The following is a 57,671-nucleotide window of genomic DNA, read 5'->3' on the forward strand; positions in this document are numbered from 1 at the left end:
ATTTGTTCTGTTTACTTCTGCGCTACTGATCTACTCTCGTTTTCAGTGGGGCAAAGATAGAACCTTTACCGCTACTCTTCCAAATATATTTAACATAAAATTCAATTTTGATTCATATTTAAGGGTAACTCTCTGTTTTTGTGGGAGAATAATTTTATGTTTTTTAAACTAACGTTTGATAAAGGATGGATTGGGTGACACAAAGGTGCTTGAATTAGAAAAGATAAAGGAAAAAGAAAGGTTCTTGGGAGGAAATATGATCTGTTTAGAATCAGAGTAATTGTTTTTATATAAAAATAATAATTGTAAACGCAATGACCACGAGGGTGGCTATTGTTGGCGTTTTATTTTTTATTCGCAAAGGCACTTCGTTCAGCAAATGATAACAAAAGGATATAAAAATGGAGTTTTAATGATATCTTTTATTATCTTGAGATCAATCATGGAAATGAGATTTTTACAATACTCGTCTTGTAAATAGTGGATCGAAATTTTTTCTCTCGCAGATGGAGCAGATTGAGCAGATTTTTTTTAAGGGAGTTTTATTTGCTTTGACTGAAGAATTGCTGATAGAGATTGCTTCGTCGCAGAGCTCCTTGAAAGGATTTACGAAGCATATTGTTTTTATTTGGATAACAAGTTCTGTCGTAAGTACTACTATACAGATTAGGGCTCGCTCCCTAGCCCAGATTGAAACGGCATCCTTTTTCGGGGCGGCCGCAGCGAAGCGGATGCCGTCACGAAAAAGATACAGTGGAAAGATGGAAGTAGCTCTTAAGAAATTGCAAAAAGTTGGAGAGTTTAAGAGTTTGTGGGCGAGTTTGTGAGTTTGAGAGCGGGAAATTTAAGGATAACAGGATGTCGTATTAGATTTTCCTGATATTGATGTTATGTTTTGGAATGTTTTAAAGTTGAGATCATTCGTCGCTACGCTCCTCGTAAGAACAAGGAGTTACCCTATATCGTTTAAAAAATGAAAAAGCAGAGTTTAGTTACCCTGCTTTTCTTTATTATATATAGCACTTAAAAATTCTGCGTATGATTTTTCGAGTCCGATGATGTCGCCGCTTTTTAAATTTAATCCTCCTACTCCACTTTCGTCGGATTTTATTTTTGTTGCTGAAATCTGAAAATACTGATTGGAACTGTTTTCTTTTGTCTGTGTTTTAATAGTGGAACCCAACAGCTTTTTAGTGGATATTGTGTAAACTTCCCCTGGAATTGTCTTGATAACTATGTAAGATCTTGGTGAAAGAATATAATCTTTTTTATTGATGTTAATTTTCTGTTCTTTTTCGGATGATGCAAAGATGTACATATTACCTGTCTGATCAGACAATTTTTCTTTGGGCAAATAATATAAGCTCAAACGATAGTGTGCCGGATCAAAGTTTTGGGGCGATCCATCAACATTGTCAAATGGTTTCACTGTAAAAGTGTTGGCGCCGATTTCTTTTGCCTTTTTATATATCATCGAAAAAACTTCATCATCATATTTTGAGAAACCCTGGACTTCGATTTCTCCCAAATATTCGGCATCTTTTATTTCTTCATTAATCTTATATAAGAATTTCTCTACATTTTCCTTCGTTTTTTCAACTTTTGTTAAGTACACATTTTGTGCATTAAAAAAATGAATTAGAAAAACGGAAATGAGAATTAATATTTTTTTCATTCTTTACTAATTATTTTGAAAGGATTTCCACACATTCTTCCAGACTGTTTTCCCAATGCTTAGGTTCGATTTTATAGGTTTCTTCAATTTTATCCAAACACATCGTACTTCTTTTCGGTCTTTTTGCCGGAGTTGGGTATTGTTCGGTAGTTAACGGATTCAATTTAATGGTAGATCCAGAAAATTCTGCGATTTTTTTAGCAAATTCGAACCATGTTGTTTCCGGATAATTTGAGAAATGAAAAATGCCGTATGTTTTTTGTGGAGCTTCGATGATATTCATGATGGCTTCTGCTAAATCATTGGCATTCGTAGGTTGCCCAAACTGATCAGATACGATTCCCAATTCGTCTTTTTGAGAGAAAAGATTCAGCATCGTTTTCACAAAATTTTTGTTGAATTCAGAATATAGCCACGAGGTTCTTAAAATAATTGTTTTCGGATTGATTTCCAAAGCCAGTTCCTCCCCCTTTAACTTTGATTCCCCATACACTCCGATTGGACTTGTGAAATCGTCTTCAGAATAGCACAAATTGGTTTCACCATCGAAAACATAATCTGTGGAAACGTGAATAAAAGTTGTTTTAAAATCCTTACAAGCCTGAGCAAGATAAGCAACACCTTCAGCATTTACCCTAAAAGCTTTCTCTTTTTCCGTTTCGGCGAGATCTACTGCCGTGTATGCGGATGCGTTGATACAAAAATCAGGTTTGTTGTCGTAGAAGAAGCTGGTGATCTGATCTTCGCTGGTGATATCCAATGTTTGGGAATCTGTAAAAGTGAACTCATAATCCAGCTCAAAATCGGGTGCAATCTTTCTGATGCAGTTTCCTAATTGTCCGTTTCCTCCAATGACTAAAATTTTTTTCATTATGAATTTTTTGCGTTTTGTACTCTTAAAAATTTAACTCTTGACTGGAACTCTTTCTGTTCCAGATCGACATAAAATTTGTTGAATGTCTCTTTGATATCTTCGGGATGAACTTCCGATCTTCTTGTCTTCACATTAAAATAGATCACCGTAACCCACAAGACCGCATGAATTGTTTTTTCATCTGAACTTTTCATCAAGATTTCAACTTTTGCGGTTCTTTCTCCTACTTCAATAGTCTTGCTGCTGATCACAACCGAGGTATTATAGCGTACTTCTTTCAGGTAAGCTATTTCGTTCTGAATTGCAATCCACGTACAACCGGTCTTCTTTGTATATTCTTCGTAGGTAAAACCATAAAATGTTTCCACATGATCTTCCCTTGCATTGAACATATAGTCCAGATATTTTACATTATTTAAATGACCGATCGGATCGCAATCGCTAAAGCGCACCTTTACCGTGGTTGATACTTCTCTTTCCATTCTGCAAAAATAAAAAAACCACCTCGATGAGAGATGGTTATTTTATAAATGTTTGTTAATTTCTAACAATTATTGAATACCTAATTCTTTTTTCACAGCTGCAGTAGCGTCCGCACCTCCTTTGAATACGAAAGCTGCAGAGTTTGCATCCATAATATATTCGTATCCGTTTGCTTTAGCAACTTTAGATACTGCATCGTTCAGTTTTTTCTCGATTGGTTCATAAGCTACATCTTGTTTCGCCACAAAATCTTTCTGAGCTTTATCATTCATCTGCTGGATTTCTTCCTGCATTTTTGCTAATTCTGCTTCTCTAGCTTTGTTCTCATCAGCAGTTTTCTTAGGAGCTTCTTCAGAATATTGCTTTAGTTTTGCCTGTCCTGCATCCGCTTTTTTCTTGATTTCCGCTTGTTTAGTATCTAAGAAAGCTTTAAGATCAGTATCCGCTTTTTTCTTTTCAGGCATTGCATTAAGAACACCTATAACGTCTAAAGTAGCAATTTTTTGAGCTTTTGCCATACCTACCGATACAACCATCATTACCGCTGCAAATAATACACTTAATTTTTTCATAATTGGTAAAATAAATAATTTAATTTGTTTTTTAGATCTGTAAATGTAATAAAAGTTAAACTTTTATTTTTTTCCTTTAGATTTTTCCTTTTTCGTGGTATCCTTTAATAAAATATCTAATACTTTGTCTGAATAGTCGAATCTTTTCTGAAGGAAAAGAACATTGTTACTTGTTTTATCAAGAACTATGCCTATCCCATTTTTCTCGGCCATCGTCTGTATAGCCCCCCAAATCTGATCCTGGAAAGGCTGTACAAGATTGGTTCTCAGTTTTTTAATCTCGCCTGTTGCTCCGAAACGTAAGCTGGTAGTGGTCTTAATATTCTTGTCGAGATCCATTACTTCTTTTTCTCTAAGCTTCAGCTGATCGCCAATTAAAAGCACTTTTTCACTTTCAAATGCAGATCTCTTACGTTCATATTCTGACTGTAGATTTTGCAATTCAGACTGCCACGTATCAATTTGAGCATTTAATCTCGCTTCCGCTTCTTTATATTGCGGCATTTTATTTAAGATATAATCTGTATCCACAACTCCTACTTTCTGAGCATTGCTGACTCCGAAAATCAAAAGTAGAATAAACGAAAAAACGATTTTAAAATTTTTCATATAATAGGTTATAATGATTGGTTCATCAAGAAGTGTGTCTTCCATCCTGAAGGCTCAGTTCCTGTAACTGTTTTATCGAATCCGTAAGCGAAATCAAATCCAATCAAACCAAATGCTCCCATATAAACTCTTACCCCAACACCCACTGATCTTTTCAACTGGAATGGATTATAATTACCCCAAGAATTCCATACGTTACCTCCTTCCGCAAACGTTAAGGCATAAATTTTTGCCGTCTGGTTCAATGAAATCGGGTATCTCAATTCTAACGTAAATCTATTGTAAATAGTACCTCCCCCTGTTGGAGTAATATCTTCAGAGGTTCCTCCGTACGTAGAAGCATTTTCATAACCTCTTAAAGGAATAAGCTCTCTACCATCGTATCTGCCCCCAAATAATCCGGTACCTCCCACATAGAATCTTTCAAACGGCGGAGCACCCAGGTTTTTGTTGTACCCATCCATGAATCCCATTTCGGCAGAAGATCTAAGTACCAGTTTTCCAACAATCTCGTTGTATACATCTGCCTTAAACTTCACTTTATAGAATTCCATCCACTTATATTTTTCTGTAGGACTCATTGTTGAATAATCCTTGTTATTAAACGCAGAATATGGCAACGTGAATTTCAGGGAAAGATCTAAATTGGAACCTGTAGTCGGGAAAATCGGGTCAATCCCTGCAGAGTTTCTGCTTAATCCTAGGTTGATACTTAAGTTATTGGCAGAACCATAATATTCTGTAGCATCCCCGAACTGGAAAGGATAATTTTTGAAATCATACTTTTGGTACTGAAGACCTGTGTATAATGAAAAATAATCATCCGGCCATCTCAATTGTCTGTTTAATCCTGCAGATGCGGAGAAAATGTTCAATTTCTGAGAAGATCCGTATACATCGGAATACTTAACTCTTGAGTTATTTAAACTTACAGATAAAGCTGTAGGTCTTACTCCGAACAACCAAGGTTCAGTAAATGAAACCCCGTAATTCTGGAAATATTGTCCAGCCTGTGCCTGAAGCGATAACGTCTGTCCGTCACCCTGAGGTACTGGTTTAAAGTCTTTAAATTTCAGGAAATTCTTTAAGGAGAAGTTGTTGAACGTTAATCCCAAAGTTCCGATAAAGCTGTTACCTCCGTAACCTGCCTGTAACTGAACCTGAGAAGAACCTTTCTCTACCAGCTTCCAATTGATATCCACCGTATTATCCTGCTGATTGGGCTGAATATCCTGACCCACCTGCTGCGGATCAAAGAACTGCATTCCCGCTAAATCGAAATAGGTTCTTTTAATATCACTTTTAGCGAAAAGGTTACCCGGCTTCGTTCTTAAAGCTCTCAAAATAACGTGGTCGTGAGTAGTTGTATTCCCTTCCCATGTTACTCTGTTCCAAGCCGCTTTTTCTCCTTCATTGATACGGATTTCCAGGTTGATCTTATCTCCGTTCACCGATTTTTCAACAGGTGTTACGTTTGAGAAAAGATAACCGTTGTTCATGTAGATGGATTTGATATCAGAATCATCTTCTTTACCACCATCTTCACCTACTTTTTTATTGAAACCTACCGCATCGTAGATATCTCCTTTTTTATAACCTAAATGTCTTTGCAAATATTCTGTAGGATAAACTGTATTTCCGGTAAAGGTAATATCACCGATGTAATATTGCTTCCCTTCGTTTAATTTTACATTAATTTCGTAATTGTTTCTCTTGTTTCTCCAAACAGAATCGGAAACAATTGCTGCGTCTCTGTATCCCAGAGAGTTGTAATAATTGATCAGGTTTTGTTTGTCTTCCTGATATTTTTCTTCAATGAATTTTGACGATTTTAAAATACCACCAATCCCGAATCTTCTCTGTTTTGTTTCCTTAAAAGCACTTTTTCTAAGCTTTCTGTCGGTAACAAACGTGTTTCCCTCAAACTCGATATGATCGATTTTAATTCTTTTACCTTTATCAACATTGATCGTCCAGTCTACTAAATTAGGATCACCAGCATTTACTTTATCTTCGATGGTAATTTTGGCATCTGCATACCCTTTTTTAATAAAATCTTTAGGAATATTTGTTTTAAGACTTGAAACCAAGTTTTGCGTAATCTTAGTTCCCGGCTTCAGATTATTATCTTTGGCCATCTTTTCGTTTTTGGATTTCCCGATACCTTTTCCTTTAAATTTCACTTCGCCAAGGTCTTTCAGATCCTGCAGGTAAAATCTTAAGATTACTGTTTCGCCTTCTATACTTTGTACATACACTTCAACCTCAGAAAAAGACTGGGTATCCCAAAGTTTTTTTACAGCGTTACTGATTTTTTGTCCCGGAATGTCTACAGATTCTCCTTTGGATAAACCTGTAAATCTCAAGATCTGAGCCGGTGTATATTTTTTAACCCCATCTACAACGATGTCTTTCAATGTATATGTTCCAGCCTGGTTTTCTGCGTGTACAGAGTTGCTCACCTGTGTGCTGTCCTGTGGAGTTACCTGTCCATAAAAATGTGCAGAAGCAACAAACATAATGATGGGTAATAGTCTAAACTTCATTTTATCGTAGTCTTTCTTTTCTTAAATTTTACTGTATTTTTATTTGTTCACCGGTCATTCCGAACCTTCTTTCTTTGTTTTGATAGTCTACAATACACTGAAAGAAAATATCTTTGGTAAAGTCCGGCCACAGAACATTTAAAAACTGCAGCTCTGCATAAGCGATCTGCCAAAGGAGGAAGTTGCTGATTCTTATTTCGCCGCTGGTTCTGATTAATAAATCAACGGGCGGAAAATCTTTAGTATACAGATAGCTTTCGAATAATTTCTCATCGATATTCTCTGTTTCTATTTTTCCTTCTTTTACATCTTCGCTGATGTTTTTTACGGCATTCAGTATTTCGTTTTGCGATCCGTAGCTGATCGCCAATACCAAATTACCTTTTGTGTTTTCTTTTGTTAATTCCACCACCCTGAGAAGCTGATCTTTAACAAGTGGCGGCAGTTTATCAAGATTTCCAATAACGTGCATCCTCAGTCCTTTGCTGAAAATTTCTTCCGCTTCCAGCAACAAAGTTTCTACAAGTAAATTCATTAAAGTATTTACTTCTTCTGCAGGACGGTTCCAATTTTCCGAGGAAAAGGTGTAAAGTGTTAAGTATGGAATATGTATTTCATTACAAGCATTAATGGCATTCCTTACTGCATCAACGGCATTTCTGTGCCCGAAGGTTCTTTCTTCGCCACGGGATTTTGCCCACCTTCCGTTACCATCCATGATGATTGCAACATGCTTTGGTAAATTTTCCGGATCTATTTTATCTTTTATCAACGACATCTTAATCACAATAACACGGAGGTCTTCCGAAAGAATAAGTTAGCCCCAAGCTAAATGTATTCAACCAATCTTTAGACTTCATATCTCCAACATTTCTATTTCCGCTAAGGGCAGCTTCCCTTTCTTTAGATACAATATAATACGCATCTGTCTGAAGTAAAGATCCTCCCGTAACAGGACTTAATATATCTGAATTATATGTAGAAACAACGTCTTTATCCAATATTCTGCTGTAATCAAGCTGATCTGTAAGCGTATATCTGAATGTTGCTTCTGCAAAAATAGCCCAGTTGTAGTTAAATTTATATTTTAAACCTACTCCAAAAGGAATATTCATTGTAGTTTTTGTTCCTGTAGAATAAACTGCTGTTGTGGTAAAATCCAATTCATTAATCGGAGCCTGCGCCACCCCATCAGCATCTCTTCTAAAGTCGTTCACCATCGTCGCTTTTGGAGCATCAAAGATCAAAGTCCCGATTCCCCCGAAAATGTATGGGCTTACCATACCTTTCTGCTCATTATTAACAGGGAAGAAATTGTATTCGAAAACCAAACTTGCTTCGTATATATTATTTTTCCCGTAAGAGTTTCTGTTTTGTCTGTACTCTTCTTTCGCAACTTTATCGTTAAACTGAACCTGGTTGTATCCAAGATCCAATCTTACAGTCTGGTGAGGATTAAAATTAAACCTATATAAAATTCCCCCATAAAACGGAACTCCCCAATCAGAAGTCTTGCTTAAATCCAATGGCTTTTGTAAAATATAATTCGTTCTCCCTATATCCCCAACTAGGTTACTCATACCTAGACGAACTCCCAGTTCGTTTCTTTGAGCTTTAACACTTACCACAGTTCCTAGAGCGGCAAGGAAGCTAAACAATAATTTTCTATTCATAAAAGAATATGGATTTATGGTTATTTTAAAATTTAATTTTTGCAAATATAAAACTTTTTTATATTAATGATAATCTTAATGTTTAGTTAAAAATAAACAAAAAAACATAATTTGTTATAAAGTAAACGACAAACTCGGCAAATTATTCTTTTTTTAATAGATTCAAAATTATCATGATATAATAAACCCCCATTAAATGAGGGCTTAAATGTATTATTTTTTATTGAATATAGACTGTACTTTATTCCTTATTCTTATTAATAATGGTTCCTTGTAATGTTTGTCTTCATCAAAATAGCCGTAACCGTAGCCGTAGCCATAACCGTAACCATAGCCGTAGCCCTGTTTTACGTTATAATCATTATACACAATTCCCAGATGACTGATCTCGCCTTTATGATACTTTTCTGTAATCATCTTCAGCATATACTTTTCTGTATATTCGTGACGGACAACATAAATATTGGCATCAGAATACTTCATCAGTTCGTAAGAATCTGCTACAAGCCCCACCGGAGGCGAATCGATAATAATAAAATCGTATATTTTTTTAAGCTCTTCAATAAATTTGATGTTCCTTTCGCTCATTAATAGTTCGGAAGGATTCGGCGGAATCGGCCCTGAGGTTGCCACATCAAGATTAGAGATATTTGTTTTGTTAATGATCTGATCCATTTCCACTTCACCGGTAAGATAATTGGAAATACCATATTTATTATCAATTTTAAAATCACCAAAAATCTTTGGCTTTCTTAAATCCATTCCTAAAAGAATTGTTTTTTTATCACTTAGCCCTAAGACAGAAGCCAAATTGATGGAAATATATGTTTTCCCTTCTCCACCTACTGATGATGTGATCAAAATTACTTTGCTGCCTCCATTCTCCCCTGAAAGGAATCTCACATTCGCTCTAATCCCTCTGAACGCCTCCGAAACAGAAGACTTAGGCTGATTAAGCACGGTAAGCATATTGTCATTCGTATTGTTCCCGATTACTCCCAACAAAGGAATTCTTGTAGCACTAAGCAATTCTTTGATATTTCTAATCTTGCTATCCAGGAAACTACCAATTAAGATAAATAAAAGGGGAAGAATCAACAATCCGCCAATGATAGCAGCCTTTGTTCCTTTAACATTAGGGCCTATCGCCGGCTGCCCCACATTTTTCGCCGGATCAATCACGCTGATGTCAGACTGGTTTGAAGCCATTCTCATCTGCGTTTCGTTCTGTCTTCCCAATAAACTGTTGTAGGTCGCCTCGATCATGTTATACCCTCTCTCCGCATCAAGATATTTTCTCTGCTTTTCCGGATAGGTTGCCAGATCTGCATTGGCGCTGTTTACCTCCTGGTTAATTTTATTTATTTCCGTATTGTAACCTGTATAATAATTTCTTAAAGCACCGTTAGAATTAAGTTTTGCTTCATCAATCAATCTGTTGATTTCTCTCATCGGCTCAGAATTTGACTTATAAATTAAAGCCATTTCCCTTCTTTTAAGATATAGAGCTTTCAGTTCTGATACAGATGCAGTGAACAGTCCATCTTGGAAACCTGCAGCCGTTGTGCTGATCATTTTTTCAAAATTCTGTGCTTCAAGGCTTTGTCTTATTTGATTTAGCGATGTAATTTTACTTTCAAGATCGGCTTTTTTAGCTTCAAGATCTTTAATTTTAGTCAAAGACTTTTCGTCACGGTCTTTGATATCATACAGCTTTTCGCTGGTCTTCATATAGTTCAGAACATTAGCGCTTGAATCTAATTTCTTTCTGACTTTATCAAGATTTCCCTGCAAGTAAACATCAGTATTTTTATCAACTGTTATTTTATCCGCAAGCCTTTTCTTTTGCAGCTGGCTCACCGACATATTCAGGAAATTTACTGTACTGTTAAGATTATATCCGGATTTGGTGATAATCATAATCGTATTAATTTCCTTATCAAACTCCACTCCTATACTAGAAACAATATCATTAACAGCCTGATTAACAGTACTTAATTTAACAATAATATTTTCCAATTTAATTTTGGGAACAATAGGGTTCTGAACAAGCTTAAATCTTAGATTGGGTGAAGTATACCACTCACCAACCTTAATAATTTTATTTGCGGGCCTCTCGAATGGATCAATAGTTATAAAGCCTTCTGCCTCATAGCTGTATAAACTGTTTGATTCCCCTTCTTCCGGTAAAATAACTTCGTATGATTTATTTCCTTTAGGAATTAAAGTAATCGGATAATTAATCTGTTGGCCATGCTTATTGTCCACCTGAAGAAAAACAGGCGAATCGTCTTTATCCAGATAAGTAGATTTTATAACCCCTTTTGTAGAATAGTTAACAAAAAGATCCAGCTCTTTCACTAAGAATTCGTTATGACTTCTTGATAAAAGCATTTTCTTTAAATATACCCCGTCCTGATTTCCTCCCTGTCCCCAGATAAAGTTGATAGACTGGTTAGGTGTAAAATAACTAGCCGTATTATTGGAAATACTTAAAGATAAGTTGGACGCATAAATATTTTGTGCATAATATTTACCGTAAACCCAGGCCAATGAGTAACCGATAAACAGCATTAAAACGAACCAATACCAATTTCTAAGAACTCTTCTTAAAAAATGTTCAATATCAAATAAAGCGAAAGAACCGTATTTTTCCTTTGGAGAATCATTTTTCTCAACGGTATCATTTTTTCCTGGAATCATGATCTTAAAGGTTTTTTAGAAGTAGGTAAATTGATAACGCAGTAGTAATTACGGAAACTCCTGTTGTTAAAGTCTGGATCGGGTCTTTCCCAAATCCGTTTAAGCTTTTTCCTCTAGTGTTCAAATAAATCTCATCCCCGTTCTGCACATAATAATATGGAGAATTCATTACATCCTCTCTTGTAAGATCTATTCTTGCTGTTTTGATTCCTTCTGGTAGTTTTCTGTGAATAACGATATTTTTTCTATCAACCGTTCTGTTTAAACCACCACTTATAGCCAATGCTTCAGTAATGGTAAGTGTATTTTTGTGAACTACTTTTTCTCCGGTAACCCCCGTTGTTTCAACATCTCCTAAAACATAAAAAGTAATTCCGTTGGTATTGAGCCTTACTTGAGATTTTCCTTCCTGAAAATTCTCATTTACCTTCTCCTGAATTTCTTGGCTTACCTCTTCAATCGTTCGGCCTTCAGCCTTTACATATCCAATACCAAAAATATTAATATCTCCGCTGGTGTCTACTTTTAAACCATTAAAATAAAAAATGACATTTCCACCGGTGTTTCCACCTCCTGAAGATATCATCCCCCCTCCATTTGCAGTTGGATTGGTAGTTGGAGCCACAGTAGACCCAGAAGTATTCAGAGAAGAATAGAACTGTGCAGCATCTCCTTTTGGAGTTGTGACAATATTAAGATTTAAAATATCATTCTTTGTGATTCGGTAAACGGGAATGTTATAGGGAACCAATCCTTCTTCATTAATAACAAGACTCTCATTAGGCTGCATATACCTTACGTCTTTTGTAGTGACACAAGATGTCGTCATCAGCAATGGCACTATAAGAAGGAATAAAAATTTACGGTTCTTCATCATATTTTTTTAGTTGTTTGCAAAAATAAAAATTTAATTATTAGTCTTTTGATTATTTTTCAGTCTGTAAATAAAATCCGGGATATAAGCTCCTAAAAAGCCTAAAGCCACAATGATCAATAATAAAAGATTAACATTCGTGTGTCTGAAGTAATAAGCTACCGAAACTACAAAAAGATAATACACAATGATGTAAAAACTGGATCTTCTGTGGGTAAGATTAAGTTTCAGCAGCTTGTGATGGATATGGTTTTTATCTGCATCAAAAGGCGATTTTTTATTAGCAAGCCTTATAATTATTACATTCAGGGTATCTACAATCGGCAGAATAAGAATAGCGACTGCAACTACAGGAGCCGACTGCAAATGATACATGGGAACATCCGGCAGTTTTTTGTCAATAAAAATATCAATAAAACAGATGGAAGTAAAAGCAAGCAAAAAACCTAAAAGCATTGAGCCTGTATCTCCCATAAAAATTTTATTGGTACGGTAATTCGAAAGGTTATAATATAAGAATGCCAATACAGCTCCTATGATAATTACTGATAAGACCACCAGCGGATAATTGTACTCCCCTAATCTGTAATAACTGATCCCGAAAAGGGCACTACAGATTACAGAATATCCCCCGGCAAGACCATCAATACCATCTATCAGATTAAACGCATTGATAAGGATTATAAATGTAATGATACTGAAGACAATACTTACAAAATATTCCAGCTCGTAGACACCGAAAATGCCAAACAGACTTCGGATCCTGATATCCGACCCGATAACCACCAACGAAGAAACAACAATCTGAGCCACTAGCTTTTTATAAGCCCTCATCACCACAATATCATCCATTACACCGATGTAAAGGAGAATAATCATAGAAGCAAATAAAAATTTATACAGATCAAAAAGTTCGTACGCAAACATAGACGCACAGATTCCTATCGAATAAAAAATAGCAATCCCGCCTAAGTTTGGGATTTTTCTTAAATGTGAACTCCTCACACCAGGCTCATCCATTAAATTCTTTCTCCTGGAAATTTTAACAATGGTAGGAACGGAAAAATAAGTGATTAAAAACGAGAATAAAAAACCAAGTCCTACTTTTACGTAAAAAATAGGAACTCCCGATTGAGTTAAGAACAATTCAAAATTCTTCATTTTTTCTATTCAAGTACTTTATTGTCTCAATATAAGAAAGATTCACTGATTTTAGAAATATTATTCATGATTCAACACCGAAACAACAGCACTCCCATTTGTGTTATATTAGTTTTCTTATCAATTTCTTCTGCCCAGCAAAAAACAACAGATAAAATATCTTTTTCTTCAAAGGCAAAGATAATAGATAATTATTATCAAAACGATTATATTTTACGATATCTTTTAATTTTATCCTTCTTTCCTGCATAAAAATTTTCAATTTTTCAGACATTTCATAAAACGTCTCTTCCTTTTTCACAAAAGCCAGATAAGCCAGAAAAGAATAAACCCCCTCGAAAATCTGAAAGTTTTTCAATTCTGCATGCTTTTCAGAATATTGTGATTTTCGGAAAACCGCTTCCACATCTTCTACCGCTTTTAATATATCAAGTCCTTTTTCAGTATGAGTTTTGGTAATAGAATCAGTCCGTTCAAGATACTGATAGTGGAAATTCTGAGTCTGGGCAATGGTTTCACATTCCAGCAACAGTTGGGGAATTAACTGAATATCTTCAAAATGAGCCTCTTTTTTAAATCTTTTTCCATTAAAAAGTTCTTTTTTGAATAATTTATTACAGGCAAAATAACTCAGATCCGAAAAAACAGAAAAGTTTTTATCCAGATCAATGTTCTCAGGCATGTTTGGAATTTGGGTCAATTTCTGAGTAACATTTCCGTTCTGGTCAACCTTCTGGATATTGCAGATTACCATTTTAGACTGATGTTTTTCTGCAAGATTCACCATTTCTTCAAACATGGCTGGAGCCACATAGTCGTCGCTGTCCACAAAACCCAAATAATCTCCGGTTGCACGTTCGATTCCGAAATTTCGGGCATCGCTTAAACCACCGTTTTCTTTATTAAAAGACTTAATTTTTTCAGGATATTTTTGAGCATACTCCTGAATAATTTGCTCAGAATTGTCTTTACTTCCATCATTCACCACCAAAATTTCGATATTCTGATGCGTTTGACTGATCAGAGAATCAAGGCATTTTGTCAGATAATTTTCGACATTATAAACGGGAACAATGATGGAAACTTTTGAGGGAACGTTCGTCATACATTAAATTTTCGTCAGTCGTGCATTCAGCCAGCCTCTTTTGGCTTCGTCGAAATCTTTCCTTGAGCAAGGAATACAGTTTTCTATATTTTCATCATCTCCAAAATACCAGAGATTACTGAAAGTATCGCGCTTGAAAGCATATTGCCTGTCATCAACCAGCACATAAAATACTTCGTAATGTCTTTCTTTCGGGTGAGATTTCTGGATGTTGATTCCTTCAATCAGATACCAGATCATCTGTGCCAAAAGCTGGTGATTCAGTTGATTTTCAGAATAAATATTGTAATTAAAAATTCCGACAGATTTTAAATTTTCGCTCAGTCCGATTTCTTTCATATAAGCACAAACCTCCCTTCGGTTAAGTCCATTTACCTGTGGATTCATAGAAAAAGGCTCGCTGAAACTTTCGATCGCATCACAATTTACGGTCACCAGATCCGCTTTTCGGAAGAATGGTTCTGTTTTCTCTGTAGAATTCATCATTTCAGCCAAACGGATGATATCGAACTCAACTTCTTTAATTAATCTTATGGAATCGGCTTCATTTAAATGTTTCTGATACCCTAAGTGATGATAATTTTTAATCGCAAAATTCTTAGCTCCAAAAATTTTACCTAAAAAAGTATGTTCGTTAATCATTTCACCTTGTTTCAGGGAAATAATATTGCTGATTTGAGTATAATTAATGCTTTTCGTATGGAAATTTAACGCCGAAAAAAGGGAAAAAGCAAAGTCATTGGAGCCTCCGACAATCACCGGAATTGCCCTTTTATAATGACAAGCCGACAAAACCTCCTGCAAAATATAATGAGAATCCTCAACCGATTTTCCTGAAACCAAATCTCCCAAGTCCACAATCGGAATCTCAAAATCCAGCTGAGAAAGTTTATAAAATTCCTGCCTGATTCCTGTAAAATCCTGAACCTCCGCATCGCCATTGGCACCTCTATAATCCGAAACAAAAAGAAGAACAATACTGTCTTCCTTTATATCTTTCGTGATTCGGTTTCCGATTTGCCAGCTTTCAGTTTTGAAATTTCTTGGTGAAATGATAAAATCTTCAAAATTCATTTTATAATCCGCGTTATTTCCACAAACTTACAAAAAACCTTATCAATTCAAACTTATGTCACGTTTTTTATGCGTAAAAAAACCATCAACAAATTGTTAACGGCTTTGTAGTAATATTCTTCCATCAGCCTTGTCAAAGTTTAAAACTTTAACAAGGTTTCGTTGAGTTTATATTTAAATTTTTAAGCCTTCAAAATCTCAAAAACAAACGTTGTAGAAGTTTCAAATTCTCCGCCTTGGGTTGCACCAAATAAAAATCTGGGAGTTTCGCCATCTTTATCTAACAAAATCATTGGCCGTTCCAATCTTCCGAATCGGTTTAAATTTTTCGGAGGAGTTGGTTCTGTGATATAACTTTTCATATTAAGATAAGCGATCTCCGGTTTTGTCCATTTTATTCCGTCTTTTGTAGTTAAATGCAATCCAAATTCATGATTAAAAAATCCCATGTCACGGGCAACCATGTGATATTTCCCTTTTTGTTTCCAGACGAAAGCATCTTCCAATTGTGCATTATTTGGTAATGATGAAAAATCAATCACCGGGTTTTCCGAAACTTTCACATAAGGTCCAAATGGAGAATTCGCTTTTGCCAATCCGTATTTTCTGTTCCCTCTGATCGGCCCTTTCTGAGTTTTGTACTCTTGCGTGTTCCATGATTTGTAAAAAAGCCAATATTTTCCGTCATTTCCTATTACAAAGGCAGGATTTGTTGTGCAATGATCATCCCACGAACCTTCTTTTCCGGGAAGCAACAAAGGTTCATCCGGTCTTTTCCATTCTCCCTCTAAAGTTTTTGAGGTTGCTAAACCAATTCTTTTGGTATTTGTTTTTCCATTAGAATTTCCCATAAAGAACAACAAATAATCTTTGCCGACTTTTTTAATTAAAGGATTATGACAGGTCGTCGCATCCCAAAAACCTTCTCCTCTTGGAGCTAAAACAACTTCTTTATGTTGAAACTCGTCAAATGGTGAATTGGCTTCCGCACGACAAATTTCCGAACCTTTCAACCAACCGCCCATTCCTTTTTCTTTTTTCCATCGGGAATAAAAGAGATGTACTTTTCCGTCTTCTCCCCAGATCGGAGAACTGCACCAAATGTAATATCCTTCCAAAGCTAACGACCTTCCAATTGGTTTTAAATTGAAATATGGTTTTTCATCCGAAGACAATAAGCTCGTAAACGACGAACCGAAAAATACCGCCGCCATCCCCAATCCTGAGATTTGTAAAAATTCTTTGCGTGAAAAGTTTTTCGGCTGTTCCATATCATAAAATTTGCTACTGCCAAGGTAATGGGATTGATTGTGCAGAGCATCCTGCACTTTCGGGTTTTCTTAGAATGGAAATGGTTTGATAATGATTTTTTGTTTCTACTTTAAAATCACAAGCAATTCGATGCCACTTAATTTCAATTCGTGGCTTTTCTTTGATGAAATTTTGTAATTTTAAATAAAAGATTGTTATAAAAAACCAAATATAATTTGCGTTTAAATTCTAAGGATGATGTTGTTAATCCAAAACTCCTAACAGTATGAATTTTAAAACTAAAATAGTTATGATTTTATTATCCTCTTTATTAATTACGAATTGTAAGGAGGAAATGAAGAAATGTATAAGCCAATCTACCGATACTAATGTAAAACTATATAATGATTTAACAGATCAGTTGATACCTTATTTTTTTAGAGAAGATTATTTAGGTAAAAAAAAATATTTTGATAGTTTAAGAGTTCATAATGATGATTTATATATCGAAGAGAAGACAAAAGCCCACAACGAAATTTTTAATCATCCTGAAAAATTTTGCAATTTGTATATAGATTCTATTAAAAATAAAAATACTGATTTTGCTACAGGTAGTACCGAAGATAATATAAAATACATACAAAGAAAGAAGGATTTTTTTAAAGACTTTTCCAATAGTCCAGATATTATTAAAAATTTAAGCCTACGAAGTTCTATAAAAGCAAATCAATTTAATTTGTGTACCGCAAAAGTGCTGGATCTGGCAGAGTATGATAAACATACCAATGAATGTGAGATAGGTGTTGTCTATTTTTCAGAGATTGTATTTGATCCTTCTAAAAAAAGAGCATTAGTTTTTGTTGACCATCATATAAAAAAAGATTATTACGGTAGAAATGCTGTATTTAAACTAAGATTGCATGATAATTATTGGGAAATAGAAGATTTTATGTTAGTGTCAACTTCCTAATTTCCGGCACTCGATAGCGCGGATTTGTAATCCGCACCTGTAAAAACAACAAAAACTTTGCAGATTGCAAAGTTTTTGTTCTTGTAAAGTAGTAATTATATATCTTCGTATGTAAGTAATATTGAGGAAGAGTAAATCCATTACGCAAAATCTCCCGACTTTGCGCAATAAACAAATAAACTCCGAAGTCAGGAGACTTCGGAGAGTAAAAAGTTTTATCTAAGGAAGCAAGACCTGATCAATAACATGCACTACACCGTTAGTAACCACCATGTCTTTTGCGGTTATATTTGAAGCCGTTGTATTTCCATTACCTTTCACTTTTGCCCCTCCCGTAAGAGAGATTGTTACTTTAGCTCCGTTTATAGTAGTAGGCATCGCACCTTCGGTAAGATCAGACGAAAATACTTTTGCATTAATAACATGATAAGTAAGAATACTTGCTAATGTATTAGGATTTGCAGCATTAATAGCTGCTTCGGAAGAGAACCCTGCATTAATAAATGCCTGATTTGTAGGAGCAAAAACTGTAAGAGAAGCATTGGCATCAGACAACAATGCAGCAACATTTGTTGTACCCTGACTTGCACGTGTAACCGCTGCAACCAAATAACTTAAATTAGGATTTGCCTGTGCAGCCTGAACGATATTGTTAGTAGGTGGCATAAGTACTTTATCGATAACATGCACGACACCATTTCTCGCCATAACGTCTGCCGTCACCACTTTCGCTCCGTTTACATAAACTCCGCTGCTGTTCTTAGTGATATGAAGCTTCTGATTATTTGATATTGAAATATCTGTCGATCCGTTAGGAATATCTCCTGAAGCATATTTCTGCATAGCTACATGATACATTAATATACTTTTTAACTGGTCAACTGGTACTGCATTAATTGCCGCTTCGGTACCTAAACCCGCTGCCTGAAATGCTTCATTATTTGGGGCAAAGACCGTAAAATTCCCATTCGCTGCAAGTGTTTCAGCCAAGCCCGCTCTAACTACAGCTACTTTTAGCAAGGAAAGGTTCTGATTTTCAGAAACAAGATCCGTAATTGATTTTCCATTATCCATAGGCATGTCGTCATTATCATCACATGAAACAACAAATACCATTAATAATAAAAATCCCAGAAAAGTTTTTAAAAGATTTTTCATAAAAATTAATTTTAGTTTATAAATATACTTATTGGTGTTATATTTAGATTACAAATATCCTTTTCAAATTTCATGCCGATACACATTTTTTTAATCTTAAATTTTTAAGGGATAAAAAATTTATTTATAAACTTCTGGAAGTAATGAAAAAAGCACAGATTATATCTGTGCTCATATCTTTTTAAAAATGATTATTTATTTCTTTGCTGCAGGCTTCTTTGCTTTCGTCGTTACCTTTTTAGCCGTAGTAGCTTTCTTCGCAGCAGGTTTTTTCTTCTCTGCAAAAGCTTTCGGATCCTGATCTGTAATCCATTTTTTAACCTCATCGAGAGAAATTTCTTTCAGCTCTTCGCTTTCGTATTTTGTATCGTCTTTTTTCTTTGGAATTTTATAAATATTCTTTCCATGTTTCACGATAGGACCCCATCTTGCATTTTCAATTGAGATTTTTTCAGCTTCCCATTGTTGAATATAACGGTTGGCCTCTTTTTCCAATTTAGCTTCCACCAATTCATTGATGTCGCTTTGAGAAAGATTTTCGAAGTTATATTTTTTAGGGACATTAATAAAAATACTTTGATACTTAATAAAGGGACCAAATCTTCCTGTTCCCTTTGTAATGGGTTCACCTTTGTAATTTGCGATCGGCGCATCTGCCAATTTCTTTTCGTTGATGATTTCTTCCGCACGTTTTTGATCAACTGAAAGCGGATCTTCACCTTTCGGAATACTGATGTACGTTTCACCCCATTTCACATAAGGTCCAAATCTTCCAACCCCCACTGAAACAGCTTGTCCGTCTACTTCATTCAAATCAAATGGAAGCTTGAATAATTCCAACGCTTCTTCAAAAGTAATCGTTGCAATATTTTGTCCGGCCATTAATGAAGCAAAAATCGGTTTTTCTTCATCATCCGTTTCACCGATCTGGATCATCGCTCCGAATCTTCCGATTCTTGCGTGAACGTTCTTACCTGTTTTAGGATCAACACCCAAAAGCCTGTCTCCGGTTGCTCTTTCTGCATGCTCTTCTACATCCTGAATTCTCGGGTGGAATTTTGAGTAGAAATCCGTCATCATTTCCTTCCACTTCTGTTCACCGTTGGCAATTTCGTCGAAACTGCCTTCCACTCTTGCCGTGAAACCGTAATCTAAGATCTCTTTAAAATTATCTGTCAAGAAATCGCTTACAACCTCACCCGTGTCCGTAGGAACGAATTTATTTTTATCCCCTCCGAATTTCTCTTCAAGGACTTCTTTTTTAATTTTATCTTTTACCAGAGACATTTTCACGATCTCACGAGTTTGTGAATCGATTTCTCTTTTATCAACATATTCACGATTTTGGATCGTCTGAATGGTCGGCGCATAAGTCGATGGACGACCAATTCCCAATTCTTCAAGCTTTCTTACCAAACCTGCTTCCGTATATCTCGCGCTCGGTCTTGTGAATTTTTCTGTTGCCGTAATTTTTTTATAGTCTAAAATTTCTCCAACTTTTACTTTCGGAAGTAGTTTTTCATTATTTTCCTCATCATCATCTTCTGTTTTTACGATTCCATAAGCCTTTAAGAAACCATCAAAAATGATAACCTCCCCTTGCGCTTCGAAATGCTGAGGAAGTTTTGCATTACCAATTTCAATAACAGTCTTCTCAATTTTAGCGTTTGCCATCTGAGAAGCCAATGTTCTTCTATAAATTAATTGGTACAATCTATTTAATTGAGCATCTCCAATGCTGGTTACTGCAAAATCAGTCGGACGAATCGCCTCGTGAGCTTCCTGTGCAGAGGCTGATTTTGTGGTATAATTTCTTGGCGAAGAATATTCCGCACCGTATTCTGAGATGATTTGTTTTTTTGCACCTTCAATTGCTTCTTGAGAAAGGTTTACCGAGTCTGTTCTCATATAGGTAATGTACCCTTCTTCGTACAATCTTTGTGCAAGACGCATGGTGTTGGTTACATTATATCCTAACCTTGAAGATGCTTCCTGTTGTAACGTAGATGTTGTAAAAGGTGCAGATGCAGAGCGCGTTCCAGGTTTTGTTTCAACATTCAGAACTTTGAATTCTGTTGTTTTTGATAATTCTAAGAATTTCTCTGCGTCTTCTTCTTTGTCGAAATCTTTTTTAAGCTTTGCTGAAATTTCCTGTTCAGCTTTATTTAAGAAAACTCCGTCCAGTTTGAAACTTGCTTTCGGAATGAACTCACGGATTTCCTTTTCTCTTTCAACAATTAATCTTACGGCAACCGACTGCACTCTACCAGCAGATAATCCCGGCTTTACTTTTTTCCAAAGCACTGGAGACATTTCGAAACCAACAATTCTGTCTAAAACTCTTCTTGCCTGTTGGGCATTGACTAAGTTTTGATCAATATCTCTGGGATTTTCAATAGATTTTAGAATGGCATTTTTAGTAATCTCGTGGAAAACGATTCTTTTTCTGTTTTCCGGCTTCAATTTCAGTTCTTCCGCCAAGTGCCATGCAATAGCCTCACCTTCGCGGTCTTCATCGGAAGCCAACCAAACCATTTCGGCTTTTTTCACAGCGGCTTTCAGTTCTGTTACCAATTTCTTTTTGTCGGCAGAAACTTCGTAATCCGGGCTGAAGGTCGCCAAATCAATCCCCATTCCTTTTTTAGGCAAATCCCGGATATGCCCGAAACTGGATTTCACTTCGAAATCCTTACCTAAATACTTCTGAATAGTTTTTGCTTTTGCCGGTGACTCGACGATTACTAAATTTTTCGACATTCTAAAAATTTTTGCAAAAGTAAAGTTTTTTTATTAGATAGTTTTTTCGAATTACATTTTATTTAATAATTCAATAGGCGCAACGAATACTCTGTACAGAATTCCCTCGAAAGTAAAGCCTTTTCCGGACATCTCCACTCTATACAGTAAGGAGAATATAATAATGAATAAAGTAATGTAAAATTTTTTGTTGATAACAATACGTTCAAATACAGTCGCAGTGCTGCCTTTCTTCAATAATAATCCAAATAAAACGATGATAAGCATCATGTGAATATACATCCACCTTCCCCAATCGATTGCCAGATAAAATAACGGCAATGAGAATAAAAATGCTCCTGTTAATAAAATAGATATCACCTTTCGGTTATTTAGATATTTTAAATAATAAGCTAAATGTAAAGCACTTAATCCTAAACTGATGAAATACAAAAGATACTCATTTAAATGTTCTTTGATGTAATCTCTTTCATTAATACTCCAATAAAAAATTCCGTATGTAGGATGAACGCCTCGATCTGCAAGAATCTGCAAAGACATCCCTTCATTGACATTTTTCCCGAATTTTAAAATCAGAAGTGTAGGAATTCCTACGGAAAGAAAATATTTAATATATCTTTTAAATTCGAATTTTCCTGTTTTTAAATATAAAGCGATAGCAAAATAGGGAACATAAAACAAAACCACTTCATGCAAAAAAGTCGTTACACAAAGTGCAATACAGAAAAGAAATTCTTTATTTTTTGAAAGTTTATCATTATCCAACAGATAAACAAACCAAGTGAAAAGAAGAAAAACAATAAATTCTTTTTTCCCAACATAAGTCACCGTATTTAAAAGCCCGACAAAGCCTATTGATGATAACAAAAGGGATAAATAAAGTAAATCTGTGACTTTATAACGAATCAGTTTTGTGTAGAGCCAGAAAAATCCTGAAATAATTAAAAACTGGAAAAAATAGACGAGATAATTGAGCCTGATGTGAGTAAGATCTTGTAGAAGAAAAAAGAAACTTCCGGACAGACCTCTTCTTTTGAAACCGCCATCCTGATAATTGATTAACCAATCGGCTAAAATATACCCATCGTCTTTCAGATTATAATAATAAGTGAATAGTAAGGTATAAACAGCGGTTACCGCAATAATAAAATAGATTAAAATTTTGATATTTAAGTATTGTAGAACCTTGTCTAACGTCATAATCTGTTTGAAAAGTTTGGAACAAAAAAAAAGAGAAACAAAACAGCTTTCGGTCTGTTGTCATCATTTTAGCATTCAAAAATAATGATTTTAACTCAATTGCCGTCTTATTTCTCTTTAGCTATTTATTAAATTTCTCTCTTATTCCTTGATAATTTTTACCATTTCCTTTGAATCATTAATTCTTAACAGATATACTCCTGAAATTAAAGAAGAAAGATCCGTTTTACCGTTTTCAAACTTCCCTGTTTTCACCAGTTGTCCGGACATATTGTAAACCTGATAAAAATATCCTTCTCTGCTATCTTTGGTCTGAATATGCAATTCGTTTTTCACAGGATTCGGGAAGAACGTAATCTCGTCTTTTTCTACATTCTGAACATCACCTGCTTTTAAAACTGCAGAAGGTGCAGCCGCCGGAAGCGATGTAATCTGAAGTTTCGGAATTACCCCTTCTTCATTTCCGTTGGCATCATATTTAATTTTCGCACAACGGCAGCTCATTCCGAAATAAGGATCATTATTATCATGAAAAGCAATCATTCTGTTAGCCGTAGAAGCAGCATCAAATAAGATATTGATAGGTCTTCCGATATAGTTTGAATTTAATGCAGCCGTCCATACACCCGGATATTGATAATTTATAAAATTAAAAGTTCCAGTAGCTGTCTGATTTGTCATTACACTTCTGAACCCTCGGGATCCCGAATTCGGATAATTCCCGATTCTGTAAGACGGATCATTGAAAATATATCCGATGGTATAGCTTGCAGAAGCACTTCTTCTCACTCTCTGCCCTAAATAATCATTAATAATACTGTATGAGGTGGCTACATTTTTATCTTTTTTATACCACGGTGTCAACCCGAAATCTTTTCCGGAAATAATAGCCACGCCCGTAAGATCAGGAATTCTCCATCCTTCAGGACAAGGATCGAAAGGTGATTTTTTACCACCTCTTCCCCATCGGTCAAGTGCCAGGTTCGGCTCGTTTGCCAGCCAGTCGGTTCCATTCGTATAAGCAGGCACTGCGCTGTTGTAAGGTGCAAAACTACTCGGAATCATATACACCAAAGGATTTCTTACCGAATAGGATAAAACTTTGGCAACCTTGTCCGAAACTTTATCTCCTGCCTGAACATTCGCATTGGCAGAGTTAGAATAAGTATTGTAAGGCACAATATAGCTTCCTCCCAAATCATTATAAGCCGCGTTGGAAAGCGTGGTGTAAGTAGTCGTTCCGCTCGCCGTCACACTTCCCAAATAAACAGGATATGAAGCCCGGTCATCTGCGTATTGGAAAACAGGAAGTGGATCTTTTCTTCCCCATTGATAGTGAAGACCTGTGGAAGCCTTAATTCTTGCCAATTCTGCAACCGTAGGAGTCAACGGATTTGCCACAACAGGAAAGGTGTCAGTAGCTCCAAGGTTTCTATCCATAAATTCGGTCTGGAAAACATTGTCTGCTTTTGGAACATAATTCACATAATTCGTTACCGAAGAAATCGGCAATTCGGTAGTATAGTTGTAGGACCCAACTGCATTATCAGTAACCCAAATATGCCATGACCAATACACCGGATTGGAAACACTTCCGTTATGAAGAGTGACCACCGCATTTCCACTTTGATTAGGATTTACCGTAACAGAAATTCTTGAAGATGAAATGGCTCCCAAAGAACTTGGCGATGGATTAACAACAGCTACATTATTGATTAAGTTAGTATTGGTTGTCCAGAGAATATTGGCTTTAAGATTATTAAAATTAACTGTATTTAAAATTTCTTTGTTGTTTAAAAGTTGGCTTTGTACCGCAAAAGCTTTACTTACCGGAATACTGACAACTGTTGGGGATGTACTTTTTACGATCTGATATGTATTGGGGTTATTAAGACCTTCAACATATTCTGTTTCAGCAGTTAGATATTCTGTAGGAAAATCATAATCGTTAACTACATACAAAGGATCTTTTATACATCTGCAGCCTGCGGCATCGGTTGTCGAATTACTTCCCAGAGGAAAATACCAATATCTTCCCTGGACAGTCGGATAATTTGGATCCGAAACATCGGGCTGTATCTTATCAGGAATAAGAAATAATGATCTTGCACTCACAGCGGGAGTTGCATCAAAATGCCTTGCCATAGTAGCCGTCCATAAAGTTGTCTGATGCTGATCGGTATATTGACCCTGGTGAGCATTGAAAACAATAGCTCCTGTTCCCGGAAAAATGCCCATATTAAAGCCACCCGCATTGGATAAATCAAATCCAAAATTCGGATACAGTTTAAAATTGGTCATAAAACTTGGTACTCCGGCATTCGTTGGCTTTATTTTATGATAGTTATTCGCTTCAAAAACATTTTTAGCCATATTGGTTCTTACCCCGAAAGGAGAATAATCAACCCTGATATCATCCACATACGTTGACGATGCCAAATTAGCGACTAATGCTGACGGGATTCTCCATCCGTTCGGACAAGGATCGTAAGGGGATTTGCTTCGGTAAGGCTGTGATGCGGCATCAGAATTATAATTAGCATTAATTTTCCCCTGTGAATTATCCGACCAAAGATTAAGCTCGGGCAACTGACTGTCATTCAGTCCCGGCATTTTGCCAAACCAATTGACGATCAGATTAGCATTATTGTTATAATAAGCAATTCCGGAATTATCGTCTTTATTTACATAGATCAAACTCGCCGGATTTTTTACAGAAAGTCTTAAATTATTGGCAAACGTAGCACTGGAAACCGGAACAAACCGTCTCAGGTTATCAAAATTGGTAGCCCCTGTAAAGTTTTTTGCTCCCCGGTGTCTTATTCGGCCTATAGATCCTGAAACTTCGTAAAAATCATTTCCTTTGTATACCAAAGGAGGAATAGGATCTTTTCTTCCCCATTGATATAATAAACCGCCGTTTCTATTCCATTCATTTGCTGTGATGGAGCTCTCCACCGAGCCCAGATTCCTGTCCATCCAACCCCAATCGGTATCCGGAATTACTTCCACCGTACCATCAGCCCGTTCTCTTGTTACATTCGGATAACTTTTGTATTTGGAACCGTTGGACGGATCGTCTGTCACCCATATATGCCATGACCAGTAAATCTCTCCATCGATTCTGAATGCAATAACAGCATTTCCTTTTTTAGCTTTATTTACAGGAACTTTAATTTTTGCATTTTGCCCGGAATCCACTACTTCCAAGGCATATCCGCCTCCGGATTTTATCAGCCCATGCACATCTTCCCAGAGAACATCCGCCGTAATCTTTCCGTTGGGAATTGGCGCAGCCCCAAGAAATTTATCCTGTTCCCACATGGCATATGCCTTTCTCACCGGGATGTAAAGGCCATTACTATTTTGCCCCGGATCAAAAATATAACTGTTGGGAGCTTTTGTCCAATCAACCACCATCGCTTTAGACAAAGATGCATTGCTACTATTTACTGAGGATTTAATCAAAGAGTCAGATATTTTTTTATTTGATGCTTCAATCTCCTCATTTCTCTTTATACCGGCAGTTTCCCTGGCATAAATTCCTTGCACAATCAGGCAACCTATTATTGCCACTAAATTTGTAACTGACTTTTTCATATCATGACTTTGTGATGTTTTACGAGAAGTACAACATTTAAACCCTTATTAAAAAAAATCAATTTATTTTGTATATAATTCTAAAACGAGCCGACAAAAATAATAAATCAAGCAACATATTTGAATTATGTATAAATAAAATCCATTTCAAAACGCAGGCAGTGCGAAAGTACAGTATTTTTTTAATAACCCGTTATTACCTGCTTTAATTTGAATTAATTTTAATAATCAGATATTTGTTAATAGATTTCATAAATAACAAATAAAAAAGCAACATTTCCAAATGCTGCTTTTTTTATATTCCATACCTTTTCGTTAAGGTAAAATATGATTTTGATACAGTTCCCAGGTAAACCTACCGGCAACAATATTCCTAAAACTAGAAAATACAACGAAGTTGAAAATCGTAAGTGCAATAACGAATGAATAAATCATCTTCTTGGTGTTTGCCGAAACTACATACATTGCATTAGGAATGATAATATAAGCAAAACCAATAAACGCTCCCGCCAGCCTTGAAGCAAAAATCGGGTTGTTTCTGAAAATAAAGTAAAAACAGATTCCTATTACCACATATGCCCTGTGATATTCGTAGTATGGAAATTTCTCCTTCATCTTCTCATCGAATGCAAAAAGGAAAAAAGTAAGAATAGCCATCATGACTTCGGGAATTCCTATCGCTCCGTTTAACCTTTCGACAGATTCATCCATATATCCGTTCAGACCCAACGCTACCGTACTGTCGGAAGCAATACTTGCCATCCAGCTTCCAAAAACACGATATACCTCGAAAGGCGACAACAATATAGAAGTAATGATTAATGAAAGCATGACAAACTTATTCAACGGTATCCTTACCAGCCAGTACATGGGTAAAAAAGCCCAACAAACAGTATGTATGCCTGCCGCCAAGTATATACATATCAAATAAGCTATAAGTTTTCTTTCTTTAATATATTTTATCCCGAAATAAGCTATAAAAGATGCCAGATTCTGCCTAATCTGTCCGCTTTCCCCGATAAAAAACCCAGGGATAAACATGAAAAGCATAAAAGTAAAAGGATAAAAGGTATTTTCCCGTGTGTATTCCACTTTAAAGTAAACCGCAAGAATGGCAATGACAAAAGTGAGAATATAAAAAGGTGCATTAAAAATGTTGAGCAATATCTTATTGATGAACACATACAACCATTCAACCTCCATAGGTTGCGGCCCCTGCATTCCCAGCGCCTTCATAATGATAGAAATATAGAGTTTTGTATCAGAATACACATAGATACCACGGTAGCTTCCGTAATCCGGCCCTACCTGATCGCGCAATCCGGCGATGACCATTAGGTATACTCCCAAAATCCAAAGTGACTTTTTTTCAACCTTACCATGAAAAACTTCCTGGTAACTGAAAATCAGCATATAGATAATTGCAATGATGTAGTATGGATGTAATAAGTGCATTCCTTAGATATAATGTTTTTTAAACTGATAAGACGCCATCACAACTCCCGTAAGAATCAATGGCATAAACAATCTGGTTTCCCAGAAAAGCCCCACTAAAGTAATCATAATAAGATAAGGCGCAGAGAAAAATAAATATTTAATGATCATTGCTCTCCCAACCTCATCTGAAAAGCTGTAACTGAAATAAATACTTAATATTCCAAATAAGAGCCCTATCAGATTGTAAGGACTTGTAAAATTTTTAATTAAATAAATTCCTTCCACAAAAGAAGCGTGCTGCTGAATAATTAATCTTAATCCGATGTATGGAAGTATAAAAGCGATGACCAAAAAGATGATTTCTTTTACAAAAGCGAAATTCCTTTTCTTTAAATTTTCAAAATCAATAAAAACAGCTGCAAAAAAAGCAATGTTGAGACAGGCTGTTTCCCTGATGAAAGTGGAAATAAAAATAATGATGCTCAACCCTATGAGATCTGTCGGTTTCCTGTGCCGTGAATATTGCAGGGTAAAAAACATTCCCCACACATAAAAAAATATCGCAATACAATCGCAGTTTGTAGGAACATACTGCAGGATCACAATAAAAAACACAGCAATGAGATGAACCATTCTTCTCACCTTCAGATTGGCAACAAGCTCCACAGGTTTTAGTGTTAAAATCCTATTCAAAACAATGGACGTCAGAATAAAAAAGAAAACATTGATAAGAAAAGTACTGTGGTAGAACAAAGAGCCCTGTTTCAAAAGAAAACTTTTTGCAAAAGATAGATAATTATCCACAACAAAAGTTACGGTATCCGTTACATGCACACTCAGATAGTTGGGAATGACGCGATAAGCGTATACGGATGAAAACATAAAATCAGGCGCTTTTTCCCACGCTTTGATGCCGACTACGTAAGAAGTCTCAAATCCGTAATAGGACATAAAGAACAGCAAGAAAGGAAGAATTATTACAAATAAAAATCCGTTTATTTTTTCATCAGATATTTTAAACATATCAAAATCTAAGCTTTTTACTTAGGTAATTTTGTTTTAAAATGTATTTCATCAATCGGGAACTTTTGCAAAAGTATATTTTTTTTTGATTTAGACTAAATATTTTATTGATTTTCAGTGAAAACTTATTGTTAAAACATTTTGAACTAATAATGAAAAAATTAAATTTGCAAACTTGATTTTACAACTCAATGCATCGGTTTTTCATATTTCTGTATTATCTGATTTCTAAAAACAAACTTCTGTCTGTACTTTTTGCAGTCGGAATTGCTGTTTTGTGCGGATTTTTTGCTTCAAAAATTAATTTTGAGGAAGATATCAATCAGATTATCCCTAAAAACGAAAAGTCGGATCTTACCGCAAAAGTTCTGAAGCAGCTCAACTTTTCAGATAAGATCATCGTGATTATTGAAAACAAATCCGGAGAAGAAAATTTTCAGCTTTCAGAAACTGCCGATACTTTTTTAGCCAAAATTGAACCTTTACAGAAATATATTGGCTCCGTTCAGGGAAAAATAAATGATAATGAAATTTCAGAAACCTTCGATTTTGTGAATCAAAATCTTCCTTTATTCTTAAATGAAAACGATTACAAAGAAATTGAAAGGAAACTTCAAAAAGACAGCATTGCCAAACAGGTTGAAAGTAATTATGTTTCTTTGGTTTCGCCAACAAGTTTGGTTACGAAAGAATTCATTAAAAAAGATCCGCTTGGAATTACATTTTTAGGCATTAAAAAACTTAACGCTTTAAATATCAGCAAAGATTTTAAACTGGAAGACAACTACATCGTTACCAAAGACGGGAGAAATCTTCTGCTTTTCATCGATCCGAAAAATAAAAGTAACGACACCAAAAATAACGAACTATTTGTCAATCAATTAAATGAAATAAAAGACAGCATCAACAAACAGTTCAAAGGTAAGACGGAAATCAGCTATTTCGGTTCTCACGTGATTGCGGTTGCGAATGCTCAGCAGATTAAAAAAGATATTCAGAATACGGTCATTATTTCGATGACGGTGCTTTTACTGATCCTAATCTATTATTTCCGGAATGTTTTTACCCCGCTTATCGTTTTCCTTCCGACCGTTTTCTCCGTTTTATTGGCTTTGTTGATCTTATATTTTATTAAAGATAAAATTTCCGCCATTTCATTAAGTGTCGGAGCTATTCTGATAGGAATTACGATCGATTATGCGCTTCACATTCTTACGCATTATAAGCACAACAATAATATTGAAGAGCTTTACAAAGAAATTACACAGCCTATTGTTCTAAGTAGTGCAACAACGGCAGTTTCATTTCTGTGCCTGGTTTTTGTACGCTCGGAAGCATTGAAAGACCTGGGACTTTTTGCTGCGATTACAGTCATTTTATCTTCTATAACGGCTTTAATCATTGTTCCTCAATTGTACAAACCAAAGGAAAAAGGGGAAAACCTCAACACAAATTTCATTGATAAAATCGGGTCTTATCCTTATGAAAAAAACAAACCTTTAATTATCGGCTGTTCGGTGATTATTTTGGCTTGTCTTTTTGGGTTTAGACATGTCGGTTTTAATGAAGATATTGGCGATCTTAATTATATTCCGAAGGATTTGAAAATCAGTGAAGCGAAACTGCAAAAGCTTTCCGACATTACTTCAAAGTCGATTTATACCATTTCTTATGGAAATTCGGAAGAAGAAGCTTTGGCGAGAAACTCGCAATTGAGCCAGTTTTTGGAAAAAGAAAAAAAGGAAGGAAAAATTATAAGTTACAATTCACTTGGAAATGTTGTTTTGTCTGAAAAAGATCAACAAAAAAAGATTGAAGAGTGGAAAAAATTCTGGGATGCAGATAAAAAGAATCAAACCATTTCTGAACTCATTAAAAATGGCAAACAGTTTGGCTTCAACAATAATGCATTTGATCAGTTCAATGAAAATTTGAATAAAAACTATTCTACTTTAACGTTAAAAGACTACTCAACAATAAAAGCTCTTCAAATTTCTGAGTTTTTAAGTCACGAAAATGGATTTTACACGGTTTCCAATGTGGTAAAAGTAGACGATAAAAAAAGAGACGCTTTCATTAAAGATGTTGAAAAGAACCATGACGCTTTAGCTATCGATCGTCAACAGATGAACGAAAACTTTTTAGGTTTGTTGAAAAATGACTTCAATACATTAATCAATTATTCTCTTTTAGCGATTATTTTAACGATCATCGTCTTCTTCAGAAATTTTGAACTGACGGTTTTAACGATGTTCCCGATTGTTTTAACGGGAGTCGTTACAGCGGGAATTCTCTATTTCTTAGGACTGGAATTAAATATTTTCAGTACGGTAGTCTGTACTTTGGTTTTCGGGGTTGGAGACGATTTCAGCATTTTCCTTACGCAGGCAATGCAAAAAGAACACACAACCGGAAAAAATGAACTTCCAACGTACAGAACATCCATTATTCTGGCAGTTTTTACGACAATTTTATCCATCGGTTCTTTGATTTTTGCCAAACATCCCGCTTTGCATTCATTAGCTTTGGTCGCATTGATCGGAATGTTCTCCGTGATCATCATTACCTCGACATTATATCCGTTCTGGTTTAGATTATTAATTACCAACAGAGCAAAAAAAGGACTTTCTCCGATTACGTTCAGATTATTTTTAAATTCTGTAATTTCATTTTTATATTATGGATTGGGAGGATTGATATTTTCCGCCATTGGAAGCATTTTTGTAAAAAATTCTAAAGGCAAAACATTAAATATCATTAAATTAATTTTAGCTCAATTTTTAACTTCTGTATTATATTCTAATCCATTTGTAAAGAAAAGAGTCATTAAAAATCCCAATGAAGATCTGAGCAAACCGGCAGTAATTATTGCCAATCACACCTCATTTCTTGATACGTTGGCGTTGGCAATGACGACTCATAAGATTATTTATCTGGTGAACGACTGGGTGTACAATTCTCCGGTTTTCGGGAAGCTGGTGAGAGCATTAGGTTTTTATCCCGTTTCCCAGGGAATTGAGAATGGAATGGATCAATTGAAGGAAAAAGTAGATCAGGGATATTCTTTGGTGGTTTTTCCAGAAGCGGAACGTTCTTATACAAATGATGTGAAAAGGTTCCACAAAGGAGCGTTTTATATTGCGGAGGAATTCGGGTTGGATATCGTTCCTGTTTATATTCATGGAAATTCTGAAGTTCAGCCAAAAGGGGATTTTATCATCTTTGATGGAGCAATCACGGTGAAAGTTGGCGACAGAATTCACAAAGATGATGTAAGCTTAGGAAAAAATTATTCCGAAAGAACAAAAAAGATTAATGCATATTTCAGAGAAGAATTTGCGAAACTGAGAAACGAACTTGAGGATGAAAATTACTTTAAGAAAAAATTATTTTTAAGCTATTTATATAAGGACAATGAAGTGGTAAAAGAAGTGAAGGAAGATTTTAACCAAAACAAATCCGTTTACTACGAACTGAATAAACACATTCCGAAAGATGCAAACATTTTACATTTTTCAGATGATTTTGGGCAAAAAGATGTTTTACTCACGCTTCAGCAGGCAAGCCGAAGGATTTTCACCTTCATTAAAGATGATGAAAGAAGAGAAATTGCAAGACAGACCTATATAGTTAAGAAAAGAAAGATTAATTATATAAACAACAGCACAGAAATTGATAAGCCAATTGATGTTATATTGGTATCTGATGAAAATTTCAATATCGCTGAAGTTGCGGAGCTTCCGAAAACTGTGATTTTTATGAATATAAAAAACAATTCATTTAACAATAATAATTATACATTACAATTCAGTTCCGAATCATTAAAAGTATTTAGTTCTGAATAATAAATATGAAAAGCATATTTTTGTAACCGAAAAAAAAGCTAATGCAAAAAAATATACTTGTTATATATTACTCACAAACCGGTCAGCTGACGGATATTGTAAAGAATGTTGCCCAGCCTTTTGTAGCTAAAAAGGATGAGTACAACGTTACCTATTACAATATTCAGATGAAAAAGGACTTTCCTTTTCCTTGGACAAATGATGTATTTTTCAATACATTTCCGGAGTCTTATCTGCAGATTCCGGGCGAAATTATTCCCCCGTCAGAAGATATATTGAATAAGAAATATGATTTTATCATTTTCGGATATCAGGTTTGGTATTTAACGCCGTCTATACCGATCATTTCATTTCTGAAAAGTGGGTATGCGGAAAAGCTCCTGAAAGACACCCCCATTGTTACGATTTCCGGAACAAGAAATATGTGGATGTTTTCGCAGGAAAAACTGAAAGTATATTTAAAGAATATGAAAGCCAGATTGGTAGGAAATATCGCTTTGGTAGACCGACACGACAATTATACAAGTGTATTAACGATCCTTCGCTGGATGACGACAGGTCAAAAAGAAAAATCCGGAATGCTACCTGCAGCCGGAGTTTCGGATGAAGAAATCCAAGGTTCTGTAAAGTACGGTGAGATTATCGAAAAACATTTAAAAAATAATGATTTAGATACACTGCAGCCGGATTTGGTAAAAAACGGAGCCGTAGAAATCCGCGCATTTCTGGTGAGAGTTGAGAAAGTAGGAAACAAAATTTTCACGATCTGGTCTAATCTTATCATGAAGAAAAAAGAGAAACGACCATTGCTCATCAAATTCTTTAAGGTATATTTGATGGCCGCGATATGGATTATTTCGCCTATCGTATTGGTTTTACACCTATTAACAACACCTATCTTTTGGTTTAAAAGAAAAAAACAGAGAGAATATTTACAAGGAATTAATTTAAAATAGAATGTACGACGTATTTATAACAAAAGCATCAAAATACTTACCCAATGAGCCGGTTTCAAATGACGAAATGGAAACGTATCTTGGTTATATAAATGGCGCAAAATCTAAAGCAAAAGCACTTATTTTAAGAAATAACAAAATCACGACGAGATATTACGCTTTAGACAAAGAAGGAAACCCCACTCACACCAATGCTCAGATCACAGCAAAAGCAGTTGAGGGACTTTTTGATGAAAATTTCAAAAAGGAAGACATGAAATTATTATCTGTAGGGACTACTTCTCCCGATCAGATTCAGCCTTCCCACGCTTCAATGGTTCATGGTGAGCTAAACATCGGAAGATCTATTGAAATTAATACCGCAACAGGACTCTGCAATTCCGGAATGAATGCTCTGAATTACGGATTCCTTTCTGTAAAAGCAGGAGTTCAGGAAAAAGCCGTTTGCGCAGGTTCTGAAAGAATGTCGGCCTGGATGACGGCAGATAAGTTCAATCATGAAGCGGAAAATCTAATCTTGCTTGAAGAGAGACCGATCATCGCCTTCAAAAGAGAATTCCTGAGATGGATGCTTTCAGACGGAGCCGGAGCTTTCTTATTGGAAAACAAACCAAGAGAAAATACAACGAATTTGAAAGTGGAATGGATCGATTTCTATTCTTACGCTCACGAGATCGAAGCCTGTATGTACGCGGGCTGCGAAAAGCAGGAAGACGGAAGCCTGAAATCCTGGGCAGATTATCCATCAGACGAATGGCTGAAACAGTCTATTTTTGCATTAAAGCAGGACACAAAAATTTTAGATAAATATATTCTGGTAAAGGGTGCTGAAAGTTTAAGATCATCTTTCGACAAGCACAATCTTGATCCGGAGACTGTTGATCATGTTTTGGCACATATTTCTTCCGGTTATTTTAAAGAAGGTTTAAAAGAAGAATTTGCCAATGTAGGTCTGGATTTCCCTTGGGAAAAATGGTTCTACAATCTTTCTGAAGTTGGAAACATCGGAGCAGGATCTATCTTTATCGCTTTGGAAGAATTAATGAATTCAGGGAAGCTGAAAAAAGGAGAAAAAGTACTTCTTTGCGTTCCTGAAAGTGGAAGATTTGCTTATTCTTGTGCTTTGTTAACGGTTTGCTAATGGAAAACAAATTACCTACATCTGACCAAAGCTTTGTGGAAAGCTTAATTCCACAGCGATTTCCTTTCGTCATGGTAAACAGCATTGCAGCATACTCCGAAACAGAGTTGGTATCAGGATTTGAAGTAAAGGAAGAAAACATTTTTGTTCAGGACGGGATTTTTCAAGCTTCAGGTTTGGTGGAACATCAGGCACAAAGCGTGGCTTTGCACACCGGCTACAAATATTATTTATTGGGAAAAGAAGCTCCAACCGGTTACATTGGCGCTATCAAAACTTTTGAAGCCATACAGTTGCCGAAATTGGGAGACAAACTAACTTCAGAAGTGTCTATCATTAACGAAATGATGGGCGTAACTTTAGTTGATATCGTAACGAAAATCAACGATGAGGTGATTGCAAAATCGCAGATGAAAACGGTTGTAATGTAATATTTAAATATTTGAATTAAAAGCTTTGCGATCTTGGCTAAGTGAAATCGAAGATTCGACATAGTCAAACGCCTTTGCGAACTTAAAAACGTTTAGCAGTCAAAAAATCTTTGCGAACTTTGCGTTAAAAATTTAATTCAAAACAATATATAATTGAATGGAAATCAAGGAAGAAAATATCATCAATATCCATAACTTTTTGCCGCACCGGGAACCGATGCTGATGGCAGATTATATTCTGGAATTAACCCCGGAAAACGTGATTACTTCCTTTGAAATCAAAAAAGACAACATCTTTGTTCACAACAATGAATTCGTTGAAGCGGGATTAATTGAAAATTTAGCTCAAACCTGTTCATCCATTCTAGGGCAAAGCTTCTTCGAAAATCCTGATGCAGATACAAAAGTAATCGGCTTTATTACCAATATCAAGAAAATTGAAGTTTTTGCTTTACCGAAAGTCGGCGACAAGATTATTTCAAAAGCATCTTTGGTTTCTCAGTTTGAAAACATCTGCCAGATTTCCTGTGAAACTTTTGTTGGTGATCAGTTACTGATAAAGGGTGAAATTAATCTGTTTATTCAGGAAGTGAAGTCATAAAAAACTTGCTTTACAACATATAAAAGCTGCTCTTTTGAGCAGCTTTCGTTTCATTTAACAGTTTAAACTTAAAAAGGAATTATAAAACCTACAACTTCTAAGTTTCCCGATATTTCTCTTTTTTTTTCTATCATTCCTTCTAAAAACTCCATCTCTCGTTCCAGATCCGGCAACATTTGTATTTCCTTCTACGGTTTTCATCGTTTTCACTTTGAGATTATAATCATATTCAAGTACAAAACCAGTGTGTCCCTTACCTTTATATATCTTTCTATCACTGTCAATAGGAGAATCCAATTTTTGAGAATTTGAAACATCTCTCCAAATCGCTATCGCCCCTCTTTTAGGAATTTGCTTGACGATTTTAGATTTATGAGTATTCTTCCATACTTTCAAACAATTTTCAGAAGTCGCAACAGGCGAAGAAATTTCTAATTTTGTTTCTACGTAAGAAATCATACTTTGTACAAATCCCATACACCAAGACTCACCTTTAGCCTCATTATCTACCGTCTTTTGACAAAGTTCAACAAAAGTTCCATAATTATCTTTACCTTCTTCTGTTTCACCGACACAGGCTTCAGCTGCATATACCAATAAGCTTCGTGCATCTTTCTCTTCAATGGCTTTTTGAGCTGCCCCATTCTCTTTCAATTTTTTATCTACAATAGTAAATAAAGCAGGTTTAATTTGTCTCATAATATCGTTTTTTAATTATTATGAACAAATTTCTTGTACTTATGAATACCATTCAATTACCCTTTTTCGCTATTTAAATACCCGGAACAAAAAAAGTGAGGCATTTCTACCCCACTTTCAAATTTTATGTCAACTAAAAATTAGTATCCGAAAATCTCTTCCAGACTAACTTCTGTAAACTGTCCCATTTTATTAATAGACTCCATATTCAGGTTTTCTTTTTTCCCGATGATGGCTGTATTATATTTTAATGGCTTGATTTCTGTGTCATAAAAACTAGTTAATTGAGGCAACGTCAATCCTTGAATTTCAGAATAAATATCTTTTCTGATATCATAATCAACCCCTAATTTTTTCAATGCTAATTGATTAAAGAAAATACTTGTTCTGTTAATTCTGTTGGATGCAATCTGTTTCAGTGCAGAGCCTTTAGAATTTTCGAACTGAGCCGGAATCTGTGGCAATTGTGCCATCAGATCATTCATCGCCGTTACTGCTAACGGTAATTTGTTAGATTGAGTTCCGATGTAATTTGTTACATAATTCGGATGGTTCAGTTCGTTTGCTGTACCATAAGAAACATATGCAGAATACGCCAAAGATTTACTTTCTCTGATCTCCTGGAAAACAATAGAAGACAATCCGCGTCCGAAATATTCATTAAAAACGTTAGCTTTACCGAAGTTTCCTAAATTCACATTGCTTCCTTTCGCAATTTTGGACATTTCCATCTGCACCATATCATAATTGGTAAAATATACTTTTCCTTCCGTTGCAGGCTCAGCATATACTTTTGCTTTCGCAGGCTGTAAAGTTGTATTGGCAATATAAGGTTTTACAGCTTTTTCCAGGTTTTTCTGATCCTGTCCGTAAAGGAAAACCTCGTAAGGATATTGGCTGATGGTCTTGATTTTCTTCATCAGATCAGCGACATTAATACTTTGCATACGCTCTTTGGAAACAATGTCCGTCATTCTGGAATCTTTTCCGTATTTCGCATAATTACTCAAAGCCGCCATAATTCTTACTTTGTCTTTTTTAGCGACATCTCTCGCTTCAAGAATTGTTTTTACCGTTTGATCGTAAATCGCTTTGTCTGCTTTTACATTGCTTAAAAGATGGTTCATCAATTCAACCCCTTTTGGCATATTGCTTTCAAGACCGCTCAAAGTAATCACCGTTTGGTCATTGGAAGTTCTGAAACTGTTTGAAATTCCCAATTTATAGAATTCTTCCTTCAATTGCTCCGGAGTGTACTTATCGGTTCCAAGATATTCTAAAACAGTGATAGCCAAAGATAATTCTTTGTCATTATCTGTTCCGAAAGGGAAAATATAACTTACCTGAGCAATCTGATTATCCTTATTTTTAACAAAGCTGATTTTCTTATCCTTGATCTGAGAAGTCTGGATTGCGGTTTTATAATCAATAAATTCAGGCTGAATCGGCGCAGGTTTGATTGCTAAAATATCCTTTAGGAAAGGTGATTGTGCACTTCTGTTCAGCTCGATCGGCGTGATTCCAGGGTTTTCTACTCTTACCAGTTTATCATTAACTCCTTTTTCTTTGTAAACGACAACGTAATTATCCTTGAAAAACTCATTGGCAAACTTTACAACATCTGCTTTTGAGATCTTTTCATATTCATTGATTTCATCCAATTCCTGCTCCCATGTTCTTCCGTTGATATAAGAATCGTAAAGATTGGTAGCCAGACCGTCTGCCGTTTCCCATGTTTTCATTCTCTGAACTTTCTTATCATTAACGATTGCTTTCAGCATCCAGTCAGGGAATTTTCCTTGTTTTACCAAATCCAACTGATCCAGTAACAATTTTTTAGCTTCATCAAAACTCTGTCCTTCTTTCGGAGTTACCGTTAAAGCAAAAGAACCATACATTTTAAATGGTGATTCGTAAGCGCCTGCTCCTAATGTTTTTTGTTTTTGATTGATATTAAGGTCTATTAAACCTGCATCACCTCTGTTACTTAAAATTTCAGCAACAACATCCGCCATTCTTGCTTCCTGAGTTCCGTAAGAATCGGTTCTCCAAGCCATTGTCATTCTTGCTGCAGACGGACTTTTTACGGTTCTGGTAACGATTGAAGTCATCGGCTCTTCCGTTATCATTTTTTTCATTGGCAATTCTTTGTATTTGAAAGTCCCGAAATATTGGTCAACTAACTTTATCGTTTTGTCGAAATCAAGATCTCCCACTAAAACAACAGCCATGTTATTAGGAACATAATATGTATCAAAATACTTGTGAATCGCTACCATTGAAGGACTTTTCAAATGTTCGGAAGTTCCGATTGTTGTTTGCTGCCCATTGGGATGTTTGGGGAAAAGAGCTTCCATTAAAGCGTAATTAACCAAACGGCCGTCATTATCCTGCGCCCTGTTGTATTCCTCATAAACCGCTTCCAATTCTGTATGGAAAAGTCTTAAAACCAATTCAGAAAAACGTTCTTTTTCTACTTTAAGCCATTTTTCCAATTCGTTGGATGGAATATTATTTTTATAAACCGTTTCATCAAGCCAGGTATGAGCATTGGTTCCTGTTGCTCCTAAAGAAGAAATCGCTTTGTCATATTCATTGGCAATTGCATATTTTGAAGCTTCCTTAGAAACCTGATCGATTTTTTTGTATAATTCTTTTTTCTTAACCGGATCTTTTTCTGCCTTGTGCTGTTCATAAAGATCAGAGATTTGCTGAAGTAATGCTTTTTCTTTCGCCCAATCCTGAGTTCCCAAGTGTGAAGTTCCCTTGAAAACCATGTGTTCAAGATAGTGAGCCAATCCTGTATTATCGCTCGGATCATTATTAGAACCCGTTCTTACCGGAATATACGTTTGAATTCTCGGTGCATCTTCGTTTTTGGCAAGATAGACTTTCAAACCGTTCTTTAAAGTATATACTCTTACTCCCGATTGGTCATTTTTTACCGTTTCGTAAGCATAGCCCTGATTATCGGTTAATTTTTGAGTTTCAAACTTCTGAGCCATCGCATTGATCATACAGAAAACTGAAACAGAAATAAAGAATTTCTTCATATTGGAATTTATTTTATAACTAATGGGTAGATTTTACTGTGCTTTTGTTACAATTTTAGTTAATTCAAAATCAATAGAACTTTTATTAGCTCAAATTATCGCAAAATAAAACCGCAACTGTGTCGTTATGAAAAGTACAACTTAAAAATCTACCATGAAAAGAAAAATTTTAAACATTTTTACAGGCTCTGCAATTCTTACCACTATAGGCTTTTTAATGGATGGTGATGCAAAAGAACCTAATGTATTCATGAGATTCATAGAATTCTTCGGAGTAATGGGAATTCTTTTTTTCTTTGGACTGTCAGTTTACTTTAGCGGAAAATCAGTTTACAAACTGGTTGTCAGCAAATAAGATACAAATAAAAATTAATCGTCAGGCGGAAGGATTTTATCTTTTCCGCCTTTTTATTCTGGGAACTGCCCTGCCATACTCATTTCTTCTTAGAAACACATCCTTAATCTTTTTGCGGAATTTTTTCATTATCCTATGTCCTGCATTTTTATTATTTTAGCCAACTGATTCCTTGAGTCAGAAAACAGACAAAAATTTTTGATCCGCACAGTATAATATCAATATTTTCAGATGAAAAAACAAGACCTTCCTCAAGACGAAAGCAACCTGAAGTCGGCCAACATGACCGAAGTGTTATATGTGACGGATGAAAATGATAATTACACCACAGCCAACAGCATTGGCTGGGACGCCAAAAAAGCGGCACTGGAAGAATCGATGGAGCTGATTCATGAGCGTATTGAAGAAGCAAAACAAAATGTTGCCAATAATATCGTAAGTCCGATTATTTATTTCATGGAGCTGAATAAAATGGATCTACAGGTTTTGGCAGCCTATGTCGGAATGTGGCAATGGCGCGTAAAAAGACATGCAAAACCGAAAATTTTTAAAACACTAAGTGAATCCGTACTGAAAAAATATGCCGACGCTTTTGGTATTTCAGTGGATGAATTAAAAAACTTTAACGGTAAATAATTAATTTAAAGTAGAAAACTATTTCGTTTTGTCATTCTGATGTAGGAAGAGTCTCTACGTAATCCAGATGCAATTATTTCCTGCGATAAAAAGAGAAAAGCAAAAAAATGAAACTTAATTTTGAACACCATCAGACCGCTCATTGCGAAAACGGTGTTGCCTCCAATTTACTATTAAACAAAGGGTTAAAACTCAGCGAACCCATGATTTTCGGAATCGGTTCCGGACTGTTCTTTGTGTATCTTCCTTTTTTAAAAGTGAATTTCGCTCCCGGTTTCAGTTATCGCCCGATGCCAGGTGCGATTTTCAGCAAAGCGGCAAAAAGACTGGGAATAAAAATTAAAAGAGTCAAATTCTCAAATCCGGCAGAAGCTCAGAAAGCGCTGGAAAAAAACTTAGAAAATAATATCCCGACAGGACTTCAGGTAGGAGTTTTCAATCTTACTTATTTTCCTGAAGAATATAAATTCCATTTCAATGCTCACAATCTTGTCGTTTACGGAAAAGAAAACGGAAAATTCCTGATCAGTGATCCTGTGATGGATTACACAACGACGCTTACCGAAGCCGAACTGGAAAAAGTAAGATATGCAAAAGGCGCTCTTCCGCCAAAAGGTCATATGTACTACCCGACTTACATTCCGGAAAATGTAAACCTGGAAGAAGCCATCAAAAAAGGGATCAAAGATACCTGTAAAAATATGCTGGCTCCTGTTCCGATTATTGGAGTAAAAGCCATGCGATGGGTAGCGAATAGCATTCCGAAATGGGCTGCAAAAAAAGGGACAAAAACGACCAATCATTATTTGGGACAATTGATCAGAATGCAGGAAGAAATCGGAACCGGAGGTGGTGGTTTCAGATTCATTTACGGAGCTTTCTTACAGGAAGCTGCGGTGATTCTTAAAAATGATGAGTTAAGAGAACTTTCCAAAGAAATTACAGCAATCGGTGATCTTTGGAGAGATTTTGCGGTGGATATTGCCAGAGTTTACAAAAACAGAAATTCAAAAAGCGATATTTATAATCAGCTTTCGAAAACAATGCTTCATATCGCAGATCTGGAAGAAGCTTTCTATAAAAAATTAAGAAAAGCGATTTAAATGGAGAACTTTATTGAGATTAAAAATTTATATAAAAAATATAAAAATGCAGAAGAGTTTTCTGTAAATGATATCTCGTTGAATATTGATAAAGACGAAATCTACGGAATTTTAGGTCCAAACGGAGCCGGAAAAACAACATTGATTTCCATGCTTTCGGGTTTGATAAAGCCTACATCAGGAAGTTTTAAAATCAACGGATTATCACCGCAAAAAGACGGTTTTAAATTAAGACAGATCATCGGAATTGTTCCGCAGGAATACGCTTTGTATCCGACTTTGACCGCTAAAGAAAATTTAATGTTTTTCGGAAGTCTGTATGGTTTAAGTCACAAAAAATTAAGACATGCTATTGATGAATCCTTAGAAATCATGGGTTTGTCAAAATTCGCAGATAAAAAAGTAGAACAGTTTTCCGGAGGGATGAAGCGTCGCTGCAATCTGATCGCGGGAACCCTTCATAATCCTAAAGTTTTATTTCTTGACGAACCAACTGTTGGTGTTGATGTTCAGTCAAAAAAAGCTATCATCGATCATCTTTTGGATCTGAATAAAAAAGGAACTTGTATCATTTATACCTCGCATCACCTTTCAGAAGCGGAGGAATTCTGTACAAAAATTGCCATCATCGATCACGGAAAAATTCATGCGGTGGGAAGTCCTGAAGAATTGGTGAACAGAGTAACAAATGCCGAAAACTTAGAAGATGTTTTCATTTCATTAACCGGAAAAGAATTAAGAGATGTTGTTGTATAAACTGTGGAGAAGTTTCGTTAAGGAAATCCTTTTGCTGAAAAGAGATATCGGAGGAATTGTCATTATTTTCGTGATGCCTTTATTATTGATTATCACGATTACCTTGATTCAGGATTCTACTTTCAAAAATCTGGAAGGCTCAAAAATTCCAATCATTTTCATTGATAACGATAAGTCTGAAGTTTCAAAAAATATAAAACAGGAACTCGAAAGCAGCAAAACATTTGAGTTACTGACCAATTATACGGAAAAATCTGCTCAGGATGCTGTTTTTGGCGGCGACTATCAAATGGCGATTGTTATTCCTAAGAATTTAACGAAAGATATCAATTCAAATATTGATTCTAAAGTTCAGACCATCGTGAGTTCATTCGGTCTGGAAACAGATTCTTCCGCCGTGAAGAAAGCGGTTTCAAAAGCTAAAGATATTCATTTATATTTCGATCCGGCAACCAATATCGGCTTCAAAAACAATGTGATGAATGCTGTGAACAAAATGGTTTTTGAGATCGAAAATAAAAAGATTTACAAAGCTTTCCAGGATCAGTTGGGAACGACAGAAAATCTGGAAGAAAATAAAAATTTGATCAGCTTTAAAGAAATCACACCGAAAAAAGGCAACATGGATGTCATGCCGAATTCCGTTCAGCACAACGTCCCGGCTTGGGCTTTGTTTGCGATTTTCTTTATTGTTGTGCCATTGTCTATTAATTTAGTTAAAGAAAAAAGCCAGGGAACGAGCGTGAGAGCGAGGATCAGTCCGACTCCCTATTTTATTCATATTTTAGGAAAAACATTTACGTATCTTATCATTTGTGTTATTCAGTTTTTACTGATGGTCGCAGTAGGAATTTACCTTTTCCCTTACATGGATTTACCACAGTTTGACGTGACAGGAAAAATGTTCCAGCTTATAGTTGTGACCTTATTTTCAGGTTTGGCAGCGATTGGATTTGGAGTTTTATTGGGAACAGTAGCCGATACACAGGAACAGTCTGCGCCATTTGGAGCAACCTCCGTTGTAGTTTTGGCGGCTGTCGGCGGAATCTGGGTTCCGGTATTTTTAATGCCTGAATTTATGCAGACCATCGCCAAATTCTCTCCGATGAACTGGGGCTTGAATGCGTATTACGATATCATTTTAAGAAACAGCGGAATCGGCGGAATTGCGAAAGAAATTACTTTCCTATTTTTATTTTATATAGCCATGGTCGCTATTTCATTATTTTACGAAAGAAAACAAAATGCAGTTTAAATTTAACCACAAAGGTCACTAAGATTTATCACAAAGAGCACAAATAAATAAACTATTTGAAACCTTTGAGATAATTTTTGTGTTCTTCGTGAAATACTTTGTGTTCCTTGTGGTAAAATAAAAATCTGAAAAACACAAATAATATGAATGAAAATGAGATTTCAAAAGTTATATTTGATTCCGGATTAAAAGTTCATCGCCAACTTGGAGCTGGACTTTTAGAAAGCGCATACGAAGAATGTTTGAACGATATAAAATTTAGAATAACCATTGTGAACATTGTATATAACTTTGTGAACTTAAGGGTTTATTAACCGAGAAGAACATAAGTATTTTAACGCAAATAGAAAATGTGGAAATTTATTTTGTGAACCTTGTGAAAACCTTTGTACCCTTTGTGTTAAAAAAAAGAAAACAAAATGCAGTCTAAAGAAAATTTAACTTGTACAGAAGAAGTCCGCGTAAGGTTCAACGAAACAGATCCATTGGGGATTGTATGGCATGGACATTATATTGTGTATTTTGAAGACGGCAGAGAGGCTTTCGGCAGACAGCATGGTTTGACCTATCTTGATATTCAGAAAGCAGGATTTGTAACACCGATTGTAAAAAGCACATGCGAGCATTTTCTGCCATTAAAATATGGTGAAACTTTCAAAATTGTGACAACTTTCGTGAATTCAACTTCAGCGAAATTGATTTACAGATACGAGCTTTTTAACGAAGACAATAAATTAGTCTGTTCTGGAGAAACGATTCAGGTTTTTCTGGATTCTGACAATAATTTATGTTTGTATAATCCTGAGTTTTTTCAGGCCTGGAAAGATAAAATGGGATTATCATGAGGAAAGAAATTTACATTACAGATTACAACTGCATTACGCCTTTAGGTTTTGATGTTTCTTCGAACTGGAATGCTCTTTTGGAAGGAAAATCCGGCGTAGCTTTACATAAAATCATAGAAAATCAGGAGCCTTTTTATGCTTCTATGATTGATTCCGAAAAGCTGAACGAAGAATTTAATAGATTCTTCGACTCCGCTCAGAATGACAGTACGGAATTCACAAGGCTTGAAAAAATGTTTTTGTTGAGTTTAAAACCTTTGGTTGAAAAACATCAGATTTCAGAAGAAACGGCTTTTATTTTATCAACTACAAAAGGAAATATCAGCTTATTAAAAAATCAGGAAACTTTACCGGAAGGCGTTTTCCTTTCAAACTTGGCTCAAAAAATTGCTGACTTTTTCGGATTTAAAACAAAACCGATTGTGGTTTCTAATGCCTGTGTTTCAGGAGTTATGGCGATTGCTGTTGCGAAAAATATGATCCAGGCAGGAAAATATAAAGATGCTTTTGTCATTGCCGGAGACGAAATTTCTGAGTTTGTAATTTCGGGATTCAACTCTTTTCAGGCAATTGGAACAGAAATTTGTAAACCATACGATAAAAACCGTGACGGAATCAATATTGGTGAAGCAACGGCGGCGGTTTATATTACTAGTCATTGCGAGGAACGAAGTGACGAAGCAATCTCAAACGAAAAATTTAGTTTTAAAGTTTTAGGAGATTCAGCAATTAATGATGCGAACCATATTTCGGGACCATCAAGGACTGGTGACGGATTATTTGCCAGTATCAAAAATGCTATGACAGAAGCCAATATTCCAGCAGAAAAAATCGATTTTATTTCTGCCCATGGAACGGCAACCATATACAACGACGAAATGGAAGCCATCGCTTTCAACAGAATGGAATTGCGAAATGTTCCTCTGAACAGTATGAAAGGCTATTACGGACATTGTTTAGGAGCTTCAGGATTGTTAGAAAGTATTATTTCAATGGAAAGCGCGTTGAAAAGCACGTTAATTTCATCTAAAAACTTTGAAGAAACGGGAACTTCCCAAACTTTGAATATTATTAAAGAAAGTCAACCCGCAGAAATCAAATATATTTTGAAAACGGCTTCAGGTTTTGGTGGGTGTAATGCAGCAATTATTTTAGAAAAATGCTAAAATGAAAACGATGAAGAAAACAGACATTTGCACCATAGAAAAATCAAAAATCATTCTTAACAACGGCATTATTTTTGAAACCCCAACTGAAAATTTTTCAGATTTTGCGAAAGAAGCTTATAAAAGTTTAGAATTAAACTATCCTAAATTTCATAAAATGGATAACTTAAGTAAACTCGCTTTTCTTGCTTCCGAAATGATTTTAAAAGACGAAAACCACAGCAGGACAGCATTGGTTTTTGCTAATAAATCATCAAGTTTAGATACGGATTTCAAATATCAGGAAAGCATCAATTCTCAGGAAAATTATTTTCCAAGTCCTGCCGTTTTTGTGTATACTTTGCCTAATATTTGTGTGGGTGAAATCAGCATCAAACATAAAATGCAGACAGAGAATGCTTTTTTCGTTTTGGACGAATTTGATGAACAATTTTTAAACGATTACGCAGCACAGATTTTACAGTCGGGTAAGGCTGATAAAGTATTGTGTGGCTGGGTAGAACTCTATCAGGAAAGTTATAAAGCTTTTGTATATTTGCTGACATTATAAATTTGAGAATTTGAAAATGTGCTGATTTGAGAATGTAAAAACATGTCAATAAAATACAGCAACTATTTAGCAGAAATTTTTAATTTAAATTAAATATCTGATGAATATATTTTCAAATTGTCTCATTAACATATTTTCAAATTAATTTTATGGAAAACTTAAGAGAAGAATTAAAGCACAAAATCATCGAAGTTCTTAATTTAGAAGACGTTGCAGTAGAAGAAATCAAAGATACAGATCCGTTATTCGGCGGAGGTCTTGGGTTGGATTCTATCGACGCTCTGGAATTGATCGTGCTTTTGGATAAAGAATACGGAATCAAATTAGCCGATCCGAAAAAAGGGAAAGAAATTTTCTCTTCGATCGATACAATGGCGAAATTCATTGAAGAAAACAGAACAAAATAAATTAATATACCAATGTATCAATGTAGCAGTCTAGTAATTGATAAACTGTTACATGGATATCTTGTTACATTTTGTAAAAATGGGTCAAAAAATTGCCATAACAGGAATGGGCATTATTTCCGCCATTGGAAACAATGTGGAGGAAAATTTGAGTTCGCTAAAATCCGGAAAACATGGAATTTCAGATATTAGTTTATTTGAAACCCGTCATGCCGGAAATATCAAAACAGGCGAGATAAAATTGTCTAATCAGGAACTTGTGCAAAAACTTCAGTTAAGTGAAGACAACAATGCAACAAGAACCTCTTTGTTAGGCATGATGGCTGCAAAAGAAGCTGTAGAAAGTGCCGGAATTTCCGACATTAATGAATATAAAACCGGGCTGATTTCTTCAACCAGCGTTGGCGGAATGGACGTTACCGAAAAATATTTCTACACTTACGAAGACTTCCCTGAAAAGCAAAAATATATTGACGCTCACGATGCGGGAAATTCATCGTTATTGATTGCAGATTATCTTGGGCTAAAAGGCATGGTTTCAACCATCAGTACAGCTTGTTCGTCTGCAGCCAATGCGATCATGATGGGGGCAAAACTGATAAAAAACGGCGTTTTGGATCGTGTGATTGTCGGCGGAACAGATTCTCTTTCAAAATTTACTTTGAATGGGTTCAATACGCTGATGATTCTTACAGATTCTTACAATACCCCTTTTGACAATGACAGAAAAGGTCTGAATCTTGGTGAAGCTGCCGCTTTCATCGTTTTGGAATCTGATGAAGTTGTGAAAAAAGAAAACAAAAAAGTTCTCGGTTATCTTTCAGGATACGGAAATGCGAACGATGCACATCACCAAACCGCTTCTTCGGAAAATGGACAAGGTGCTTATTTAGCCATGGAAAAAGCATTGAAAGTCTCAGGTTTAGATAAAGAAAGCATCGATTATATCAACGTTCACGGAACGGCAACGCCGAATAATGATTTATCGGAAGGCATTGCAATGATCCGAATTTTTGGAGAAAATAAAGTTCCTGAATTCAGTTCTACGAAAGCTTTTACGGGTCATACTTTGGCAGCAGCAGCAGGAATTGAAGCGGTATATTCATTATTGGCCATTCAAAACAATCTTATTTTCCCGAATCTTAATTTTAAAACCAAAATGGAAGAATTTGATTTAACGCCTGTAACTGAACTCAAAGAGAAAAATATTAACCACGTTCTTTCCAATTCGTTTGGCTTTGGAGGAAATTGTTCAACTTTAATTTTTTCAAAATCATGAGTGCAGTTTACATCAACAGTGCAGCCTGCATCTCGGTTCAGGACACTTTAAATGAAAATTTTTTCCAAAATCTTAAGCCCGAAAATTCATCTCAGGTTTTAAAAGCGATCGAACCCAATTACAAGGAATTCATTCCGCCTGCAGCCAGCAGAAGAATGTCTAAAACGGTAAAAATGAGTTCCGTCGCTTCTCAATATGCTTTAAAAGAAGCCGGAATCGAAAATCCCGACGCAATTATCGTCGGAACAGGAATGGGCTGTTCCCAGGATTCTGAAAAATTTCTGAAAAATGTATTGGATAATAACGAAGAATTTCTGACTCCTACGTTTTTTATTCAGTCCACACACAATACGGTTGCCGGACAAATTGCGTTAGGTCTGCAATGTCACGCGTACAATTTCACGTATGTCAACACATCTTCGTCACTGGAATTTTCGTTTTTGGATGCAAAATTACAGATCAATGATGGCGAGGCGGAAAACGTTTTGGTAGGTTCAACAGACGAACAAACCGATCGGACAATGGAATTGTATACATTAAACAAGACCATTAAAAAAGAAGAAAATCTTCCCGTTGATTATCTGAACTCAACAACAGATGGTGTCATTTGGGGAGAAGGTGCCAATTTTTTTGTTTTAGGAAAAGATAAAACAGAAAATTCCTATGCTCAATTACAAGACATTCAGATCAATAGTCAATTAGATTTGGAAGAAACGGCACAGTTTATTGAAGATTTTTTAGCTAAAAATCATTTGTCTAAAAATGATATTGATGCTGTGATTTTAGGTTTTAGCGGAGACTCGAAATCGGATGTTTATTACACGAAAGCAATGAATTTGTTTGAAAATTCGGCTTTGTTGTATTATAAACATTTGAGCGGAGAATTCAATACAGCAAGTGGTTTTTCAACGTTTATGGCTTGTCATATTCTTAAAAATCAGGAAATTCCGGAAGTGATGATGATTAATTCTGTGAAGAAAGATAAGGTGAAAAATATTTTACTTTATAATCATCTTGGTGGAAGTGATCATAGCTTAGTTTTGTTGAGGAAAGCTTAATTTGTTGGATTATTTTTAACGCAAAGAGCGCAAGGATTTTATTTAAAAGTTTGAAAATATTTTCCGTTCGCAAAACGAAGTTTCGCCGACTCCAATGAATCAATCATAAAATTGAGGTAAAGGCGTTTCACTCAGCAAAAGAAACAGCGAATTTGTCATTTCGACGAAGGAGAAATCTCTTAATAATCTTAACATCTAAACTAAAACTTAATGGTTAGCTTAATTTAAAACATTAAGAATTTATTTAAGGATTAAGAATATTAAGTTGAGATTCTTCATTTCGCTTCGCTCCATTCAGAATGACATTGCGCATATAAAATTGCGGATATTTTAAACCAAAATTCAAAAACAATAAAGATGAAACATTATCCATTTATCCTATTTTATCTTTTCTGTAACGTTTTTATTTATGCGTTTCACGGAACTTTTTGGGTGTATTTGTTTTGTTTTTTATTGTTTTCTGCGGTTGTCGTTTGGGGTTCTTTCGATATTGAATTGGGATATTTCGTTAACAACATTACTCATAAAAGAACGAAAATAAAGGAAGTAGCTTTGACTTTTGATGATGGACCAACCGAATTCACTCCGAAATTTTTAGATATATTAAAAGAAAATAACGTAAAAGCGACTTTCTTTTGTATCGGAAAGCAGATTGAAAAATATCCTGAAACTTTTCAAAGGATTATTGCAGAAGGTCATACTATTGGAAATCATACTCTTTCACATTCCAACAATACCGGATTTTTATCGACTTCAAAAATGGTTGAGGAGATTGAAAAATGTGATGAAGTGATGCTAAAAATCGGGAATTTAAAAACTCATTTATATCGTCCTCCTTTTGGTGTTACTAATCCAAATATTGCAAAAGCAATTAAAAGAACCCACAAAAAAAGCATCGGCTGGAATGTCCGTTCTCTCGATACAATTACAGAAGATGAGAAAAAAATTTACCGTAAAGTCACCAAAGGATTAAAAAAAGGAAGTATCATTCTTCTTCATGATACTTCGGAAAAAACGTACAATGTTTTGGTGGATTTATTAGTATTTTTGAAGGATAAAAATTATTCAACTTTTACAATTGATAAATTTGAAAACCACTAAGAACACAAAGATTTCGCCAGGAACACAAGAATTATTAATAAATATTCTTTAATAGTATCCTTTGTGAAACCCTTGTCATCCTTGTGGTTAAATTTAAAAGACGTTAAACAATGATTAAAAATATAGCTTTAAGCACTCTTTTATTAATTTCGACTTTTGTCTTTGCTCAAAACACAGCAATGTCGGGAGCGGAAGCAAAAGCATTTGTAACTAAAATTTCTTCGGAAACCAAAGAAATAAAAACCTTACAGGCAGATTTTACCCAAACCAAGAAGATGGATTTTTTGGATAAAAGCATTGTAACATACGGGAAAATGTCTTTAAAAACTCCGAATATACTGAGCTGGAAGTACACAAAGCCTTATCAGTACAGCATTGTTTTTAAGGATAATAAAATTTTCATCAATGACCAAGGGAAAAAATCTTCTGTTGATGCGAAAAGTAAAACTTTTGAAAAAATCAATAAGCTGATTGTCGGAAGTTCAAACGGACAAATGTTCAACGATCCTGAATTTTCTGTGACTTACTTAAAAAATGCGAATTTCAACATTGCAAAATTTACCCCGAAATCAGCTCAATTGTTGAAATATATTAAGCAGATCGAATTGAGTTTTCCGAAAGGACAATCAACCGTTTCGCAGGTTAACATGACGGAAAATTCGGGAGATACAACGAATATTGTTTTCAAAAACACCAAAATCAATGCGCCGATTGCTGCTTCAGAATTCAGTTTATAGCCTGGTTTTCTTACTGTTCGTTTCGTGTAAAACCTACAAATTGGCGGATGCAAAATCTGTTTCCAATTCTGAAAAAACAGTTGAGAATTTATATTTTTCTTCCAACGAAGATTATGTTTATAAATGTCAGATGGATATTTATAAAAATCATGTCAGCGGAATTTTGATATTAAAAAAAATTAACGAAACGACACACCGTGTTGTCCTCACTTCAGATTTCGGAAATAAATTAATCGATTTTGAAATTTCAGATGATGATTTTAAGCTGAATTATGTTCTTCCTGATTTAGACAAAAAAATCGTCATTAACTTTTTAAAGAACGACTTCCAACAGCTTTTAAAAAGACAATATCCTGTCAGTGAAAGCTTTGAAAATGACAATTCGAAAATTTATCTTTCTAAAGTTGACAAAAAAATCTATTATTTATTCTTTAACAAAGAAAATGGTTTATTGAAACGAATCATTTACACGAAAAATAATAAGGAAAAAATCGATTTTACTTTTGATGCAAAAAAACATATCTTCGCGGATAGCTTGAACCTTCAACACAAAGATTTCAAGATCAATATAAAACTATTTCAAATAACTGAAACAGAATAACATGCAGACCATTCTTACAGATTTTTATACTTTACAATCATATGAACAGGCAGAAAACGGAAGTTATATTGCCAACATTTCTTTGAATAAAGATCATGATATTTTCAAGGGACATTTTCCCGGAAATCCTGTGACACCGGGAGTTTGCATGATGCAGATCGTAAAAGAACTTTCTGAAGAATTCACAGGGTCACCTCTATTTCTAAAAACGGCATCCAACGTGAAATTTATGGCGATCATTAACCCGTTTGAAACACCGGACCTGAAACTCCAACTCGATATCACTCAGACCGAAGAAGAAGTGAAAGTAAAAAATACGACATCTTTTGGCGAGACTATTGCATTAAAAATGTCAGTAAACTACCAAAAAACAGCAAAATGAAGCTAATTTTTTCATTCTTAACGGCTTTTATTCTTTTTTTCCAATCGGGTCTTGAATCTTTGAGAGAAAGCTATGCAAAGGCAAATTCGTCCAATGCAAATACGGAGGCATTTATCAATACTGCGGAAAAAGCATCCGGATCAGACGCTATAGTTCAGGGCTATAAAGCTGCAGCCCAGATTATGGAAGCCAAAATTACCAAGAACAACAGAAAAGCTTTGGTAAAATCCGGAGCAACAAGTCTTGAAGCCATTATTAAAAGTAATCCGAACAACGCTGAACTGAGAGTGATCCGAATGAGTGTCCAGGAAAATATTCCTAAAATCGTAGGATACAGAGGAAGCCTTAAAGATGATAAAGCTTTTCTTTTAAATAATTACAGCAAACAAAACACTGCGCTGAAAAGTTATATCAAAAGATTCGCTACACAATCCAAAACGATGACCGAAGCCGAAAAAGCAACCTTTAAATAAAACAATGACCCTGCCTGAAGTACAAAATGCAATCGCTGAAAAAAAGATCTGCGTTTTAATTCCTACTTACAATAATGAAAAAACTCTGAAAAGAGTGATCGACGGTGTTTTAGACTACACGGAAAACATTATTGTTGTCAACGACGGCTCTACCGATTCCACAAAGGAGATTTTAAGCCAATATCCTCAAATTAACATCATCAGTTTACCTGAGAACAGAGGAAAAGGCAACGGATTGAAAATCGGCTTCAGAAAGGCAAAAGAATCAGGTTACAACTATACAATAACCATCGATTCGGACGGACAGCATTATCCCGATGATATTCCTGTTTTTGTAGAAGCTTTGCTTAATGAAAAGGAAGATGTTTTATTAATTGGAAACCGAAACATGTCTCAGGACGGAATTCCAAAGAAAAGCAGCTTTGGAAACCGTTTTTCTAACTTTTGGTTTTGGTTTGAGACAGGAATTAAGCTTGAAGATACGCAATCCGGTTATCGATTATACCCTTTACACAGAATTCCTAAAAAATATTTTACCCCGAAATTCGAATTCGAGATTGAAATTATTGTACGAACAGCGTGGCGACATGTTCATGTAAAGAATGTTCCCATAAAAGTTCTGTACGATCCTGCGGAAAGGGTTTCCCATTTCAGGCCTTTTAAAGATTTTACGAGGATCAGCATTCTTAATACCATCTTGGTAACGATCACTTTGCTTTACATTATTCCGCGAAATTTTGTGAATAATTTCAAAAAAAAAAGCTTTAAAAGATTCATCAAAGAAGATGTTTTAGAAAGCGACGGAACCAACCGTACAAAGGCTTTTTCAATTGCTCTGGGTGTTTTTATAGGACTATCTCCTTTCTGGGGATTTCAGACCTTACTGGTAATTTCTTTAGCCGTTCTTTTTAAACTGAATAAAGTGTTGGCTTTTGTGGCTTCCAATGTGAGCTTGCCTCCGTTTATTCCTTTTATTATTGCGGCTTCATTGTTTTTAGGAGCTCCCTTTGTGAGTGGAAACAGTGATATTTTTAGTCAGGAACTGAATTTCGATCTGGTGAAAAATAATCTTCTTCAATACGTGATCGGAAGTATGATCTTAGCAAGTACAGCTTCGGTTATTTCTGGTATTGCAACGTTTTTGTTTTTGAACCGGGTAAGTCCGGAGATTAGCTGATTTTTCTGAATTCGTTACTTGTTTGTTTGTTTCGGCGGCGGCTTTGCCGCCGCCGAAACCTTGAAACTACCTCAATTTCCTTAACGTTTTCTTCAAATATCTTTCAACATTTTCTTTATCTGGAATGGTTGTAATCTCTTTAGTCAAAGCTTTTTCAAATTCTGTTTTTGCTTTGGAATATTCTTTTTTATTAAAATAATATTTCCCGGATTGATAATACACCCCCCAAAAATCAGGGTTTAAAGACTGATAATGAGGCAGAAAATCATCCGCAAGCATTACATCTTTATCATCAGTTGCATTATTCACCTCAGAGCTGGCAAATTTATATTCTTCGTAATTCCTAAATTCCTTAGAATCTACAAAAGGATCTTTAGCAATATTCAATTCAGATTTTGCAAACTCACCGCTTTTCAATCTTTTATCCGAAAAAATCTCATTTAAATCATAGCAAACAAATTCTCCCAACTGATACGGATTCGAAGAAACCCAAACCAGTTTTTTCTGAGGCGAAAAAATCACCGCGTGATGCGCTAACAACTGATTGATTGCCTTTTCATTTCCATAGCCGATTTTTTCTCCTTTCAAACCCGATTTATCCTGTAAAATTACAGCCATTTTCTCTGGATTCAGTTTTCTATTTTCTTGTAAAAGTTCCTGCAATTTTTCGTAACGGTACTCAGAATGGCTTTCTATAATGTGTTTCTGATTCCTCTTGTCATTTTTGTAAGCATCCGACTGGAAATGGTTTGTACAAAAAACACGGCTTGTATTTTCCACTTTGTACACACCAAAATTATCCGGAGAAACTTCAATAATCACCGCATTCTTATCATTCGCACTTCCCACCAAAATCGATTCTGAAACGAAAACTTTCCGCTTTTTGGCAATAGCAATCGCTTCATCAATATTTTTTGCATATTGTAAAATTTCTCTTGTTACCAGAGAAATCGGCGTTTTTGCCGTCAGCGGAATTTTAGATTTTCCGGCATTGATCGTCACCGTAATTCCTTCCTTATTCATTCCCGAAACAACACCGATCATTCCCGGCCAGCTAACGGACAGATAAGGAATTCCTTCTTCCGGCTCTACAAATTCAATCAATTTATTTTTAGCAAAATCCTCACCCACATAAAAGTCAAAGTTCCTTCCGATCAGCAGATCTCCATCCTCCGTATTTTCATTCCAGACCGCGAGAGAAGTACAGCCAACCACCATTAAATCCTGCATGGCATGACCAATATCATGAGCCCCATGCAAATACATGCTTCTCAAAAATTTCGGAGCAATAAAATCATATTTATCCGACGAATACTGAGATAGACCGTACAATTCCGCCTGATAATCTTCACGGACGTTCAAATACATTTTCCGGTTGTACCATTTTAGAAAACCGCGCAATAAATTTTGCTTAAACTTCGATGGTACAAAACCTTCCACTTTTGAAAAGAAAATTTCTTCCTGCTTCTGCATCAGACTCTGTGTCAAAGCTCCATTATTATAACCCAGTTGTAACGGATTTCCTTTAATATACAATTCCCAAAGCTGCTGTTTATTTTTAGTTAAATAATTCTGATTAAAACTAAAAGTAGAATCATTGATTCTGTTGACTTTCGGAATTTCAATCGAATATTGTTTTACATCGGGAACATGTTTGATGGATTTTCTTATTCCACAAGATGTGAGGATAAAGCTAAGGTTTAGGCTGAGAAAAATTAAGCTTAGCAATCTGTCATTGCGACGAAAGGAGAAATCTATTTTTTGGCATTTAGATTCTTCACTACATTTCATTTCGTTCTGAATGACAACTAACTGTATATCACGTCCGCTATTTTTCACCTTTATTTTTATTAATCAATTGTGTTAATCTTTCGTTGATAACTTCTTTTCCCAAGATTTCAGAACAGGTATTAAATGCTCCGATGGTACAACCTAAAATTCCATGCATATTTACAGATTGTCCGGTAAGAAAAAGATTATCGATCTTTGTTCTAGGTGAAACCATTGTTTTCAGAGGGTTTTCCGAACTTTTGATATAGCCGTACATGTTTCCGTCGAAACTTCCGATATAATCACGGTAAGACAATGGAGAAGAAGTATATATTCTTTTAATAGATCCCCTTAAATCCGGCATTTTCTGTTCCAGAGCATCAATCATTTTTTCGGCTTTTTCAAGCTTAAAATTTTCGTACAATTCTCCTCTTTCATGTTCGTCCGCAACCGTATTAAAAGTATTTTCCCATTCTTTCACTTCATTAAAATCCATGTAGGAAATGGCGGTGAGACTTTCTGCAAATTCAGGATAATGTTTTGATTGTGTTGAAGATAACATATAGGTTTCCGGCCACGAATCTTTCTCGTAACGATACGCATTCCAAACCAAGTCTTCGTTGGAATAATGGTAAATATTATAATTAAAATTCGGAACCGTCTGAGGTTTTAAGACCAGATAAACACTGAAACACGAAGGAACAGGTTCCCAACTCATTACTCTGTTTAAAAAGGATCTTTTCAACCGTTCTTCCCCGATCAGTTTAATGGTTGAACGAATTTCTATATTGGAAATAAACTGTTTCGCCGAATATTCTTTTCCGGTTTTGGTTTTTACGCCTGCTAAAGAATTTGTATCATTAAAAATAAATTCGGAAGCTTCGGAATGCTTATGAACTTCAGCACCGTACTGACGCAATTTCCGGATCAGTAATTTTGAAATCTGGCTTCCGCCTTTTACACATTTATAAGCACTTTGAATGTAAGAATTCACCGTCAAAGCATGCACGTAAAACGGAACATTTTCAGAATCTCCGGCATATAAAAAATTAGACCCCAATAAAACAGATTGAAGTTTTTTATCTGAAGTTAAAGACTCAATAAATCTTTTCGTATTTAAATGAAGGATTTCTTCGTTATAATTGTCTTTCCCCACCAGATTATATCTCGGAAACTGACTGCAAACCCTCTGAATTTCCTCACAGTAATCTTCTAAATTTTCCCTTTCTTCAGGAAAATATTTGGCTAACTGTTCCACAAAATTTTCATAACCCTGCGCATGAGGATATTCAGTTTCTTCTTCTCCGAAAGTAATTTTATCATAACCGTCTTCATCCATTTTCTGAATTTCAAGATCTTCCATGATTTCCAGATAAGAAAAGTACTGATGAAGATTCTGCCCTTCCGAAAGCCCGCCTAAATAGTGAACTCCGGTATCGAAAATCAGCTTATCGCGGGAAAATGTCTGTAAATTTCCGCCATATTGGTTATTTTTCTCCAAAACACAGACTTTCAGACCTTCTTTCGCCAGAACAAGTGCCGAAACAAGACCTCCCAATCCGCTGCCGATTACAAGTATGTCAAATTCTTTTTTCAAAGGAGAAAATGCGTTTTCTTTAAAGGTAAGAAATTTAGAAATCAAAAGTCACTTTGTCATGCTGAAAGCATCTCAACATGGCTTAAATTCCTACGGAATGGACAAACAATGTGGATAGAATCAGGAACAAATTAAACTTAACAATAAATTCTGAACCTTAGTGTTTGAGTTTAAATATTAGTTTTTTCCGGAGTAAAAGTAGGGAATTTAATCAATATCGTCCCAAAAATCGAAATAATTGAACCATTGAAGAGGATATTTTTTAATCATTGATTCCAAATTTTGAGTATAAGAATTCAAAAGCCCCTGTGCATCGCGCTTTTTAACGTTCTGAGCTACTCTCGCGTATAAATGATAATGAAGATTTTTTTCTTTCATCACATATACATACACAACCGGGACTCCCAATCGCGAAGCAATGAGAAAAGGTCCAGCCGGAAATTTCGCTGATTTTCCGAGTAAATCGCCTTCCAAGAATTTGGAACCTTCAAAATAACGGTCGCCTGTAAAACAAATCAATTCATTCTTTGATAAGGCTTCATTAATCTCAAAAATGTGCGACATATCTTCTTTTACGTAAATGAATTTGATGCTGCTTGCTTTGACGGAAACACTCTCAAGATATTCTTTAATCACTGTAACTTCCTGATCCGTTGTTACTAAATTAATCTGACAGTCAAAATCAATATCGGCAAAGAAATGTTCGGCAATTTCGAAATTTCCTATGTGAGCGCTAATTAAAACGCCTCCTTTTTTTTCGGCTAAAAGGTTTCTGAGATTTTCAATACCGTCGAATTCGTAAGTATATTTTTTTCGTAATCCAGCGGAAATCGCCGTTTTATCAATCAAAACCGTTCCGAAGGTGAAGTAACTTTTGAATAAAGAGATTTTTGTTTTCCAATAACTGTAATTCAGTCTTTTCCGGAAATAATAGGTATAATATCTATTGCTC

General features: G+C 35.4%; 49 protein-coding genes and 1 pseudogene (1 of these 50 running past the window's edge). 25 read left to right on the plus strand and 25 right to left on the minus strand.

The genetic code is table 11. The features are described from left to right. Window positions 1-506 precede the first annotated feature (506 nt). Window positions 507-827: a hypothetical protein gene (locus tag BUA89_RS23165; RefSeq protein ID WP_072958024.1), complete on the plus strand. Its 321-nt coding sequence runs from the start codon at window positions 507-509 to the stop codon at window positions 825-827. A 161-nt stretch (window positions 828-988) separates the two neighbouring features. Here the strand turns inward: BUA89_RS23165 and BUA89_RS12195 are convergent, their stop codons facing one another. The 14 genes from BUA89_RS12195 to BUA89_RS12260 all read right to left on the minus strand — a co-directional run bounded on the left by BUA89_RS12195 (window position 989) and on the right by BUA89_RS12260 (window position 16,620). Next, a complete protein-coding gene (locus tag BUA89_RS12195) occupies window positions 989-1,675 on the minus strand; it encodes a hypothetical protein (RefSeq protein ID WP_072958027.1) in 687 nt (228 codons plus the stop codon). A gap of 10 nt (window positions 1,676-1,685) precedes the next feature. After that, window positions 1,686-2,546, minus strand: a complete 861-nt coding sequence (gene rfbD, locus BUA89_RS12200; protein ID WP_072958030.1) for a dTDP-4-dehydrorhamnose reductase — start codon at window positions 2,544-2,546, stop codon at window positions 1,686-1,688. Further along, the gene (locus BUA89_RS12205; protein ID WP_072958033.1) at window positions 2,546-3,031 is read right to left on the minus strand and encodes an acyl-CoA thioesterase; all 486 of its coding nucleotides are present in this window, start codon (window positions 3,029-3,031) and stop codon (window positions 2,546-2,548) included. Before BUA89_RS12205 ends, rfbD begins: the two co-directional genes overlap by 1 nt. 69 nt (window positions 3,032-3,100) lie before the next feature. Further along, the gene (locus BUA89_RS12210; RefSeq protein WP_072958036.1) at window positions 3,101-3,604 is read right to left on the minus strand and encodes an OmpH/Skp family outer membrane protein; all 504 of its coding nucleotides are present in this window, start codon (window positions 3,602-3,604) and stop codon (window positions 3,101-3,103) included. 63 nt (window positions 3,605-3,667) lie between these two features. Continuing rightward, window positions 3,668-4,213, minus strand: a complete 546-nt coding sequence (locus BUA89_RS12215) for an OmpH/Skp family outer membrane protein (protein WP_072958590.1) — start codon at window positions 4,211-4,213, stop codon at window positions 3,668-3,670. Between the two features lie 8 nt (window positions 4,214-4,221). After that, the gene (gene bamA, locus BUA89_RS12220) at window positions 4,222-6,759 is read right to left on the minus strand and encodes an outer membrane protein assembly factor BamA (protein WP_072958040.1); all 2,538 of its coding nucleotides are present in this window, start codon (window positions 6,757-6,759) and stop codon (window positions 4,222-4,224) included. 28 nt (window positions 6,760-6,787) lie between these two features. Then, window positions 6,788-7,537, minus strand: a complete 750-nt coding sequence (locus BUA89_RS12225; protein ID WP_072958043.1) for an isoprenyl transferase — start codon at window positions 7,535-7,537, stop codon at window positions 6,788-6,790. A gap of 1 nt (window position 7,538) precedes the next feature. Beyond that, window positions 7,539-8,432, minus strand: a complete 894-nt coding sequence (locus tag BUA89_RS12230) for a DUF6089 family protein (RefSeq protein ID WP_072958046.1) — start codon at window positions 8,430-8,432, stop codon at window positions 7,539-7,541. Between the two features lie 213 nt (window positions 8,433-8,645). Next, entirely contained in the window at window positions 8,646-11,135 is a 2,490-nt protein-coding gene (locus tag BUA89_RS12235; RefSeq protein WP_072958049.1) for an exopolysaccharide transport family protein, read from the minus strand. Between the two features lie 4 nt (window positions 11,136-11,139). Then, the gene (locus BUA89_RS12240; protein WP_228420558.1) at window positions 11,140-12,012 is read right to left on the minus strand and encodes a polysaccharide biosynthesis/export family protein; all 873 of its coding nucleotides are present in this window, start codon (window positions 12,010-12,012) and stop codon (window positions 11,140-11,142) included. A gap of 30 nt (window positions 12,013-12,042) precedes the next feature. Then, complete coding sequence (locus BUA89_RS12245; protein WP_072958056.1) at window positions 12,043-13,170, minus strand: glycosyltransferase family 4 protein; 1,128 nt, start codon at window positions 13,168-13,170, stop codon at window positions 12,043-12,045. A 103-nt stretch (window positions 13,171-13,273) separates the two neighbouring features. Beyond that, complete coding sequence (locus tag BUA89_RS12250) at window positions 13,274-14,275, minus strand: glycosyltransferase family 2 protein (RefSeq protein ID WP_072958059.1); 1,002 nt, start codon at window positions 14,273-14,275, stop codon at window positions 13,274-13,276. Window positions 14,276-14,278: 3 nt separating this feature from the next. Further along, on the minus strand, window positions 14,279-15,349 hold the full coding sequence (locus BUA89_RS12255; RefSeq protein ID WP_072958065.1) for a formimidoylglutamase: 1,071 nt from the start codon (window positions 15,347-15,349) through the stop codon (window positions 14,279-14,281). 182 nt (window positions 15,350-15,531) lie between these two features. Continuing rightward, a complete protein-coding gene (locus BUA89_RS12260) occupies window positions 15,532-16,620 on the minus strand; it encodes a glycoside hydrolase family protein (protein ID WP_072958068.1) in 1,089 nt (362 codons plus the stop codon). Between the two features lie 266 nt (window positions 16,621-16,886). On the opposite strand from BUA89_RS12260, the gene BUA89_RS12265 reads away from it, so the two are divergent. Next, window positions 16,887-17,570 (plus strand): hypothetical protein, encoded by a 684-nt coding sequence (locus BUA89_RS12265; RefSeq protein ID WP_072958071.1) that lies wholly within the window; start codon window positions 16,887-16,889, stop codon window positions 17,568-17,570. 219 nt (window positions 17,571-17,789) lie between these two features. On the opposite strand, the gene BUA89_RS12270 is transcribed toward BUA89_RS12265, so the two are convergent. From BUA89_RS12270 to BUA89_RS12295, 6 genes are all read right to left on the minus strand, one after another. Next, a complete protein-coding gene (locus BUA89_RS12270) occupies window positions 17,790-18,728 on the minus strand; it encodes a fasciclin domain-containing protein (RefSeq protein ID WP_072958075.1) in 939 nt (312 codons plus the stop codon). A gap of 195 nt (window positions 18,729-18,923) precedes the next feature. Next, window positions 18,924-21,485: a type I DNA topoisomerase gene (gene topA / locus BUA89_RS12275; protein ID WP_072958079.1), complete on the minus strand. Its 2,562-nt coding sequence runs from the start codon at window positions 21,483-21,485 to the stop codon at window positions 18,924-18,926. A 51-nt stretch (window positions 21,486-21,536) separates the two neighbouring features. Next, a complete protein-coding gene (locus tag BUA89_RS12280; protein ID WP_072958082.1) occupies window positions 21,537-22,685 on the minus strand; it encodes a hypothetical protein in 1,149 nt (382 codons plus the stop codon). A 141-nt stretch (window positions 22,686-22,826) separates the two neighbouring features. After that, window positions 22,827-26,285 (minus strand): T9SS type A sorting domain-containing protein, encoded by a 3,459-nt coding sequence (locus BUA89_RS12285; RefSeq protein ID WP_083531674.1) that lies wholly within the window; start codon window positions 26,283-26,285, stop codon window positions 22,827-22,829. Window positions 26,286-26,600: 315 nt separating this feature from the next. Next, window positions 26,601-27,740 carry an EpsG family protein gene (locus BUA89_RS12290; protein ID WP_072958086.1) on the minus strand — a complete coding sequence of 380 codons (1,140 nt, stop codon included), beginning with the start codon at window positions 27,738-27,740 and terminating at the stop codon, window positions 26,601-26,603. Between the two features lie 3 nt (window positions 27,741-27,743). Further along, a complete protein-coding gene (locus tag BUA89_RS12295; RefSeq protein ID WP_072958089.1) occupies window positions 27,744-28,745 on the minus strand; it encodes a hypothetical protein in 1,002 nt (333 codons plus the stop codon). Between the two features lie 191 nt (window positions 28,746-28,936). On the opposite strand from BUA89_RS12295, the gene BUA89_RS12300 reads away from it, so the two are divergent. The 5 genes from BUA89_RS12300 (at window position 28,937) to BUA89_RS12320 (ending at window position 35,719) form a co-directional block, all read left to right on the plus strand. Continuing rightward, window positions 28,937-32,590: an MMPL family transporter gene (locus BUA89_RS12300; protein WP_072958093.1), complete on the plus strand. Its 3,654-nt coding sequence runs from the start codon at window positions 28,937-28,939 to the stop codon at window positions 32,588-32,590. Window positions 32,591-32,631: 41 nt separating this feature from the next. Beyond that, the gene (locus tag BUA89_RS12305) at window positions 32,632-33,546 is read left to right on the plus strand and encodes a hypothetical protein (RefSeq protein WP_072958097.1); all 915 of its coding nucleotides are present in this window, start codon (window positions 32,632-32,634) and stop codon (window positions 33,544-33,546) included. Window position 33,547: 1 nt separating this feature from the next. Continuing rightward, a complete protein-coding gene (locus BUA89_RS12310; protein ID WP_072958101.1) occupies window positions 33,548-34,687 on the plus strand; it encodes a dialkylresorcinol biosynthesis protein DarB in 1,140 nt (379 codons plus the stop codon). After that, window positions 34,687-35,118 (plus strand): hotdog family protein, encoded by a 432-nt coding sequence (locus tag BUA89_RS12315; protein WP_072958104.1) that lies wholly within the window; start codon window positions 34,687-34,689, stop codon window positions 35,116-35,118. The genes BUA89_RS12310 and BUA89_RS12315 overlap by 1 nt, the downstream gene beginning before the upstream one ends. Window positions 35,119-35,275: 157 nt before the next feature. Next, a complete protein-coding gene (locus tag BUA89_RS12320) occupies window positions 35,276-35,719 on the plus strand; it encodes a hotdog family protein (protein ID WP_072958108.1) in 444 nt (147 codons plus the stop codon). Window positions 35,720-35,773: 54 nt separating this feature from the next. Here the strand turns inward: BUA89_RS12320 and BUA89_RS12325 are convergent, their stop codons facing one another. Next, window positions 35,774-36,418: a hypothetical protein gene (locus BUA89_RS12325; RefSeq protein WP_072958112.1), complete on the minus strand. Its 645-nt coding sequence runs from the start codon at window positions 36,416-36,418 to the stop codon at window positions 35,774-35,776. A 140-nt stretch (window positions 36,419-36,558) separates the two neighbouring features. Then, the gene (locus BUA89_RS12330; RefSeq protein ID WP_072958115.1) at window positions 36,559-39,471 is read right to left on the minus strand and encodes a M16 family metallopeptidase; all 2,913 of its coding nucleotides are present in this window, start codon (window positions 39,469-39,471) and stop codon (window positions 36,559-36,561) included. Window positions 39,472-39,625: 154 nt separating this feature from the next. On the opposite strand from BUA89_RS12330, the gene BUA89_RS12335 reads away from it, so the two are divergent. From BUA89_RS12335 to BUA89_RS12420, 18 genes and pseudogenes are all read left to right on the plus strand, one after another. Next, window positions 39,626-39,826: a hypothetical protein gene (locus BUA89_RS12335; RefSeq protein WP_072958118.1), complete on the plus strand. Its 201-nt coding sequence runs from the start codon at window positions 39,626-39,628 to the stop codon at window positions 39,824-39,826. A gap of 231 nt (window positions 39,827-40,057) precedes the next feature. Beyond that, window positions 40,058-40,462, plus strand: coding sequence for a flexirubin biosynthesis protein DarG (locus BUA89_RS12340; protein WP_072958122.1), 405 nt, complete (start codon window positions 40,058-40,060; stop codon window positions 40,460-40,462). Between the two features lie 107 nt (window positions 40,463-40,569). Then, complete coding sequence (locus tag BUA89_RS12345) at window positions 40,570-41,565, plus strand: BtrH-related acyltransferase DarH (RefSeq protein WP_072958125.1); 996 nt, start codon at window positions 40,570-40,572, stop codon at window positions 41,563-41,565. Continuing rightward, window positions 41,566-42,321 carry an ABC transporter ATP-binding protein gene (locus BUA89_RS12350; RefSeq protein WP_072958129.1) on the plus strand — a complete coding sequence of 252 codons (756 nt, stop codon included), beginning with the start codon at window positions 41,566-41,568 and terminating at the stop codon, window positions 42,319-42,321. Further along, window positions 42,308-43,576, plus strand: a complete 1,269-nt coding sequence (locus BUA89_RS12355) for an ABC transporter permease (RefSeq protein WP_072958133.1) — start codon at window positions 42,308-42,310, stop codon at window positions 43,574-43,576. The genes BUA89_RS12350 and BUA89_RS12355 overlap by 14 nt, the downstream gene beginning before the upstream one ends. Before the next feature lie 143 nt (window positions 43,577-43,719). Continuing rightward, window positions 43,720-43,821 (plus strand): annotated as a pseudogene (locus BUA89_RS23310) (GxxExxY protein); the annotation flags it as partial. Between the two features lie 174 nt (window positions 43,822-43,995). Then, window positions 43,996-44,421 (plus strand): acyl-CoA thioesterase, encoded by a 426-nt coding sequence (locus tag BUA89_RS12365; protein WP_072958136.1) that lies wholly within the window; start codon window positions 43,996-43,998, stop codon window positions 44,419-44,421. Then, the gene (locus BUA89_RS12370; protein ID WP_072958139.1) at window positions 44,418-45,587 is read left to right on the plus strand and encodes a beta-ketoacyl synthase N-terminal-like domain-containing protein; all 1,170 of its coding nucleotides are present in this window, start codon (window positions 44,418-44,420) and stop codon (window positions 45,585-45,587) included. The genes BUA89_RS12365 and BUA89_RS12370 overlap by 4 nt, the downstream gene beginning before the upstream one ends. Window positions 45,588-45,597: 10 nt before the next feature. Continuing rightward, on the plus strand, window positions 45,598-46,137 hold the full coding sequence (locus tag BUA89_RS12375) for a 3-oxoacyl-ACP synthase (RefSeq protein WP_083531677.1): 540 nt from the start codon (window positions 45,598-45,600) through the stop codon (window positions 46,135-46,137). 149 nt (window positions 46,138-46,286) lie between these two features. After that, window positions 46,287-46,544, plus strand: coding sequence for a phosphopantetheine-binding protein (locus BUA89_RS12380; protein ID WP_034672593.1), 258 nt, complete (start codon window positions 46,287-46,289; stop codon window positions 46,542-46,544). A 79-nt stretch (window positions 46,545-46,623) separates the two neighbouring features. Continuing rightward, entirely contained in the window at window positions 46,624-47,823 is a 1,200-nt protein-coding gene (locus BUA89_RS12385) for a beta-ketoacyl-[acyl-carrier-protein] synthase family protein (protein WP_072958145.1), read from the plus strand. Then, window positions 47,820-48,881, plus strand: a complete 1,062-nt coding sequence (locus tag BUA89_RS12390; protein WP_072958151.1) for a beta-ketoacyl synthase N-terminal-like domain-containing protein — start codon at window positions 47,820-47,822, stop codon at window positions 48,879-48,881. The genes BUA89_RS12385 and BUA89_RS12390 overlap by 4 nt, the downstream gene beginning before the upstream one ends. 357 nt (window positions 48,882-49,238) lie before the next feature. Continuing rightward, complete coding sequence (locus BUA89_RS12395) at window positions 49,239-49,982, plus strand: polysaccharide deacetylase family protein (RefSeq protein WP_072958154.1); 744 nt, start codon at window positions 49,239-49,241, stop codon at window positions 49,980-49,982. A gap of 110 nt (window positions 49,983-50,092) precedes the next feature. After that, window positions 50,093-50,719 carry a flexirubin biosynthesis/transport protein LolA2 gene (locus BUA89_RS12400; RefSeq protein ID WP_072958157.1) on the plus strand — a complete coding sequence of 209 codons (627 nt, stop codon included), beginning with the start codon at window positions 50,093-50,095 and terminating at the stop codon, window positions 50,717-50,719. Next, the gene (locus tag BUA89_RS12405) at window positions 50,685-51,320 is read left to right on the plus strand and encodes a flexirubin biosynthesis protein LolB2 (RefSeq protein ID WP_072958159.1); all 636 of its coding nucleotides are present in this window, start codon (window positions 50,685-50,687) and stop codon (window positions 51,318-51,320) included. Before BUA89_RS12400 ends, BUA89_RS12405 begins: the two co-directional genes overlap by 35 nt. Before the next feature lies 1 nt (window position 51,321). Then, entirely contained in the window at window positions 51,322-51,702 is a 381-nt protein-coding gene (locus BUA89_RS12410) for an ApeI family dehydratase (protein WP_072958162.1), read from the plus strand. Beyond that, on the plus strand, window positions 51,699-52,175 hold the full coding sequence (locus tag BUA89_RS12415; RefSeq protein WP_072958165.1) for a hypothetical protein: 477 nt from the start codon (window positions 51,699-51,701) through the stop codon (window positions 52,173-52,175). Before BUA89_RS12410 ends, BUA89_RS12415 begins: the two co-directional genes overlap by 4 nt. 4 nt (window positions 52,176-52,179) lie before the next feature. Further along, on the plus strand, window positions 52,180-53,352 hold the full coding sequence (locus tag BUA89_RS12420; RefSeq protein ID WP_072958168.1) for a DUF2062 domain-containing protein: 1,173 nt from the start codon (window positions 52,180-52,182) through the stop codon (window positions 53,350-53,352). A gap of 66 nt (window positions 53,353-53,418) precedes the next feature. Here BUA89_RS12420 and BUA89_RS12425 read toward each other — a convergent pair whose 3' ends face one another. The 3 genes from BUA89_RS12425 to BUA89_RS12435 all read right to left on the minus strand — a co-directional run. Next, the gene (locus BUA89_RS12425) at window positions 53,419-55,143 is read right to left on the minus strand and encodes a C45 family autoproteolytic acyltransferase/hydolase (RefSeq protein ID WP_083531678.1); all 1,725 of its coding nucleotides are present in this window, start codon (window positions 55,141-55,143) and stop codon (window positions 53,419-53,421) included. Between the two features lie 37 nt (window positions 55,144-55,180). Next, window positions 55,181-56,719, minus strand: coding sequence for a phytoene desaturase family protein (locus BUA89_RS12430; protein ID WP_072958599.1), 1,539 nt, complete (start codon window positions 56,717-56,719; stop codon window positions 55,181-55,183). Window positions 56,720-56,926: 207 nt separating this feature from the next. Then, on the minus strand, window positions 56,927-57,671 hold the 3' portion of the coding sequence (locus BUA89_RS12435; RefSeq protein WP_072958170.1) for an LpxL/LpxP family acyltransferase. It continues 140 nt past the right edge of the window; the window shows 745 of its 885 coding nt (coding positions 141-885); its start codon lies beyond the right edge, outside the window; its stop codon occupies window positions 56,927-56,929.

This window comes from Chryseobacterium arachidis (genome assembly GCF_900129245.1).
In the GTDB taxonomy this organism is placed as follows: Bacteria; Bacteroidota; Bacteroidia; order Flavobacteriales; family Weeksellaceae; genus Chryseobacterium; species Chryseobacterium arachidis.

Coding starts and splice junctions, on each gene's coding strand:
- BUA89_RS12310 (WP_072958101.1), top strand. CDS start 33,548: ATGTACGACGTATTTATAACAAAAGCATCAAAATACTTACCCAATGAG.
- BUA89_RS12285 (WP_083531674.1), bottom strand. CDS start 26,285: ATGAAAAAGTCAGTTACAAATTTAGTGGCAATAATAGGTTGCCTGATT.
- BUA89_RS12195 (WP_072958027.1), bottom strand. CDS start 1,675: ATGAAAAAAATATTAATTCTCATTTCCGTTTTTCTAATTCATTTTTTT.
- BUA89_RS12375 (WP_083531677.1), top strand. CDS start 45,598: ATGAAGAAAACAGACATTTGCACCATAGAAAAATCAAAAATCATTCTT.
- BUA89_RS12410 (WP_072958162.1), top strand. CDS start 51,322: ATGCAGACCATTCTTACAGATTTTTATACTTTACAATCATATGAACAG.
- BUA89_RS12335 (WP_072958118.1), top strand. CDS start 39,626: ATGAAAAGAAAAATTTTAAACATTTTTACAGGCTCTGCAATTCTTACC.
- BUA89_RS12295 (WP_072958089.1), bottom strand. CDS start 28,745: ATGTTTAAAATATCTGATGAAAAAATAAACGGATTTTTATTTGTAATA.
- BUA89_RS12370 (WP_072958139.1), top strand. CDS start 44,418: ATGAGGAAAGAAATTTACATTACAGATTACAACTGCATTACGCCTTTA.
- BUA89_RS12290 (WP_072958086.1), bottom strand. CDS start 27,740: ATGCACTTATTACATCCATACTACATCATTGCAATTATCTATATGCTG.
- BUA89_RS12320 (WP_072958108.1), top strand. CDS start 35,276: ATGGAAATCAAGGAAGAAAATATCATCAATATCCATAACTTTTTGCCG.
- BUA89_RS12400 (WP_072958157.1), top strand. CDS start 50,093: ATGATTAAAAATATAGCTTTAAGCACTCTTTTATTAATTTCGACTTTT.
- BUA89_RS12250 (WP_072958059.1), bottom strand. CDS start 14,275: ATGACGAACGTTCCCTCAAAAGTTTCCATCATTGTTCCCGTTTATAAT.
- BUA89_RS12415 (WP_072958165.1), top strand. CDS start 51,699: ATGAAGCTAATTTTTTCATTCTTAACGGCTTTTATTCTTTTTTTCCAA.
- BUA89_RS12300 (WP_072958093.1), top strand. CDS start 28,937: ATGCATCGGTTTTTCATATTTCTGTATTATCTGATTTCTAAAAACAAA.
- BUA89_RS12350 (WP_072958129.1), top strand. CDS start 41,566: ATGGAGAACTTTATTGAGATTAAAAATTTATATAAAAAATATAAAAAT.
- BUA89_RS12255 (WP_072958065.1), bottom strand. CDS start 15,349: ATGAATTTTGAAGATTTTATCATTTCACCAAGAAATTTCAAAACTGAA.
- BUA89_RS12385 (WP_072958145.1), top strand. CDS start 46,624: ATGGGTCAAAAAATTGCCATAACAGGAATGGGCATTATTTCCGCCATT.
- BUA89_RS12225 (WP_072958043.1), bottom strand. CDS start 7,537: ATGTCGTTGATAAAAGATAAAATAGATCCGGAAAATTTACCAAAGCAT.
- BUA89_RS12270 (WP_072958075.1), bottom strand. CDS start 18,728: ATGAAAAATCTTTTAAAAACTTTTCTGGGATTTTTATTATTAATGGTA.
- BUA89_RS12355 (WP_072958133.1), top strand. CDS start 42,308: ATGTTGTTGTATAAACTGTGGAGAAGTTTCGTTAAGGAAATCCTTTTG.
- BUA89_RS12330 (WP_072958115.1), bottom strand. CDS start 39,471: ATGAAGAAATTCTTTATTTCTGTTTCAGTTTTCTGTATGATCAATGCG.
- BUA89_RS12230 (WP_072958046.1), bottom strand. CDS start 8,432: ATGAATAGAAAATTATTGTTTAGCTTCCTTGCCGCTCTAGGAACTGTG.
- rfbD (WP_072958030.1), bottom strand. CDS start 2,546: ATGAAAAAAATTTTAGTCATTGGAGGAAACGGACAATTAGGAAACTGC.
- BUA89_RS12365 (WP_072958136.1), top strand. CDS start 43,996: ATGCAGTCTAAAGAAAATTTAACTTGTACAGAAGAAGTCCGCGTAAGG.
- BUA89_RS12325 (WP_072958112.1), bottom strand. CDS start 36,418: ATGAGACAAATTAAACCTGCTTTATTTACTATTGTAGATAAAAAATTG.
- BUA89_RS12405 (WP_072958159.1), top strand. CDS start 50,685: ATGCGCCGATTGCTGCTTCAGAATTCAGTTTATAGCCTGGTTTTCTTA.
- topA (WP_072958079.1), bottom strand. CDS start 21,485: ATGTCGAAAAATTTAGTAATCGTCGAGTCACCGGCAAAAGCAAAAACT.
- BUA89_RS12380 (WP_034672593.1), top strand. CDS start 46,287: ATGGAAAACTTAAGAGAAGAATTAAAGCACAAAATCATCGAAGTTCTT.
- BUA89_RS12215 (WP_072958590.1), bottom strand. CDS start 4,213: ATGAAAAATTTTAAAATCGTTTTTTCGTTTATTCTACTTTTGATTTTC.
- BUA89_RS12395 (WP_072958154.1), top strand. CDS start 49,239: ATGAAACATTATCCATTTATCCTATTTTATCTTTTCTGTAACGTTTTT.
- BUA89_RS12235 (WP_072958049.1), bottom strand. CDS start 11,135: ATGATTCCAGGAAAAAATGATACCGTTGAGAAAAATGATTCTCCAAAG.
- BUA89_RS12260 (WP_072958068.1), bottom strand. CDS start 16,620: ATGGAACAGCCGAAAAACTTTTCACGCAAAGAATTTTTACAAATCTCA.
- BUA89_RS12345 (WP_072958125.1), top strand. CDS start 40,570: ATGAAACTTAATTTTGAACACCATCAGACCGCTCATTGCGAAAACGGT.
- BUA89_RS12240 (WP_228420558.1), bottom strand. CDS start 12,012: ATGATGAAGAACCGTAAATTTTTATTCCTTCTTATAGTGCCATTGCTG.
- BUA89_RS12425 (WP_083531678.1), bottom strand. CDS start 55,143: ATGAAATGTAGTGAAGAATCTAAATGCCAAAAAATAGATTTCTCCTTT.
- BUA89_RS12210 (WP_072958036.1), bottom strand. CDS start 3,604: ATGAAAAAATTAAGTGTATTATTTGCAGCGGTAATGATGGTTGTATCG.
- BUA89_RS23165 (WP_072958024.1), top strand. CDS start 507: ATGGAGCAGATTGAGCAGATTTTTTTTAAGGGAGTTTTATTTGCTTTG.
- BUA89_RS12280 (WP_072958082.1), bottom strand. CDS start 22,685: ATGACGTTAGACAAGGTTCTACAATACTTAAATATCAAAATTTTAATC.
- BUA89_RS12245 (WP_072958056.1), bottom strand. CDS start 13,170: ATGAAGAATTTTGAATTGTTCTTAACTCAATCGGGAGTTCCTATTTTT.
- BUA89_RS12205 (WP_072958033.1), bottom strand. CDS start 3,031: ATGGAAAGAGAAGTATCAACCACGGTAAAGGTGCGCTTTAGCGATTGC.
- BUA89_RS12315 (WP_072958104.1), top strand. CDS start 34,687: ATGGAAAACAAATTACCTACATCTGACCAAAGCTTTGTGGAAAGCTTA.
- BUA89_RS12305 (WP_072958097.1), top strand. CDS start 32,632: ATGCAAAAAAATATACTTGTTATATATTACTCACAAACCGGTCAGCTG.
- bamA (WP_072958040.1), bottom strand. CDS start 6,759: ATGAAGTTTAGACTATTACCCATCATTATGTTTGTTGCTTCTGCACAT.
- BUA89_RS12265 (WP_072958071.1), top strand. CDS start 16,887: ATGAATTTTAAAACTAAAATAGTTATGATTTTATTATCCTCTTTATTA.
- BUA89_RS12340 (WP_072958122.1), top strand. CDS start 40,058: ATGAAAAAACAAGACCTTCCTCAAGACGAAAGCAACCTGAAGTCGGCC.
- BUA89_RS12390 (WP_072958151.1), top strand. CDS start 47,820: ATGAGTGCAGTTTACATCAACAGTGCAGCCTGCATCTCGGTTCAGGAC.
- BUA89_RS12420 (WP_072958168.1), top strand. CDS start 52,180: ATGACCCTGCCTGAAGTACAAAATGCAATCGCTGAAAAAAAGATCTGC.